General features: G+C 67.0%; 41 protein-coding genes and 7 tRNA genes. 19 read left to right on the top strand and 29 right to left on the bottom strand.

Annotated features, from left to right (window positions below; translation table 11 throughout):
• Positions 1-134: 134 nt before the first annotated feature.
• The 4 genes from AC5O77_RS18060 (at position 135) to AC5O77_RS18045 (ending at position 5,635) form a co-directional block, all read left to right on the top strand.
• Positions 135-350, top strand: a complete 216-nt coding sequence (locus tag AC5O77_RS18060) for a hypothetical protein (protein ID WP_005410085.1) — start codon at positions 135-137, stop codon at positions 348-350.
• A gap of 207 nt (positions 351-557) precedes the next feature.
• A complete protein-coding gene (locus tag AC5O77_RS18055) occupies positions 558-2,945 on the top strand; it encodes a Tex family protein (RefSeq protein WP_180845173.1) in 2,388 nt (795 codons plus the stop codon).
• A 207-nt stretch (positions 2,946-3,152) separates the two neighbouring features.
• Positions 3,153-5,342, top strand: coding sequence for a PAS domain S-box protein (locus AC5O77_RS18050; protein WP_478056825.1), 2,190 nt, complete (start codon positions 3,153-3,155; stop codon positions 5,340-5,342).
• A 62-nt stretch (positions 5,343-5,404) separates the two neighbouring features.
• A complete protein-coding gene (locus tag AC5O77_RS18045; RefSeq protein WP_049400551.1) occupies positions 5,405-5,635 on the top strand; it encodes a hypothetical protein in 231 nt (76 codons plus the stop codon).
• 39 nt (positions 5,636-5,674) lie between these two features.
• On the opposite strand, the gene AC5O77_RS18040 is transcribed toward AC5O77_RS18045, so the two are convergent.
• A complete protein-coding gene (locus tag AC5O77_RS18040) occupies positions 5,675-6,763 on the bottom strand; it encodes a DUF5694 domain-containing protein (protein WP_121503560.1) in 1,089 nt (362 codons plus the stop codon).
• Between the two features lie 95 nt (positions 6,764-6,858).
• Here AC5O77_RS18040 and AC5O77_RS18035 point away from each other — a divergent pair, with 95 nt between their 5' ends.
• Entirely contained in the window at positions 6,859-7,461 is a 603-nt protein-coding gene (locus tag AC5O77_RS18035) for a GNAT family N-acetyltransferase (protein WP_478056824.1), read from the top strand.
• Positions 7,462-7,716: 255 nt separating this feature from the next.
• Positions 7,717-9,543: a methyl-accepting chemotaxis protein gene (locus AC5O77_RS18030; protein WP_478056823.1), complete on the top strand. Its 1,827-nt coding sequence runs from the start codon at positions 7,717-7,719 to the stop codon at positions 9,541-9,543.
• On the opposite strand, the gene AC5O77_RS18025 is transcribed toward AC5O77_RS18030, so the two are convergent.
• From AC5O77_RS18025 to AC5O77_RS18015, 3 genes are all read right to left on the bottom strand, one after another.
• Positions 9,540-10,976 (bottom strand): GGDEF domain-containing protein, encoded by a 1,437-nt coding sequence (locus tag AC5O77_RS18025; protein WP_317218543.1) that lies wholly within the window; start codon positions 10,974-10,976, stop codon positions 9,540-9,542. The two genes, AC5O77_RS18030 and AC5O77_RS18025, sit on opposite strands and share 4 nt — an antisense overlap.
• 115 nt (positions 10,977-11,091) lie before the next feature.
• Positions 11,092-11,634, bottom strand: a complete 543-nt coding sequence (locus AC5O77_RS18020) for a GNAT family N-acetyltransferase (protein ID WP_494507030.1) — start codon at positions 11,632-11,634, stop codon at positions 11,092-11,094.
• A 70-nt stretch (positions 11,635-11,704) separates the two neighbouring features.
• Positions 11,705-11,790, bottom strand: a tRNA-Leu gene (locus AC5O77_RS18015).
• Positions 11,791-11,922: 132 nt separating this feature from the next.
• On the opposite strand from AC5O77_RS18015, the gene AC5O77_RS18010 reads away from it, so the two are divergent.
• A complete protein-coding gene (locus AC5O77_RS18010; RefSeq protein ID WP_032129385.1) occupies positions 11,923-12,303 on the top strand; it encodes a response regulator in 381 nt (126 codons plus the stop codon).
• Between the two features lie 69 nt (positions 12,304-12,372).
• Positions 12,373-12,570 (top strand): hypothetical protein, encoded by a 198-nt coding sequence (locus AC5O77_RS18005; RefSeq protein WP_010484956.1) that lies wholly within the window; start codon positions 12,373-12,375, stop codon positions 12,568-12,570.
• Positions 12,571-12,615: 45 nt separating this feature from the next.
• Here the strand turns inward: AC5O77_RS18005 and AC5O77_RS18000 are convergent, their stop codons facing one another.
• Positions 12,616-13,572, bottom strand: a complete 957-nt coding sequence (locus AC5O77_RS18000; RefSeq protein WP_478056767.1) for an SOS response-associated peptidase family protein — start codon at positions 13,570-13,572, stop codon at positions 12,616-12,618.
• Between the two features lie 77 nt (positions 13,573-13,649).
• On the opposite strand from AC5O77_RS18000, the gene AC5O77_RS17995 reads away from it, so the two are divergent.
• Positions 13,650-14,066 (top strand): GNAT family N-acetyltransferase, encoded by a 417-nt coding sequence (locus AC5O77_RS17995; protein ID WP_010484960.1) that lies wholly within the window; start codon positions 13,650-13,652, stop codon positions 14,064-14,066.
• Between the two features lie 165 nt (positions 14,067-14,231).
• On the opposite strand, the gene AC5O77_RS17990 is transcribed toward AC5O77_RS17995, so the two are convergent.
• From AC5O77_RS17990 to AC5O77_RS17960, 7 genes are all read right to left on the bottom strand, one after another.
• Positions 14,232-14,307, bottom strand: a tRNA-Glu gene (locus tag AC5O77_RS17990).
• 47 nt (positions 14,308-14,354) lie between these two features.
• Positions 14,355-14,430, bottom strand: a tRNA-Ala gene (locus tag AC5O77_RS17985).
• A gap of 46 nt (positions 14,431-14,476) precedes the next feature.
• A tRNA-Glu gene (locus AC5O77_RS17980) sits at positions 14,477-14,552 on the bottom strand.
• Positions 14,553-14,601: 49 nt separating this feature from the next.
• A tRNA-Ala gene (locus AC5O77_RS17975) sits at positions 14,602-14,677 on the bottom strand.
• 184 nt (positions 14,678-14,861) lie between these two features.
• A tRNA-Glu gene (locus AC5O77_RS17970) sits at positions 14,862-14,937 on the bottom strand.
• A 54-nt stretch (positions 14,938-14,991) separates the two neighbouring features.
• A tRNA-Ala gene (locus AC5O77_RS17965) sits at positions 14,992-15,067 on the bottom strand.
• A gap of 89 nt (positions 15,068-15,156) precedes the next feature.
• Entirely contained in the window at positions 15,157-15,570 is a 414-nt protein-coding gene (locus AC5O77_RS17960; RefSeq protein ID WP_032129382.1) for a heavy metal-responsive transcriptional regulator, read from the bottom strand.
• A 186-nt stretch (positions 15,571-15,756) separates the two neighbouring features.
• Between AC5O77_RS17960 and AC5O77_RS17955 the strand changes: the two genes are divergently transcribed.
• The 8 genes from AC5O77_RS17955 to AC5O77_RS17920 all read left to right on the top strand — a co-directional run bounded on the left by AC5O77_RS17955 (position 15,757) and on the right by AC5O77_RS17920 (position 25,816).
• Positions 15,757-16,824 carry a GlxA family transcriptional regulator gene (locus AC5O77_RS17955; RefSeq protein ID WP_032129381.1) on the top strand — a complete coding sequence of 356 codons (1,068 nt, stop codon included), beginning with the start codon at positions 15,757-15,759 and terminating at the stop codon, positions 16,822-16,824.
• An 80-nt stretch (positions 16,825-16,904) separates the two neighbouring features.
• On the top strand, positions 16,905-17,708 hold the full coding sequence (locus tag AC5O77_RS17950) for a TlpA family protein disulfide reductase (protein ID WP_478056766.1): 804 nt from the start codon (positions 16,905-16,907) through the stop codon (positions 17,706-17,708).
• Positions 17,709-17,738: 30 nt separating this feature from the next.
• The gene (dsbG, locus tag AC5O77_RS17945; RefSeq protein WP_032129379.1) at positions 17,739-18,581 is read left to right on the top strand and encodes a thiol:disulfide interchange protein DsbG; all 843 of its coding nucleotides are present in this window, start codon (positions 17,739-17,741) and stop codon (positions 18,579-18,581) included.
• 517 nt (positions 18,582-19,098) lie between these two features.
• Positions 19,099-20,532 carry a DcaP family trimeric outer membrane transporter gene (locus tag AC5O77_RS17940; RefSeq protein WP_478056765.1) on the top strand — a complete coding sequence of 478 codons (1,434 nt, stop codon included), beginning with the start codon at positions 19,099-19,101 and terminating at the stop codon, positions 20,530-20,532.
• Positions 20,533-20,608: 76 nt separating this feature from the next.
• Positions 20,609-21,961, top strand: a complete 1,353-nt coding sequence (gene adiC, locus AC5O77_RS17935) for an arginine/agmatine antiporter (protein ID WP_012511406.1) — start codon at positions 20,609-20,611, stop codon at positions 21,959-21,961.
• A 20-nt stretch (positions 21,962-21,981) separates the two neighbouring features.
• Complete coding sequence (locus tag AC5O77_RS17930; RefSeq protein WP_006373744.1) at positions 21,982-24,270, top strand: Orn/Lys/Arg family decarboxylase; 2,289 nt, start codon at positions 21,982-21,984, stop codon at positions 24,268-24,270.
• A 28-nt stretch (positions 24,271-24,298) separates the two neighbouring features.
• Entirely contained in the window at positions 24,299-25,201 is a 903-nt protein-coding gene (locus tag AC5O77_RS17925; RefSeq protein ID WP_478056764.1) for a cation diffusion facilitator family transporter, read from the top strand.
• Between the two features lie 180 nt (positions 25,202-25,381).
• Positions 25,382-25,816, top strand: coding sequence for a RidA family protein (locus tag AC5O77_RS17920; protein ID WP_100434884.1), 435 nt, complete (start codon positions 25,382-25,384; stop codon positions 25,814-25,816).
• On the opposite strand, the gene AC5O77_RS17915 is transcribed toward AC5O77_RS17920, so the two are convergent.
• The 9 genes from AC5O77_RS17915 to AC5O77_RS17875 form a co-directional block, all read right to left on the bottom strand.
• Positions 25,813-26,526, bottom strand: a complete 714-nt coding sequence (locus AC5O77_RS17915; protein ID WP_478056763.1) for an energy transducer TonB family protein — start codon at positions 26,524-26,526, stop codon at positions 25,813-25,815. The two genes, AC5O77_RS17920 and AC5O77_RS17915, sit on opposite strands and share 4 nt — an antisense overlap.
• Positions 26,519-27,319, bottom strand: a complete 801-nt coding sequence (locus AC5O77_RS17910; RefSeq protein WP_478056762.1) for a ChaN family lipoprotein — start codon at positions 27,317-27,319, stop codon at positions 26,519-26,521. The genes AC5O77_RS17915 and AC5O77_RS17910 overlap by 8 nt, the downstream gene beginning before the upstream one ends.
• Positions 27,306-29,777, bottom strand: coding sequence for a TonB-dependent receptor (locus tag AC5O77_RS17905; RefSeq protein WP_478056761.1), 2,472 nt, complete (start codon positions 29,775-29,777; stop codon positions 27,306-27,308). The genes AC5O77_RS17910 and AC5O77_RS17905 overlap by 14 nt, the downstream gene beginning before the upstream one ends.
• A 64-nt stretch (positions 29,778-29,841) precedes the next feature.
• Positions 29,842-30,768 (bottom strand): FecR family protein, encoded by a 927-nt coding sequence (locus AC5O77_RS17900; protein WP_032129372.1) that lies wholly within the window; start codon positions 30,766-30,768, stop codon positions 29,842-29,844.
• Positions 30,765-31,274, bottom strand: coding sequence for an RNA polymerase sigma factor (locus tag AC5O77_RS17895; protein WP_032129371.1), 510 nt, complete (start codon positions 31,272-31,274; stop codon positions 30,765-30,767). The genes AC5O77_RS17900 and AC5O77_RS17895 overlap by 4 nt, the downstream gene beginning before the upstream one ends.
• Before the next feature lie 123 nt (positions 31,275-31,397).
• A complete protein-coding gene (locus AC5O77_RS17890) occupies positions 31,398-31,904 on the bottom strand; it encodes a hypothetical protein (protein WP_478056760.1) in 507 nt (168 codons plus the stop codon).
• A gap of 98 nt (positions 31,905-32,002) precedes the next feature.
• Complete coding sequence (locus tag AC5O77_RS17885; protein WP_032129370.1) at positions 32,003-32,227, bottom strand: hypothetical protein; 225 nt, start codon at positions 32,225-32,227, stop codon at positions 32,003-32,005.
• Positions 32,224-32,925 carry a glutamine amidotransferase gene (locus AC5O77_RS17880; protein ID WP_478056759.1) on the bottom strand — a complete coding sequence of 234 codons (702 nt, stop codon included), beginning with the start codon at positions 32,923-32,925 and terminating at the stop codon, positions 32,224-32,226. The genes AC5O77_RS17885 and AC5O77_RS17880 overlap by 4 nt, the downstream gene beginning before the upstream one ends.
• The gene (locus tag AC5O77_RS17875; RefSeq protein ID WP_478056758.1) at positions 32,922-33,695 is read right to left on the bottom strand and encodes a YggS family pyridoxal phosphate-dependent enzyme; all 774 of its coding nucleotides are present in this window, start codon (positions 33,693-33,695) and stop codon (positions 32,922-32,924) included. Before AC5O77_RS17875 ends, AC5O77_RS17880 begins: the two co-directional genes overlap by 4 nt.
• A gap of 76 nt (positions 33,696-33,771) precedes the next feature.
• Between AC5O77_RS17875 and ptsJ the strand changes: the two genes are divergently transcribed.
• Positions 33,772-35,058, top strand: a complete 1,287-nt coding sequence (gene ptsJ, locus AC5O77_RS17870) for a MocR-like B6 salvage transcription factor PtsJ (RefSeq protein WP_478056757.1) — start codon at positions 33,772-33,774, stop codon at positions 35,056-35,058.
• A gap of 121 nt (positions 35,059-35,179) precedes the next feature.
• Here the strand turns inward: ptsJ and AC5O77_RS17865 are convergent, their stop codons facing one another.
• The 7 genes from AC5O77_RS17865 to AC5O77_RS17835 form a co-directional block, all read right to left on the bottom strand.
• Positions 35,180-35,686: a hypothetical protein gene (locus tag AC5O77_RS17865; protein ID WP_012511394.1), complete on the bottom strand. Its 507-nt coding sequence runs from the start codon at positions 35,684-35,686 to the stop codon at positions 35,180-35,182.
• A gap of 81 nt (positions 35,687-35,767) precedes the next feature.
• Complete coding sequence (locus AC5O77_RS17860; protein ID WP_494507029.1) at positions 35,768-38,878, bottom strand: error-prone DNA polymerase; 3,111 nt, start codon at positions 38,876-38,878, stop codon at positions 35,768-35,770.
• A gap of 6 nt (positions 38,879-38,884) precedes the next feature.
• Complete coding sequence (locus AC5O77_RS17855) at positions 38,885-40,294, bottom strand: Y-family DNA polymerase (protein ID WP_100434879.1); 1,410 nt, start codon at positions 40,292-40,294, stop codon at positions 38,885-38,887.
• Between the two features lie 9 nt (positions 40,295-40,303).
• The gene (gene imuA, locus AC5O77_RS17850; RefSeq protein WP_012511391.1) at positions 40,304-40,918 is read right to left on the bottom strand and encodes a translesion DNA synthesis-associated protein ImuA; all 615 of its coding nucleotides are present in this window, start codon (positions 40,916-40,918) and stop codon (positions 40,304-40,306) included.
• A 259-nt stretch (positions 40,919-41,177) separates the two neighbouring features.
• Positions 41,178-42,185 (bottom strand): cyclase family protein, encoded by a 1,008-nt coding sequence (locus AC5O77_RS17845; protein ID WP_049422824.1) that lies wholly within the window; start codon positions 42,183-42,185, stop codon positions 41,178-41,180.
• A gap of 35 nt (positions 42,186-42,220) precedes the next feature.
• Complete coding sequence (locus AC5O77_RS17840; protein ID WP_121503545.1) at positions 42,221-42,871, bottom strand: DsbA family oxidoreductase; 651 nt, start codon at positions 42,869-42,871, stop codon at positions 42,221-42,223.
• 92 nt (positions 42,872-42,963) lie between these two features.
• Complete coding sequence (locus AC5O77_RS17835) at positions 42,964-43,914, bottom strand: LysR family transcriptional regulator (protein ID WP_478056754.1); 951 nt, start codon at positions 43,912-43,914, stop codon at positions 42,964-42,966.
• Between the two features lie 132 nt (positions 43,915-44,046).
• Here AC5O77_RS17835 and AC5O77_RS17830 point away from each other — a divergent pair, with 132 nt between their 5' ends.
• Positions 44,047-44,937 carry a sterol desaturase family protein gene (locus tag AC5O77_RS17830; RefSeq protein ID WP_478056753.1) on the top strand — a complete coding sequence of 297 codons (891 nt, stop codon included), beginning with the start codon at positions 44,047-44,049 and terminating at the stop codon, positions 44,935-44,937.
• 9 nt (positions 44,938-44,946) lie between these two features.
• Here AC5O77_RS17830 and AC5O77_RS17825 read toward each other — a convergent pair whose 3' ends face one another.
• Positions 44,947-45,651: a helix-turn-helix domain-containing protein gene (locus AC5O77_RS17825; protein ID WP_478056752.1), complete on the bottom strand. Its 705-nt coding sequence runs from the start codon at positions 45,649-45,651 to the stop codon at positions 44,947-44,949.
• Between the last annotated feature and the right edge of the window lie 293 nt (positions 45,652-45,944).

The following is a 45,944-nucleotide window of genomic DNA, read 5'->3' as shown; positions in this document are numbered from 1 at the left end:
AGATGTGTATAAGAGACAGTCATTAGCCTTCGTGACGTTCCAGTCAGGTTCGACGCGGTAAGCTCTCCCTCGATGAGCTCGCAGCATCGCTCATCGAGTGCAGTACGCAGTAGCAATTTGGAGGAATACATCACATGGCAATCGTTCTTTATGTCGGTGGTAGCAAGGATGGCGAGAAGGGCGTGGTGCCCTACGGCTTCAGCAAATCCCGCGCCGACACCGCGCTGGGGCCGGAGTTCTACACGGAGCGGTTCATGGAACTGCAGGGTGTCGGCAAGGTCCGCCTGATGGCCCTGGAAGGCATGCGTGACGAGATCGTCATGCAGCGCGCCGCCCGCCACTACCGCTGACCTCCGCAACACGCGGCAGGGCGCGCCCACCATCGCGCGCCCGCGCCGGCATCCCAGCTCAGGGCCAGTCCGAGCCCTCTTTTCGCCAGGATGCCGGCGTCCACTCCGGCCTCGCTGCTGAACCTCGCCCCCTGTCAATGCCTTGTCCGGCTCCGTCGTGGATTGCCAGAATGGGGTCTTCCCGTAACGCGGCACAGACCTGAAGCAATGCACGACGCCAAGAACGCCCAGAGCGCGCTCGCCCAGCAGATCGCCCAGACCATCGCCGACGAGATCGGTGCCCAGTCCGCCCAGGTACGTGCCGCCGTCGGCCTGCTCGACGAGGGCGCCAGCGTTCCGTTCATCGCGCGCTACCGCAAGGAAGTGACCGGGGGCCTGGACGACACCCAGCTGCGCAACCTGGAAGTGCGCCTGACTTACCTGCGCGAACTGGAAGACCGGCGCGCGGCGGTGCTGGCCAGCATCGGCGAGCAGGGCAAGCTCAGCGACGACCTGCGCAACGACATCCTGGCCGCCGACACCAAGAGCCGACTGGAAGACCTGTACCTGCCGTACAAGCCCAAGCGCCGTACCCGCGCCCAGATCGCCCGCGAGGCCGGTCTGGAACCGCTGGCTGATGGCCTGCTGGCCGACCCGACGCAGGACCCTCAGGTCTTCGCGGCTTCCTTCGTCGACACCGACAAGGGCGTGGCCGACACCAAGGCTGCGCTGGAAGGTGCACGCGCGATCCTGATGGAGCGCTGGGGCGAAGATGCCGCGCTGGTCGGTGAGTTGCGCACCTGGCTGGGCGAGACCGGCGTGATCCGTGCCCGCGTGGCCGAGGGCAAGGAAACCGAAGGCGCCAAGTATCGTGACTATTTCGAACACGCCGAGGCGCTGGCGAAGATTCCCTCGCACCGCTTGCTGGCGCTGTTCCGTGCGCGCCGCGAGGAAATCCTGTTCCTGGAACTGGACCCGGGCAGCGAGGCCGAGGCCGGCCACCAGTACGCCGAAGGACGCGTGGCGCGCAAGGCCGGCATCGCCGATCAGGGCCGCGCCGCCGACCGCTGGCTGCTGGACGCCTGCCGCCTGACCTGGCGTGCCAAGCTGCACACCCATCTGCTGCTGGACCTGTTCAACCAGGCTCGCGAAAAGGCCGAGGCCGAAGCCATCGCAGTGTTCGGCGACAACCTGAAGGACCTGCTGCTGGCCGCGCCGGCCGGCCCGAAGACCGTACTCGGGCTGGACCCGGGCATCCGCACCGGCTGCAAGATTGCCGTGGTCGATGCCACCGGCAAGCTGGTCGCCACCGAGACCATCTACCCGCACGAGCCGCGCCGGCAGTGGGACCAGTCGCTGCAGACGATCAAGCAGCTGTGCGCCAAGCACAACGTGGAACTGATCGCGATCGGCAACGGCACCGCCAGCCGCGAAACCGACAAGCTGGCCGGCGAAGCGATCAAGGCTGCCGCCAACCCGAAGCTGCAGAAGGTGGTGGTCAGCGAGGCCGGCGCTTCGGTGTACTCGGCGTCCGAGTTCGCGGCCAAGGAATTCCCGGGGCTGGACGTGTCGTTGCGTGGCGCGGTGTCCATCGCGCGCCGCCTGCAGGATCCGCTGGCCGAACTGGTCAAGATCGAACCCAAGGCGATCGGTGTCGGCCAGTACCAGCACGACGTGGACCAGTACCGCCTGGCGCGGGCGCTGGATGCGCGGGTCGAGGACTGCGTGAATGCCGTGGGCGTGTACGTGAACACCGCTTCGGCCGCGCTGCTGTCGCGCGTGTCCGGCCTGTCGTCCACGGTGGCCGAGAACATCGTGCGCCATCGTGACGACAATGGCCCGTTCAAGCGTCGCAAGGACCTGCTGAAGGTCGCGCGCCTGGGCGAGAAGACCTTCGAGCAGTGCGCCGGCTTCCTGCGTATCGCCGATGGTGACCAGCCGCTGGACGCCTCGGCGGTGCACCCCGAAGCCTACCCGGTGGTCGAGCGCATCGTGGCCAGCACCGCGCGCCCGATCAAGGCGCTGATCGGTGATGGCAGCTTCCTGCGCGGCCTGAAGGCAGAACAGTTCACCGACGACACCTTCGGCGTGCCGACCGTGCGCGACATCCTGAAGGAACTGGAAAAGCCGGGCCGTGACCCGCGTCCGGAGTTCAAGGCGGCGCGCTTCGCCGAGGGCGTCGAGGACATCAAGGACCTGCGCGAGGGCATGGTGCTGGAAGGTGTGGTCAGCAACGTGGCCGCCTTCGGCGCCTTCGTCGATATCGGCGTGCACCAGGATGGCCTGATCCACATCTCGGCGCTCTCCGATACCTTCGTGAAGGACCCGCGCGACGTCGTCAAGGCCGGCGATATCGTCAAGGTCAAGGTGCTGGAGGTGGACGTGGCGCGCAAGCGCATCGCCCTGACCCGGCGCCTGGACGACACCCCCGGGCAGGCCACCAGCCGCCCGGGCCAGCGTGATGACCGCGGCCAGGGGCAGGGGCCGCGCCGCGACGCAGGCGGCCAGAACCGCGGGCCAAACCGGGGCCAGGGCAATGGCGGCCGTCCCGCTCAGTCCGCGCCCCCGGCCAACAACGCCCTGGCGGAGGCCTTCGCCCGCGCCAAGCGCAGTTGAGGACCGTGTCCCCCGTCACGCTTGATTCGTGGCGGGGGACTTGTCGATTTTCCCCGTGATTGCGCACACTTGCGCCTGAGGGGGGCGTTTGGCCTCCCCGCTGTCGCTGGGGAGGGCCATGACGCCAGCAGGACCCGTTGTCTTCGTTGAGGGCTGCAGCGTTGTGCTGCGGCTGCTGCCCGCCTGTGCGGGCCGGGGACCGGATTGATGGCGGGCCAGGGAAACAACGGCAACGGGCTGCTCGAGCGGCGCCTGCAGGAACTGGCAGAGGAGCGCCGGCGCCTGGCCATGATCATCGACGGCACCGCTGCCGGTACCTGGGAATGGAACGTGCAGACCGGCGAAATGCGGGTCAATGCGCGCTGGGCGGAGATTGTCGGCTATCGCCTGGAAGAGCTGGAGCCGGTGTGCCAGAAAACGTTCCTGAAGCTGGTCCACCCCGACGACATCGTCCTGTCCGACGCGGCACTCGAGGATCACTTCGAAGGCCTCAGCGACAACTATGTCTGCCTGCTGCGCATGCGCCACAAGAATGGCCAGTGGATATGGATCCACGACCGTGGCCGCGTGTTCGAATGGGACGGGCAGGGACGACCGCTGTGGATGGCCGGTGCGCACGCCGACGTGACCGAGCTGCAGCAGGCGCGGCAGGATGCGGCCGAGAGCCGGCAGCGATTGCAGGCCGTGGTCGACGCGTCCGATGAGGTGGCGGTGATCGCGACCGATACCGAAGGCACCATCACCCTGTTCAATACCGGCGCGGAACGCCTGCTGGGTTTCAGCGCGGAAGAAGTGGTCGGCCAGCGGCGACTGGGTGATTTCCACGATCCGGACGAGCTGGCGGCCTGGCTGCGTCCGCTGGCGGCTGCGGGCGGAAGCCTGCCGGGCGCGTTTGAAGCACTCAGCGCCCGCGCCGATGAGCAGACCTATTCACGGCAGTGGACACTGCGGCGCAAGGATGGCCAGCCACGCCAGGTGCGCTTGTCGATCAGCCGCATGGATGGTGCCGGCGGCGCGCGGATCGGCTATGTCGGCATGTCCATCGACATCACCGAGATCCTGCAGGCGCGCGCCGAAGCACGCCTGTCGGCAGAGAAATTCGCCGGTGCGTTCACGTCGGCGGCGCTGGGCATGGCGCTGGTGTCGCTGGAAGGACGCTGGCTGGACGTCAATGACGCACTGTGCCGGATCCTGGGCTACCCCCGCGAAGAACTGCTGCAGGTTGATTTCCAGCGCCTGACCCACCCCGATGACCTGCAGACCGACCTGGCCCTGGTGCAGGATCTGCTGGCCGGGCGGCGCAGCCACTACCACCTGGAAAAGCGCTATCTCGATCGCGACGGCAAGGTGATCTGGGCGCGGCTGTCGGTGTCGCTGGTGCGCACCGAGCACGGTGAACCGCTGCATTTCGTGTCGCAGATCCAGGACATCAGCGCCCAGCGCAGCAGCGAGCAGCGCCTGTTCGAGAGCGAGCAGCGCAGCCGTATCACGCTTGATGCGGTTGCCGACCTGGTGCTCAGTGTCAGCCTGGATGGCCGTATCGATTACGCCAATGCCGCCGCAGTACGCACCCTGGCGGGTGATGGCGCGCTGTCGCTGGCCGGGCACAAGGTGCAGGACGTGCTGGCACTGACCACCGAATATGCGCCCGGCTCGGTACTGGATGTGTCGGTCCTGCTGGATCCGGAAAGCAATGCGGTGGACCTGCACGCCGATCTTCTGCTGCGCCTGGGCACGGCCACGATCCCGGTCGACCTGACCCGTGCCTGGCTGCGCGATGATGAAGGTCATGTACGCGGTGCAGTGTGGGTACTGCGTGATGACACCCAGCAGCGCGCGCGCCAGCGCGAAGCGCGCCATCTGGCCGAGATCGATCCGCTCACCGAGCTGAGCAACCGTCGCGGTTTCGAGGTGCATCTGCAGCAGGCGATCACCCGCGTCGAGCGAACTGGCCAGGCCGCGTCGTTGATGTACATCGACCTGGACCGCTTCAAGCCGGTCAACGACACCTGGGGCCATCTGGCTGGCGATGCCGTGCTGTGGGCGGTGGCCAGCGTGCTGCGCCACGGTGTGCGCGATTCGGACGTAGTGGCGCGTCTGGGCGGCGACGAATTCGCAGTGATCCTGTCCGGCTGCACGCCGCGTCGTGCCGCGCGCATCGGCGGTGAACTGCTGCATACCCTGGCGTCGCTGTCGATTCCGTGGGACCGGGACCGCCTGCATGTGGGTGCCAGCATCGGTATCGCGCCATTGGCGGGTGGGATGAGCGTGGACCAGGCCGTGGCAGCGGCTGATGCCCAGTGTTACCGGGCCAAGGCAATGGGTCGCAACAACGTACAGGTGCAGGGCGAGGCCAGTGAGCTGCCCGGCGATGATTCCGAAGCCGCCGAGGGCTGATCTCAGCCTGTGAGAGGGCGTGCGCGAATACTGCGCGCACATCCACTCATGCAGGTGATCCCATGAAGGTCTGGAACCCGGTTGCGATGCGGGCCTACGCCCCGGCGATGGTTGGCTGGTGCCTCGCGCTGGCCGCCTGCCTGCGTGCGGAACAGCTGCGAGGCGACCTTCACGCACAGGCCCTGCTGCCGGTACTGCAGGGCGGCGCGGTCGCCCTGCTGGTGTTCACGCTGTCCTGTATCGGTGCCGCCAGCATCGTGCTGTGGCGGACGGGCAGGAACGCGGTGGAGTGATGCGGTGGATGGTCACCGCATCCTCCACGTCATGTTGCGTCAGCGCAGTACTTCATCCGAACTGACCAGCTGCACGTCGTGCATCAGATCGAGGTAAGCCTCGTAGTAGCCCTTGTGCGAGGCACCGACGATGGTCAGCATGCGGGTGCCTGGATGCTGGCCCAGGATGTCGCGCATGTTGGCGACCATGCGCAGGTTGCGGGTTTCCCAGTAGCCCACGTAGTTGCGGCCGAAGCCTTCCGGCGAGGGCTCGACGAGGGTCGCGCCGAAATCGCTGTTGAAGGCCACCATCGCGGCCTCGGGCGTGTTGTAGGCGCGATACATTGCGAGCAATCCATCCGGTTGAGCAAGATTGGCCTCCAGTCGTTCATCGGCCGCCCTGCGCGCTTTGACGAAGGAATTGTCCCAGGCACCGCGTATGGCGGCAGCGTAGGCCTTCTGCTGCGATTCCGGTGTTGGCGAATCTGCAGTGTGGTCGTCGACCGACCACAGGCGCTCCAGCCCCAGGCGTGCCGCAAGTACGCCGGCCACCAGTCCGGCCTCGTTGCGGCGGGCCATGCGCGTGTCGAGGAACTGCACCAGCTCCGGTGTCAGGCTGTCCGAAGCACGTCGCTCTTCCCTGGACAGCCGCAGCCATTGGACGACTGCCGAGCTGCTTTCGCCCGCGGCCAGGAACACGGCGGCCAATCGGCGCCGCTGGGCAGCGGTTGGCGCCTTCGGCCAATCCGCAAGCAGGCGTTCCATCTCCACGTTGGCGCTGGGCACGTCCAGGCCGGTGGCGGCCTGCGCCGGTGCCGGATCGACGCAGTAGTCCGCTACGCTCTCCGCGTATCGGGCCGGATTGCGGCGCATGAAGTCACACTGCAGGCCGGACAGGTTCTCCACCGCGATCGCGGTGGGCCGCCAGGCTTCCAGGCGCTGCAGCAGAGGTTCCAGCATCGCCGGCGTGAAGGTCTCCGGCAGGCTGGACAGGTGCGGGCTGCCCAGCACCAGCACTTCGTTCGGGCGTCCTGCGGGTGGTCCCTTCAGCTGGTCGGGGTGGAAGGCGGGTCGATAGGCGGCGTCGTTGGCCAGCGCGCTGCTGCTGCACAGGGCCAGGAAGAGAAGGCTGGCAAAGCGAGGGAACATGCGATCTCCATGTCGATAAGCATCCTGCGGGACCTTCATGCTGGTCATTTTCTCCTGCTGGGGAATCCCGCATTGGTCATGTAAACCTTTCTGCCTTGAGCTGCATCCTTCTGCTGAGCGATGCTGTACGCAATGCCCAGGCGATGCAGAAGATGACATTGGACGACTGGACCATCGACAGTCCGCGGCTGCACCTCCGGCCATTCACGCCCGGTGACGCCGACGAGGCATTTGTGGCAATCACACCCGGGCTGACCCGCTATATGGCGTTTGAGCCGCCACCCTCGAAGGAGGCGTTTGCTGCCGTCTGGCGGACGTGGCTGCTTACCATCGCCGACGGGACCGACATCACGTTGGTGATCCGCAGGCGCGGGGATGGGGTATTCCTTGGCCTGGCAGGCCTGCATCGAGCCCGTGAAGCAGAACCCGAACTGGGCATCTGGATCGCAGAAGTGATGCATGGGCACGGCTATGGCCGCGAGGCAGTGGCGGCGGTGTGGTCGGTGGCCTCCGGGCGCCTGCGCTGTGCTGCGTTCCGCTACCCGGTGGCGGAACGGAACCGGTCCAGCCGTGCACTGGCTGAGTCCCTCGGTGGGCAGGCTGTGGCACGTGAGCAGGGCGTGAAGTACACGGCAATCGTCTACCGCATTCCGGCTGCAATGCACGGAGTTGCGACGGACGTCGCGGAATTCCGCTAAAGCGGCCGACGGCGTCGCCGATACTCCCTCTGGATCCCGCTCCAGTCACCCGCCGCAGGACCCCAGGCTGCCCCCGACGGATGGTCCGCGCAGTGTGTTCCGCCGTTTCCAGATGCCGATCGCACCCGCAGCAGACGTTCTTGGCAGTCGCTCGAGAGGTGCCCGTTGGCACCTGTAGTCCCTGGCAACTGATGTTGCCGCCGGGCATCCCGCCCGTCGGGTCACAACCGCTTACCGGACACCGAGGATCAGACAATGCTCATTCCAGGCTTCACGGCAGGCGCGCAGGCGCCGGCCGAGCTGCATACCCGTTGGTCGCCGTGGCGTGCGCTGCTTGGCGTGCTGGCGCCGCAGCAACGCACCAGCACAGAGGCGGCGATGACCGACCGCACCGAGCTGGAAGCGCAGGTGGCCGCGCTGCATCGCGTGCAGGCCGTCATCGAGTTCGCGCTCGACGGCACCATCCTGCGGGCCAATGACAATTTCCTGCAGGCGATGGGTTACCGGCTGGAGGAGATCCAGGGCAAGCATCACTCCCTGTTCGTCGACCCCGAGCAGGCGCGCAGCGCGGAATACCGCGACTTCTGGGTACGCCTGGGGCGTGGCGAATATGACGCCGGACAGTACCGCCGCTTCGGCAAAGGTCAGCGCGAGATCTGGATCCAGGCTTCGTACAACCCGGTGCTGGACCGCCAGGGGCGGCCGTACAAGGTGGTCAAGTTCGCGACCGACATCACCGCGCAGAAGCTGCAGGCGGCCGACTCGGCGGGGCAACTGGCCGCGATGGCCAAATCGCAGGCGGTGATCGAGTTCAGCATGGATGGCCGAATCCTGTCGGCCAATGACAATTTCCTGGCCGCTACCGGCTACAGCCTGGACGAAGTGCGCGGGCAGCACCATTCATTGTTTGTCGAGCCTGAGCATCGCAGCAGCGTCGAGTATCGCCAGTTCTGGGAGAAGCTCGGGCGCGGCGAATATGACGCCGGCCAGTATCGGCGCCTGGGCAAGGGCGGGCGCGAGGTCTGGATCCAGGCATCCTACAACCCGATCCTGGACCTCAATGGCAGGCCATTCAAGGTCGTCAAGTACGCCACCGACATCACCGCGCAGGTGCACGAGAACCAGGCCATGCAGCGCGCCGTGGCGCAGACCCGCGAGGTGGTGGCTGCCGCCAAGCAGGGCGATCTGACCCAGCGCGTGGCCACCGCCGACAAGAACGGGTCGATCGCAGAACTGTGCGAAGGCGTGAATTCGCTGGTCGAGGCGATGGCCGCGATCATCGGCCAGATCAAGTTCGCCGCGGACACCATCGCAGTCGGCGCGACCGAAATCGCACAGGGCAACAGCGACCTCTCGCAGCGTACCGAGCAGCAGGCGGCCTCGCTGGAGGAAACCGCTGTGTCGATGAAGGGCCTGGCCGAGACCGTGCAGCGCACGGCCACCAACGCGCGCCAGGCCAGCCAGCTGGCCGGCGGAGCGGCCGACGTCGCCGCTCGAGGCGGCAATGTGGTGCATGAAGTGGTCGAGACGATGGCGGTGATCAATGCCTCGTCGCGGCGCATCGTCGACATCATCGGAGTGATCGACGGCATCGCCTTCCAGACCAACATTCTCGCGCTGAACGCAGCGGTGGAGGCTGCGCGTGCCGGTGAACATGGCCGCGGCTTTGCCGTGGTCGCCACTGAGATCCGCGAGCTGTCGCAGCGTTCGGCCAGCGCAGCCAAGGAGATCAAGCACCTGATCGATGAGTCGGTTGCCAATGTGGGCGCCGGCACGGCGCAGGTTGAGAGCGCGGGCCGTACCATGGATGAAATCGTGACCAACGTGCGCCGGGTCAGTGACCTGATGACTGAAATCAGCACGGCCTCGCAGCAGCAGAGCGACGATATCCAGCAGATGAATCATGCGGTCGACCTGATCGATCAGGGCACCCAGCAGAACGCGGCCCTGGTCGAGGAGGCGTCGGCGGCGGCGCGCAGCATGGAAGAGCAGTCGGCGCAGCTGCTGCAGACCGTGGCCAGTTTCCGCGTGCAGGGCGGGGCCGGGCACCGGCACGGAACAGCGGGGCTGCACGCGGTCTAGGCGCGGCGACCGGACGGGTCTTCTTTGCTATCGGTGTCGCCGCGTACGCAGTTGCGTCCGGCATGTTTGGCGCGATACAGGGCCTGGTCGGCGCGTTCGACCAGGTCGCGCGGATCGCGGTCTTCGCCGGGTGCCTGCCAGGCCACGCCGATGCTGATGGTGATGGTGGCCTCGGGGGCGGGCAGGGCTGCGGCTTCGACCGAAGCGCGCAGCCGTTCGCCCAGGCCCAGTGCGTGGGCGGCATCGGGCGAGGGCAGGGCGGCGATGAACTCTTCGCCGCCATAGCGCGCCAGCAGATCGTCACCTCGTTGCAGGCAGCCATCAAGAATGGCGGCGACCGACTGCAGGCGACGATCACCCTCCGGATGGCCATAGGTGTCATTGAGCCGTTTGAAGTGGTCGATGTCTATCATCAGTACCGCCAGCCCGAGTCCCTGGCGGCGTGCGCGGCCACGGGCATTGCCAAGAGATTCGTCGAAGCTGCGGCGGTTGCCCAGCCCAGTCAGCGGATCGCGCCGCGCCAGCGTTTCCAGCTCATCGCGCTGGCGCTGGATCTCCACCTGGCTCAGCACGCTGCGCAGGGCATAACCGAGCATGGCACCAATGAAGCCCACCGTGGCCAGGGTGGGCTGCAGGCGCGCGACCAGCAGCGCCACCATCATCAGCAGCAAGGGCAGCATCAACGGCACGCCGGCGTCGACGATGCGGCGCAGGCTGCGCGATACCTCCACCGCCGGATAGCGGCGCTTGCTGGCGGCCATGACGGCCAGCACCACGAATAGTCCGCTGATCAGCAGGTCCCCCCAGTTGCCGTCAGGCAGCTGCGGCTGGTAGGTGTTGATGTAGAACGCCAGCAGGAAATAGCCCAGCGCGTAGATCGCAAGTGTCCGGAAGAAATCGCGGCGGTCGGGATTGTCCTCGGCCAGGAAGCGGATCAGCGCGAAGCAGAACACCAGGCTGTTCTGTAGGTTGCTCATGGCGTTCAGGCACTGCGTCCACAATGCGGCGTTGAAATGCGCCATCGCCCGCGTGTGCCCGAAGTACAGCAGCCACAGCAGCGCGATGATCAGCAGGTCCACCGCGCGGATGCAGCGGTTGCCGCCGCCCGGGCTGGCGGCCACGTAGGTCAGGGGGATGCGGTAGAACACGTACAGGATCAGCGAAGACACGGTCATCTGCGCAGGATCGAGGCCGGCCACATTGCGGTACAGCAGGGCGAGCAGGGCCAGCGAGAACAGGCCCACGGCAGCGCCCAGCGTCCGCCATTTGCAGGCCGCCTGGCGGCTGTCACGCGCACGCCGCACGCAGGCCAGTGCAGCCAGCAACGGCGCAGTGATCAGCATCAGGTAGGAGCCGACCGGGTCCTGCGGGCCAACAAAGGCAATGACGAGCGCGTGCGTGACCAGAAAAAACAGTGCCGCACGCAACGTCATGCATTCCCCCGCCCCCAGCTCCGGCTGGGATCACGATAGGCAGAAGCACGTGTGGCTTGCAAGAAAAGTGTGCGCTGCGTCTATTCCAAAGCTTGCCGGAAGTCGCAGTTGTGTTTCAGCATGGTGACGCGGAGCCTTCGACGCGGGCGTACATCCAGAAGTCACGGGGCTGTCCTCGAACCCGCCGGTAAGCGCGCAGCAGGCCTTCGCGCTGCATGCCGATGCCTTCCAGCACAGCGATCGAGCGGGCGTTGCTGTCCAGGACAGTCGCCTGGATTCGGACCAGAGCGAGTGCGGCATGGCCCCATTCGAGCACCGCGCGTGCTGCGTGCGTGGCCAGTCCCTGACCCTGCCAGCGCGGATCGAGATCATAGGCAAGTTCGCCGCGGCCATGCGACAGGTCGATTCCGTTCAGGCCAACGGTGCCGATCAGCTGGCTGTCGGCGCCCACCAGCGCCCAGCGCTGGTCCGTTGCCGTGGGCAGGTAACCGGCGATCTGGCAGCGCAGTGCTCTTTCGGAAACGTCGCCCCAGCTGGTGTGCTCGGTCACGCCCGGCAGCGAGAGATAGCCGGCCCAGGCGGCAGCATCATCCACGTGCAGTGGACGCAGACGTGCGGGCAGGGTGGCGGGGAGCGTGGGCAGGGCGGGCGTTGGCATCGTCGCCAGTGTCGGCGCTCCGGTCCTGAAAATGCAAAAGGCCAGGTCGGGGACCTGGCCTTTGATGCAGTGGTGCCGGTGAAAGGACTCGAACCTTCATGGGGTCACCCCCGGCTGATTTTGAGTCAGCTGCGTATACCATTCCGCCACACCGGCAGGCAGCGTGCGAGTGTAACCGAGGTCGGCACGGCTTTCATAGTGGGGAGGCCGATCGGGGCGCGTCCTGTCGGCTTCGGCCCTGTCATGGCTATACTGCGGCGGCTTGAATGCCTCCAGGAGCGGTAGCCGATGACAGTGTTGCAGGACCTGAGGGTGCTGGTGGTCGAGAACGACGAGATGAGTGCCGCACTGCTGCAGATGCAGCTGGTGCATGCCGGTGCGACGGTGGTGGGGCTGGCCGCGAGCGTGGCTGAAGCGCTGCGCCTGCTGCAGGCGTCGACCCCGGACGTGGCCCTGCTCGATTACCGCCTGGCCCGCAATGAGACCAGCGAGCCGGTGGCTGCGGCACTGTCGGCGCGCGGGGTGCCGTTCGTGCTGGCCACCGGGATGCAGGCCGAGCAGCTGCCCGAGCCGATGCTGGCCGGCGTGCTGCTGGTCAAGCCCTATCTCTCGGCAGATCTGAGCCAGGCGCTGGTACGCGCAGTGGGCCGCGCCAGCGCCAGCGCTTGATTGGCGCGTGCTGAAGCGGTGGGCGTATCCTGCCCGGGCCTGAATGCTCAGGCCTACAAGGAGAGTGGCATGAAGAAGTGGATCAAGCGCATGGTTGCTGCGGGTGTCCTTTCGATGGCGGTCTTCGGTGGTACGGCCTCTGCCGCGTGGTGTGGCCAGCCCTGTTTCCAGCTCTACAAGAGCTGCATCGCGCGGGGTGGAGAGGTCGAACAATGCCTGCAGGAACAGGCCTTCTGCGAAGAGGCGATGTGCGGCGGCAATCCCTGATCCATGAACCCCGCCCAGGCGGGGTTTTTCATCTGTGCGCGGTGTTCAGCCCGCTTCTTCGTATACGTAGTGGATCTCCTCGTGGTCGTCGAGGATGCGGTACTGCCGCGCCAGGTCATCCGGATCGGGATTGAGCCAGGCATCGAGGTGTTCCTTGCGGATGGGAACGACGCCGCGGTCATGGCCCGCAGCGGCGACGTCGTGCGGAGGCGTGTCGGTGATCGTGGCAAATGACAGGAGGCGACCTTCCGGTCCTTCCCATTCCGCCCACAGGCAGGCCAGCAGCAGGTCGCGCGGGGGATCGGGCCGGAACTCCAGCACCACGTCCTGATCCTTCTCATCGGCACCCAGCGTACGGCCGGCGATGGCATGGCGTGGCACGTGCTCATAGAACGCCTGCACCACCACCACGCCGTGGCGCAGCCCGAACGCACCGCGCCAATAGCCTTCCAGGCTGTCGCGCCGCGCGTTGTAGGTGCCCGGATATAGCACGTCGTTGCGCGCAGGCTTGTCCGGCAGCCGGCACTGGTAGCGCATCGGCTTGATCACGCGTTTGCCGCCCTCGCTGACCATCACCGGTGCGTAGGTACCGGGGAAAATACGGTTGTCGCGCGGCAGCAGCTGCACCCGGTGCAGATCTTCCAGCCGAGCCTGCGCACGATCGATGCGGTTGCCGGCCACGCGCAGGTCGTTGCGTGCCTTCTGGGTGGGGCGGGTCGCCAGCGTGGCATTGGCAATATCGCGTCGCTCGCGCTGGCGGGCCAGCTCCGCTTCCAGATCCTGGCGTTCCTGCGCATGCCACTGCTGGATTTTCGCGACGATGTCGCGGCCCTGCTCGGTGCGCGCGCCGGCGAAGCCGTCATCCATCGCCTTGGGAGTTCTGGGGCGCTTCTTGCCAGGATCGTGCGCGTACAGCTCCGCGAATTCTTCCAGCGACAGGATGGCGCCGAACTCGCGCACCAGCTTGGCGTAGTCGGCGCGGATGAGGGCGGAATAGCACATGGGAACTCTGCGGGCGTGGGTCGCAGCAGATGCGACATGGATGAGGCAGGATAGCCCGACCTACAGGGAGATAGCGCATGAATGATTCCGTCGCCTGCCAGTTCCGCGACGCCGTGCCCACGGTCGAAGACTATTGCCAGTTGCGTGTGCTGGCGGGCCTCAGTGCCAAGAGCCAGGAGGCGGCGGCACGCGCGCTGCCCAATACCCTGTATGGCGTGTGTGCCTACCAGGGTAACGAGCTGGTGGCGATGGGGCGCATCGTCGGCGATGGGGGCTGCCACCTGCAGGTCTGCGATATCGCTGTGTTGCCGCGCCTGCAGGGTCAGGGCCTGGGCAAGGAAGTGATGCGTCGCCTGGAGGGCTGGATGCAGGCGAACCTGCCGCCGTCGGCATACGTCAGCCTTCTGGCAGATGGTGAAGCGCACCGGCTGTACGCGCAGTTTGGTTTCGCACCCACCGCACCTGCATCGATCGGGATGTATCGCCGGTTCTGAGGTGTGGCCGAGTTGAAGCCATCCACGCATGGCGTGGATCTACTGGGCCAACCGGCCGCCGGATCCATCCCGGCCCTGCAGTAGATCCACGCCATGCGTGGATAGGGCCTTCCCAGGAATCACAGGCAAAGAAAAACCCCGGCCGAAGCCGGGGTTTTAAAGAATTGGCGTCCCCACGGGGATTCGAACCCCGGTCGCCACCGTGAAAGGGTGATGTCCTAGGCCTCTAGACGATGGGGACGCACGAAAACTTCAAATTGTAGATCCTTCGACGGCCTAATGTCGAAGTGGTGGAGCCAAGCGGGATCGAACCGCTGACCTCCTGCATGCCATGCAGGCGCTCTCCCAGCTGAGCTATGGCCCCAATGAAACTCCGGATGATCTGCCGGGAGCAGAGTCCGTTTTGAAACTGGCGTCCCCACGGGGATTCGAACCCCGGTCGCCACCGTGAAAGGGTGATGTCCTAGGCCTCTAGACGATGGGGACGCACGAAAAACTTCAAGTTGTAGAACTTTCGACGGCCTAATGTCGAAAGTGGTGGAGCCAAGCGGGATCGAACCGCTGACCTCCTGCATGCCATGCAGGCGCTCTCCCAGCTGAGCTATGGCCCCGTGTTACCGAGCCGCCTATCATACCTGCGTGTTCACGTTTGTGGAAGCCTTTTTTGAGCTTTTTTCGTTCCGGTTCAACCGCGACCATGAGGGCAGGGGAACCGCAACGCCACAACCTGAATGCCGGTAGGCGGTGAACAAAAAAGACCCGGTTATCGGCCGGGTCCTCGTTGTTCGTGATGAGTGGCGTCCCCACGGGGATTCGAACCCCGGTCGCCACCGTGAAAGGGTGATGTCCTAGGCCTCTAGACGATGGGGACGCAATTCTCATCAATGTTCTTTAGCGACCTTTCGACGGCCTAATGCCGAAAGATTGGTGGAGCCAAGCGGGATCGAACCGCTGACCTCCTGCATGCCATGCAGGCGCTCTCCCAGCTGAGCTATGGCCCCACGTCGCTGAGGAGCGAAATAATAGCCTTGCCCCAGGGGGTTGGCAAGCATTTGTTGCACTTTTCTTCACGTGCGTTGCGAAGCCGATGTCAGTCGCCTTTCGCCTGTGCAGCATCATCGGTCAGTGCCGCCAGGATCGGGCACTGGTCCAGCGCGCCGTGACCCGGGCAGGCGTCGACCAGCAGCGAAAGTGCAGTGTGCATGCGTTGCAGCTCCGCCATCCGCTGTGCGATGTCCTGCAGGCGCGCCTGCGCGGTGTCGCGCACGCTGCCCATGTCCTGCGAGTGGCGATCGCTCAATGCGAGCAGCTCGCCGATCTCTTCCAGGCTGAAGCCCAGCGCCTTGGCGCGGCGGATGAATCGCAGCCGGCGCAGGTCCTGCTCGCCGAAGATGCGGTAGCCACCCGCCGAGCGGGCAGCGGTCGGCAGCAGCTGCTGTCGTTCGTAGTAGCGCACCGTATCGATCGGTACGCCCGCCTGGCGGGCCAGTTGTCCAATGTTCATGGCGGATTCCTGCAGGGGCTGCCGACCATTGTGAAGCCTGGAGTAAGGTCGAGAGTCAAGGCTTGGCCCGGGTGCGCGCATTCAGCGCACTTTGCAACTTTCTTCATAGCCCCGCCGATGGACCAGTTCCTACCCTTCGCCTGAACCGGCCGTTCGATGGCCTGCAACGAACCGAGGAGGTGGTCTGTGGAAGGATTCAGGAACGAAGGATTCGTCGAGATCGCGGTGGTTGAATACCCGGGAGGTGATCCGTCTGCCGCCTCCGTACTGGCCGAAATGGCGCACGTTGCCAATCGCCTTGCCCAGCAGCAGCGTCGGCCGTTCAAGCGGGTGCTGGTCACCCGCTGGATCGTGCCGGCCAGCCAGACCGGGGTGCATCGTATTGCGGGTGCGGAAATGCTCGATGCGGCCATCCCGGCTGTGATCGCGGTTCCCGGCCAGATCAGTGCCGGCGCGTGCCTGCGCGCGGACGAGGTCCTGCTGGACTGGCTGCGCGCGCACTATGACGGCGGCAGTCTGCTGGCCGCCGCCAGTGATGGCGTCAGCGTGCTGGCACGCGCCGGGTTGCTGGCCGGGCGTACGGTCAGTGGCCCCGATCTCGGGCGCCATCCAGGCCTGCAGGCGCAGGCCGCGAGCTGGGTGCCGAGTGAGCGGGCGCTGGTGGATGACGGTGACCTGCTGACGGTCGGCGGGGCCCAGGCCTGGCGCTTCCTTGGCCTGCGATTGTTGTACCGGCTGCACGGGCAGGGCGTGGCCAGTGCGGTCGCACAGCAACTGGGCATCACCGTGCCCGCCACGATCCAGCAGGACCTGGAGCGCTTCAGCGCCAACTTCGCACATGGCGATCGTGATGTGCTGAAGGCACAGCGCTGGCTGCACACCACGGCGGCACGCGGCGCCACCCTTGCCGCGATCTGCGAGGTCTCCGGGCTGGAGCCGCGCACACTGCAGCGGCGGTTCCTCAAGGCCACCGGCCTGCGGCCGATCGAATACTGCCAACGGCTGCGCATCGCCAAGGCGCAGACCCTGCTGCAGCAGGGGGCGGGTATCGATGAGGTGGCGTGGGGTGTCGGCTACGCTGATCAGAGTGCTTTCCGCCGGTTGTTCCTGCGCATCGTTGGCATGACGCCGGCCAACTATCGGCGTCACGTCAGCAGCAAGCGTCGCGAGCGGCCCTTGATGCCGTCGGTGGCAGGCAGCCTGCGCGGGCTGCAATCGCCGTCGGTGATGCAACTGGGGCGCAGCGCGGCCTGATGTCGGCGGCATCGTCGCGCTTGCAACCGGAGCGCGACACTTCGACCATGCAGTCAGTGGACGATTGAACAGGTGGTCTGATGTCGAGCGTTGGGCCGGTGCCGATGCCGGTGGTGTTGATTCTCGTGTGCGTAGTGATTGCCATGGCCGTGGCGCGTCTGTGGCCACGCAGGAAGGACCGCATGCCGCTGCCTTCTGCACCCAGCATGGTTCTGGACATGCTGCTGGTGGGCCTGCTGTGTGGTCGCATCAGCTTCGTGGCCTTGAACTTCGCGCTGTATCGCGAGGCACCGTGGAGCATTCTGCAGATTGCCGATGGTGGCTACCACCTGGTGGTTGTCCTGGTTGCGGGATCAGCATGGGGGCTGTGGCGGGTGCGCCCATGGCGGACGTTGCGCGCCCCGGTGCTGGGCGCGGCGTTGGCGGGTGCGCTGCTATGGGCGGGCGGCAGTCAACTGCTGTCCGCATGGCAGGAGCGGCAGATGCCCTTGCCGATATTGCAGGTTGCTGATCTGCAGGGTGGCAGGGTTGATCTGCAGCAGTTCCGGGGAAAACCGCTGGTGCTGAATCTCTGGGCGACCTGGTGCGGGCCCTGCCGGCGCGAGATGCCGGTCCTGGCTGCGGCGCAGCAGGCGCATGCGGACGTGCAGTTCGTGTTCCTCAACCAGGGTGAAACCCTTGAGGAAGTCCAGGGTTTCGTTGCGCGCGAACGGCTCCTGCTGCACAACGTTTTGCTCGATGATGACGCTGCGGCATCCACGGTGCTGGGCGTGCAGGCCTATCCCTCGACCCTGTTCTTCGACGCCCAAGGGCGCCTGCGTGAACTGCACCTCGGCGAACTGACGGCAGCCGGTCTTGAACACAAACTGCGCCGGCTGCGGTAGCCTGCGCGGGCATCTCACTACGGAGTTCCCATGTTGTCGACTTCCCTGCGCACCGCCCCTGCGGTGCTGTTGCTGCCGGTCCTGCTGGCATTGGCCGCCTGCAGCCAGGCACAGACGCCACCGGGCAAGACCGCCGCGGCACCGGCAGCGAGCGCCACAGCCACGGCCAACAAGGGCGATCGCCCTGCGGTGCTGAAGGGCATCGAGAAGCATGGTTTCGAGGTCGTCGCAGAATTCGATGCCCCTGGTGGCCTGCGGGGCTTCGCCGGCGTGGTCGGCGGCCAGCAGCCGGCAGCGGCCTATGTCACTGCTGACGGCAAGAACGTACTGGTCGGCAGCCTGTTCGATGCGGAGGGCAACGATGTAGCCGCTGAGGCCGTTGAAAAGCTGGTGGCTTCGCCGATGTCGGCCAAGATGTGGACCAAGCTGGAAGCCAGCGCCTGGGTGCGTGATGGCAAGGCCGATGCGCCGCGCGTGGTCTATACCTTCAGCGATGCCAACTGCCCGTACTGCCACAAGTTCTGGGAAGCGGCACGGCCGTGGGTCGATGCCGGCAAGGTGCAGCTGCGTCACATCATGGTCGGCGTGATCCGCGAGGACAGCCCGGCCAAGGCCGCGGCGATCCTTGCCGCGCGTGACCCGAGCGCAGCGCTGCTGCAGAACGAGCACGATTTTGATCGCGGTGGCATCAAGGCGCTGCCGAACATCAGCCGCGAGATCGCTGGCAAGCTCGACGCCAATCAGGTGCTGATGATCGAGATGGGCTTCCAGGGCACACCGGGCATCCTGTTCCAGGACGCACAGGGCCAGGTGCAGCGTCGTGCGGGTCTGCCGCAGGGTGCCGATCTGCAGACGGTGCTTGGCCCGCGCTGAGTGGCGCCAGCCCCATGAAACATTGCGCAGGCCCGCATGGCAGCATGCGGGCCTGTCGCATTCCATGGCGGGCATTGCGGTTGCGGGCCCGCGCAACAGTGGTTCATCGTCACGTCTGAATCGTGACTGACATCAAGCATCCCGCCTTGATTCCAATCAAGGCCAAAAACGACAGGCGGATTAGCCTGTGACGCATGGAATACAGCGTCAATGCGCGATGGATGCCGCGCTCGCCACGCCCTGATCAGGGTCGGCTGGCACAGCCATTCACGACACTCTCACTCCGTGCTTGTTACCCAGACCGCTGCGGTCGCCACCTCTCTGGCAGCGCGGCCTTGATGGCGTCGACATCGGTGCGGGCAGGACAGTGTCATCGTCCTGTTGCCTGCCATGCGCAGGCTGGCCGGTGTCGTCGACGCAGTATCCGCATTTCCAGCAACGGCAGCACGAGGCCGGAGTGGCGCATGCGTGCGTCCTGTCTGCGTGCTGCGAACAGGGGTCGTCCAGGGAGGATGCAATGCGCGTGGCGGTACTGAGCCTGGCCTGTGTGACAGCACTGGCGATCACGCCGGCGTATGCACAGGTGGATGACAAGGAGGACGCGCAGGCGCTGCGTCGTGAGATTGCGGCCATGCGGCAGGCGCTGGAGGGCATGCAGCAGCGTTTGGACCGCCTTGAGCAGCGCGACGCAACCGTTGCGCCTGCTACAGCACAGGCACCCGCCGCCGTGGTCGCGCCTGCCAGCACTGCCAACCTGCTGCACCCCACCCAGGTACCGGGCGTGGCACAGCCGGTGCTGCCGCAGCGCGAATCGGTGGCCGATCCGTCCACCGCCGCGTCGCGACCGGACAGTGCGGCCGGCCCGACCGATCCGGATCTGAAGGGCTTCTTCGCCATTCCGGGTACTGACACGGTGATCCGTATCGGCGGCTACGCCAAGCTGGATGCCATCGCCGATTCGCGTGCAGCGGGGGATGAGGATCAGTTCATTCCCTCGTCGATGCCGGTCGGTGGCAGTCATCGTGATGTCTCGAACTTCAACATCCATGCCAAGCAGACCCGCTTCAGTTTCGAGGCGCGACGTCCGACCACGCACGGCAACCTGCGCTTCTACCTGGAGAACGACTTCTTCGGCAGTAGTGACGGCTACGAATTCCGGCTGCGCCATGCCTATGGCCAGCTCGGCAATACCTATGCCGGTTACGGCTACTCCAGCTTCATGGATCCGGACAGCCTGCCCGATACATTGGACTTCGCAGGTCCCGGCGGTGCCGGCTACCTGCTGGTGGCAGGCATCCACCACAGCTTTGCGATGGGCAAGGGCAACACCCTGACCGTCGCCGCCGAAGATCCGAAGACCGAACTGGCCGGCGCCAGCGATGAGCGAGCGGCAGTGAACCGCCTGCCCGACGTGACGGTGACCGCGCGCATGGAGCGCGACTGGGGCCACCTGCAACTGGGCGCGGTGGTACGCAGCCTGGCCTATGACGGTGACGATGAGCGCGACCGGCGCATGGCCGGTGGCCTGCAGCTGAGCGGATCGGCATCGGTAGGCGAGCGCGACCTGCTGCTGTTCGGTGCCCTCGGCGGGCGCGGTCTCAGTCGCTACACCGCCGACCTGACCGGCTCCGGACTGGACGCGGTGGTCAATGCCGATGACCGCCTTGATGCCCTGGACCTGCACGGTGGGTTCGTTGGCTACACCCATTACTGGTCCGAGCCGTGGCGTTCGAACCTGATCTTCGGCCAGCTGACCCTGGAGCGGAATGCCGCACTGGCGGCCGATGCATTCCGGCAGAGCCGCTACGGCGTGTTCAACCTGATCTGGAGCCCGGCACCGTCGTGGACGATGGGCATGGAGCTGCTGTACGGCCGCCTGGAACAGCAGAGCGGCGCGCGCGGCGACACGGTCCGGGTGCAGGGCAGCCTGCAATACAACTTCATCAAATAGGCGCCAGCGGTCGTACGCCAGCGTAACCGTCCCCACGCCCGGTTGTACCGGGCTCATGCCAGTACAGGAGATTGTCATGGCAGAAGCAAAGAAAATCGGGGTGGTCGGAGCCACCTTCCTCGTCGCCGGCAACATGATGGGCTCAGGGGTGTTCCTGCTGCCTTCCAGCCTGGCCAAGATCGGCACCGCCTCGATCTGGGGCTGGCTGATCACCACCGCCGGTGCGCTGCTGCTGGCCTTCGTGTTCGCCAAGCTGGGCAAGCTGGCACCCAAGGCGGGCGGCCCCTATGCCTACGCGCGTGACTGGTTCGGGCCGTACATGGGCTTCCAGACCAATACCATCTACTGGTTCGCCAACTGGATCGGCAACGTCGCCATCCCGATCGCGGCGGTGGGCTACTTCAGTTACTTCTTCCCGATCCTGTCCGAGCCACTGGTGCGCTGCATCGCGGTGCTGATCCTCGTATGGGCATTGAGTTTCGCCAACATGATCGGCCCGGCCTTCGTCAGCCGCGTGCAGACGGTCACCACCAGCTTCGCGCTGGTACCGATCCTGGGCATCGCCATCTTCGGCTGGTTCTTCTTCGACGCCGACATCTTCAAGGGCGCCTACAACGTGTCCGGCGAGTCGAACTTCGGCGCGATCTCCAGTGCCGCGGCACTGACTCTGTGGGCCTTCATCGGCGTCGAATCCGCTTCGGTCACCGCCGGCGTGGTGGAGAACCCGGAAAAGAACGTGGCCCGCGCCACCCTGGCCGGCGTGTTCCTGGCCGCCATCGCCTACATCGCAAGCTCCTCGGTGATCATGGGCATGGTGCCCAATGGCGAGCTGCAGACCTCTGATGCCCCGTTCGCACTGGCTGCCGCCAAGGCCGTCGGTGGCTGGGGCGGTGCGCTGGTGAGCCTGTGCGCCTTCATCGGCGCTGCCGGTTCGCTGGGCGGCTGGATCCTGCTGACCGCACAGAGTGCCAAGGCGGCCTCCGATGATGGCCTGTTCCCGAGCATCTTCAGCAAGACCAACAAGGACGACGTGCCGGTCAAGGGCGTGCTGATCGTGGCGGTGCTGATGACCCTGGCGGTGCTGGTCACCTCCACCTCGGAAACCGCATCGGCCCAGTTCGACGTGATCACGTCGGCGGCGGTGGTGCTGACCCTGCTGCCCTACATCTACTCGTGCGTGGCCTGCTACTTCGTGGTCGAGCGTTCGCACACCCTGGTCCACACCGGTGCGTTCTGGACCCTGACCAGCCTGACCGTCGTGTACTGCCTGTGGGCGATCTACGGCTCGTCGGGAACCATCGTGCAGTACGCCTTCCTGTTCGTGCTGTTCATCACCGTGTTCTATCCCTTCTTCAGCGAGGAGCGCCGCCAGCAGCGGCAGCGCGCCCGCGAGGCCTCGGCGATCAGCGCCGGCGCCCAGCGTTCCTGAGTTAGACAAGGAGAATCAACGTGTACTTCAAGTCCCTGGACTATCCGGTCATTGTCATCGACAACGACTACGAGTCGCCGCGCATCGGCGGCATCCTGATCCGCGCCCTGGTGGAGGAGCTGCGCAGCAACGACCAGCGCGTGCTGTGCGGCCTGAACCTGGATGATGCCCGCGCCGGTGCCCGCACCTACGTGGCAGCCTCCGCGGTGCTGATCTCGATCGATGGCAGCGAGGAAGTGGATGGCGAGTTCCAGCGCCTCACCGCCTTCCTGCGCGAGCAGAGCGCGCGCCGCGCCAACCTGCCGGTGTTCCTGTACGGCGAGCGCCGCACCATCGAGAAAGTGCCGAGCAAGCTGCTCAAGTACATCCACGGCTTCATCTTCCTGTTTGAAGATACCAAGAGCTTCATCTCGCGGCAGGTGATGCGCGCGGCCGAAGACTACATGAAGAACCTGCTGCCGCCGTTCTTCAAGGCACTGATCCACCATGCGGCCGAGTCGAACTACTCCTGGCACACGCCCGGCCATGCCGGCGGCGTGGCGTTCACCAAGTCGCCGGTCGGGCGCGCGTTCCATCAGTTCTACGGCGAGAACACCCTGCGCAGCGATCTGTCGATCTCGGTGCCGGAACTGGGCTCGCTGCTCGACCACACTGGTCCGATCAAGGACGCCGAGAACGAGGCCGCACGCAATTTCGGTGCCGACCATACCTTCTTCGTCACCAACGGCACCTCCACCGCCAACAAGATCGTCTGGCACGGTACGGTGGCGCGCGGCGACGTGGTGTTCGTCGACCGCAACTGCCACAAGTCGCTGCTGCACGCGCTGATCATGACCGGTGCGGTGCCGGTGTACTTCACCCCCAGCCGCAACGCGCACGGCATCATCGGCCCGATCAGCCTGGACCAGTTCACGCCGGAGTCGCTGCAGCAGCGCATCGCTGCCAACCCGCTGGCCAGCCAGGCCTACAAGGCCGGCTCCAAGCCGCGCATCGCGGTGGTCACCAACTCGACCTACGACGGCCTGTGCTACAACGCCGAGAAGATCGCCGACGAGATCGGCAGCGCGGTCGACTTCCTGCATTTCGACGAAGCGTGGTACGCCTATGCTGCGTTCCATCCGTTCTACGAGAACCATTACGGCATGGCCAAGGGCAAGCCGCGTGAGCAGGATGCGATCATCTTCACCACGCATTCCACCCACAAGCTGCTGGCGGCGTTCTCGCAGGCGTCGATGATCCACGTGCGCAACTCGGCGCAACGCAACCTGGATGCCGAGCGCTTCAACGAGTCGTTCATGATGCACACCTCGACCAGCCCGCACTACGGGGTGATCGCGGCCTGTGATGTGGCGTCGAAGATGATGGAAGGCGATGCCGGCCGCTCGCTCGTACAGGAAATGCATGACGAAGCCATCGCCTTCCGCCGCGCGATGCTGCACGTGCGCGACGACCTCGGTCGCGACGACTGGTGGTTCAGCGTGTGGCAGCCGACCCAGGTCGAGCGCAGTCTGGACAAGGGCGATACGCCGGCGCCGCTGGTGGCCAAGCGCGAGGAGTGGTACCTGCAGCCGGATGCGCACTGGCATGGCTTCGAGAACCTGGTCGACGACTATGTGCTGATCGACCCGATCAAGGTGACCCTGCTGACTCCGGGCCTGGCGATGGACGGCAGCATGGGCAAGCTGGGCATCCCGGCGGCGGTGCTGAGCAAGTTCCTGTGGGGCCGCGGCATCACCGTGGAGAAGACCAACCTGTACTCGGTGCTGTTCCTGTTCTCGATGGGCATCACCAAGGGCAAGTGGAGCACCCTGGTCACCGAGCTGATGGCGTTCAAGGAACTCTACGACCGCAACGCACCGCTGAGCCAGGCACTGCCGACGCTGGCCGCCGACTATCCGAATGCCTACGCCGGTTGGGGTCTGCGTGACCTGTGCGATGCGCTGCATGCGTTCAACCAGGAATTTGCCGTGGCCAAGGTGATGCGTGAGATGTACGTGGACCTGCCGACGCCGGTGATGACCCCGGCCGATGCCTACAACCACCTGGTCAAGGGCGAGATCGAGCGGGTCGACATCGAGCAGATCAGTGGCCGCATTGCGGCGACCATGCTGGTGCCGTACCCGCCGGGCATCCCGACCATCATGCCGGGTGAGCGTTTCGGTGACAGCGACGAGCCGATCATCCAGTCGCTGCGCATCGCCCGCGAGCAGAATGCGCGTTTCCCGGGCTTCGAGTCGGACGTGCACGGGCTCATCATCGAGCAGGAGGGTGATGCGGTGTCGTACAAGGTGGAGGTGCTGAAGGCCTGACCGGCAACGGTCGGCCGTTCGGCGAACGATGGATACCGCGCGCGAGCAACGCATCCTGAAGTTCTCGATCGGGGTCACCCTGGCGGTCAGCGCGGTCGGCTTCATCGGTGGCCTGCTGGTGGGATCGCAGGCCATCCTGTTCGACGGCGTGTACAGCCTGGTCGATGTCGCCCTGACCCTGGTGTCGTTGTCGGTGCTGCGGCTGGTGGCGCGGGAACAGAGCCCGCGCTTCCAGTACGGCTACTGGCACCTGGAACCGATGGTCGAGGCGCTGGGCGGTGTGATCCTGTCGCTGGCCTGCGTGTATGCGCTGGCCAACGCCGTGATCGGATTGACCACGGGCGGGCACGAGGTGAAGTTCGGGCCCGCGTTGTGGTGGGCGGCGTTGCTGAGTGCCAGCAATCTGGCGATGGCGGCGTTCGTCGCGCAGCGGGCGCGGCATCTGCGCTCCGCGCTGTTGTGGCTGGATGTGCGCGGCTGGCTGCTGGGCGGGTTGATGAGCCTGGCGGTGGTACTGGCCTTCGTGTTGGCGCTGGTCCTGCACGGTGGTGAGTGGCATCACTGGGTGCCGTACCTGGATTCGATCGTGCTGGCGTTGATCAGCCTGGCGGTGTTGCCGGTGCCGGCGCGGGGTGCCTGGAAGGCCATGCGCGAAGTGCTGCAGGTGGCACCGGATGATCTGGACCGGCGCGTGCAGCGGGTGATGCAGGCGTTCGTCGCCGAGCGTGGCTATGCCGGTTTCACCAGCCATGTGGCGAAGATGGGGCGGATGCGCTTCATCGAGATCCACGTGCTGGCCGACCCGGCCACGCCGCTGGGTTCAGTGGGCGAGGTCGATGCGATGCGTGACGAGATTGCGATGCGGCTGGATGCACGGGGCAGCACGTTCTGGTTGACCATTGATTTCACCGCAGACCCAGCGTGGACGTGACCACGCTTCTGTAGAGTCGAGCTTGCTCGACTGCTTCTGGTCGGTGGAAGTCGAGCAGGCTCGAGTCCTCGGGAACGCGCGATCGTTGCGCGTGGCAGACCGGTCTGTTGCACCGGATCCATTTGACCTCAACCGGAGTTGAGGTCACAGACTGCCGGCATCCCCCACGAGGCGCGCGGCATGAACCTGCTGACCACACCGGACCTCAGCCATGGCCTGATGGAACTGTTCAATCCACCGGGCCTCTACGATCCTTCGGCCAACGGCTACTCACACGTGGCGGTGGTGCGCCTGCCGGCACGGGTGATCCATGTCGCAGGGCAGGGCGGCGAAGATGCCCAGGGCCGCCTCTCGCCCAGCTTCGAAGAACAGGTCGGGCAGGCGCTGGATAACCTGCAGACCGCGCTGCGATCGGCGCAGGCAAGTCTGGCCGATGTGGCGCGGCTGCGCATCCTGGTGGTCGACCACGATGAGGACCGGCTGGGCATCATTGCCCACCAGGTGCGACGGCGCTGGCCGAACCGCGCGGCGCCCACCTGCACGCTGATCCCGGTGCCGCGACTGGCGTTGGACGGCATGCTGTTCGAGATCGAGGCGGAGGCCTACGCCGCCTAGCGCAGGTAGTACTCCACCGGCACCACCAGTTCCTGCGGTGCCTTCAGTTCATCGGGAATGGGCGGCAGCGGCTGTGCGCGACGGAAGGTCTGCAGCGCAGCGTCATCGAGCATCGGCTGGCCACTGGACTGCTCCAGCCGCAGCGCCAGCAGGCGACCTTCGCGGTCGATGCTGGCCCTGACCCAGGCAGTGCCCTGCTGCCGGCGCGAGCGCGCGGCGGCAGGGTAATAGCGGTAACGCTCCAGCCGCGCCATCAGGCGGGCTTCCCACTGGTCGCTGGCGGCGCCGGCCTGGAAGTCCGCCGGTGGCGCGGCTGGAGCGGGCGGCGCGGCCGTGATCGATGCCGGTGCGGGACTTGCATCGGTCGCGGCCGCAGGCGGGGCGACTGGCAGCGGCTTTCGACCCGTCCCGCCCGTTTCGCTGGCGGCCAACTCGCCCTCGCGCGCGGCGGTGGGCTTCGGTGGCGGGGGCGACTTTGTCGGTTGCGATGCACGCGCCTGCTGCGCCTGGGTGGGGGTATCGGCCTGGCGCTCCTCTACGGGCTGTGGCGGCGTGGCCGGTGCCAGCAGGCGCAGGCTGATGCGCACGTCCTGCTCCGGCGGTGGCAGCATCGGCGGCATTGCAACCCAGTGCACCAACAGCAGCAGGGGCAGCAGGTGCAGGACGACGGTGATCACGATCGCCTGCCAGTGTTGGCCGCGCTCACTCATCGTCCAGCACCCACAGCAGATCGGCATCAGCAGCACCGACGGTTTCACCCGGCGAGGCCAATGCGATCACCAGCGCAGGCGTATCCGGTGGCAGGTAGCCCGGCACCCCGGTGCCGCGCAGCACATGCCAGCGACCGGCTACCAGCAGCGCGGGTGTGGGTGCTGCGGTCAGCACCTGTGCCATGCGCGTGTCGCGGGCCTGTTGCACGGCCAGCATCCCTTCCAGCATCGGTGCCGCGTCTGCGTGCTGGGCCAGTACCACATCCGACAGGCGTTGGCGGGCGGCGGCCACCGGGAACCGCACCGCATCAGCGGACGCCAGGTGGGCGTTGACCTCGACGCGCGCGAGATTGCCGCCGAACAAGGGGATGCCGGCAGCGGTGGCGTCCTGCACCAGCCCGCCGTAGGCGGTCCACGGCCATCGTGTATCCCAGCCCAGCAGCTCCTGCAGGCGTGCACCGTCGGCATGGTTGCCCTTGGCCAGCCAGCGCTGCACCCGCTGCAGGCGCGGCTGGCGTTCGCTGGCAATCATCTCCAGCACCAGCGCGCCTTGTGGACGCTGCTGCTGCAGCGCGTGCAGCAGCCAACGCTGGGCAGCGTGGTCACCGGCCAGGTCGTGGCGTTCGCCCAGCAGCAGTCGCGGAGCGTTCGCTGCGCGCTTCACGAACGCAGCTTCGTCCAGGGTCTGGCCGCTGGCGAGGTCCAGCACCTTGCCGGGCATCGGCTGCGCGCTGGTCATCGACGCGAGCGCGAGCAGGCACAGCGGCAGCCAGCGACGGCTAGAACGCCACATTGACGCCCATCGAGACGGTACGGCCACGGCCGTTGCCGCGGTCCAGGATCGGACTGAAGATGCTGTCGATCGAGGCATTGTTGTCATAGGCCTTGTTCTGCAGGTTTTCGATGTTCAGCCACAGCGTGGTGTTGGCCTGCGGCTTGAAGCTGGCGTAGAAGTCCAGCAGCACGCCGGTGCCGCCGGTCTTGCGGGTCTGGAAGAAGTCGTAGCCCTCCTCGGTCGGACCGGAGTACTCGGCGCGCAGGCCGGCCTGCACGCGCTGCTGCCACCAGCGGCCGCCCACGTCCAGCGTCCAGTAGCGGTCGGGCAGGGCGGTGATGTCTTCCAGGTTGACGAACTCGATGGCCGGCGCACTGGTGCGCGAGCGGGTCCAGCTCAGCGTGGCGTGGTAGTGCTCGCTGGCGTAATGGGCTTCCAGTTCGATGCCGCGCATGCGCACCACGCCGGGGTGGTTCATCCAGCGCGTGGTGGCGCTGAAGTCGTCGGCGTCAAGCACATCGGTCCAGGCATTGAGCTGCGGATCGCTGTCGATCGGCACCACGAACGGTTCCACTTCCGGCGGATGCACGATCAGCAGGTACTGCGGCTTGATGTAGTCGCGGATGCGGTTGTCGAAGCGGGTGACCCGCAGTTGTGCCAGGTCACCGTCGACCAGCAGCGAGTCGGTGCTGAGGTTGGCGCCGAACTGCAGGTTGCGCGAGCGCTCGCGGCGCAGGAACGGATTGGCGCCGATGCCGTCGGCGACGCTGGCGTCCTCCAGCGGGATCTTCTCGAAGAACATTTCCTGCACACGCGGCGGCCGCGACGTGCGCGAGACCTCGGCGAACAGCTGCAGCCAGTCGGTGGCCTGCAGTGAAACCGCCAGGCTCGGGCTGAGTGCGCGCTCTGTGCGACGCACGTCGATGTCGCCGCCATTGATCTCCGCGCACTGGCCGGGCACATCCGAGCACACCGGGATGTGACCACGGATGCCGAAGCGGTCCTGGCGCAGTCCTGCGGTCAGGGCATAGATGTCGTACTGCAGCTCCAGCGTGCTGAACACACTGTCCAGCTGGCTGCGACCCTGCGGGTTGGCACCGCGCAGGATGGGCGTATCGGCCACATAGATGTCCGATTGGTGCTTGATGCCGGTGTTCCAGCGCGCCTGCAGTGCACCGATGTCGAAGCGGCTGGTGTTGTCCACGGTCCAGCTGCTCAGGCTGCTGTGGGTGCGGCGGCCGATGTAGCTGGAGTCCTCCACCGGGGGGTAGAACAGCCGGGTCTTGTTGCTGGCGAAGGTCGCACGCAGGTCGATCCACGGCGAATAGGGTGTGTAGTGGTAGCTGGCGCGCTGGTTGCGCGCGGAAATCTGCCACGGATAGTTGTGGTAGAAGTCGTTTTCGTAACGCATGTGGCTCAGGTCCAGTCGATGCTGGTCGCTGGGCTGCAGGCGCGCCTTCAACAGCCAGCTGCTGGGCTGCTGGCTGCCCGGATCGGCGTTGTTCTTCTGCCCGCGTGCGGTCGCGTATTCGCTGCTGCGGCTGCTGCTGGCGGCGGCCAGCAGGCCGAACTGGCGGTCGCCACCCTCTTCGCTGTGGCGCCAGGCACCGGCGAAGGTACGGCCACTGCCGTAGCCGTTGTTGCCGTGGCGGTAGCCCGTACGCAGGCCCCAGTCGCGTCCCTCGCCGAGCAGATCGTCGATGTCCAGCGTGCGGAAGTTGGCACTGCCGGCCAGCGTGCCGGCGCCATCACCACCGGCGACCGCACCGCGCTGCACGTCCACACCGGCCAGCAGGAAGGGATCGACATAGGCGAACGGGCCGCCCGAGCCGTGCCCGGCATTGTTGCGGAAGGTCTGGGTGACACCGTCGATCATGGTGTTGACCCGGCCGGCACCGGTCATGCCGCGGATGTTGACCTGCAGGCCCGGCTGGCTGCGCGAATGGAAGCTGTGGGCGCCGGGCATCGAGCGCAGCAGGCTGTTGCCTTCCTGCCGTTCGGCCATCGCCACACGCTCGCTGCCGACCGAGGGCGCAAAGCCATCACGGGTGGCGGGTACGTACTGGCTGGCGCCGGTGCCCGGTGCCTGACCGTGTGCGGTAGTACCCTGCACCCGCAGCGGGCCAGTGCGACGGCTGCCATCGGCGCGTTCAGTCGGCGCCGGCTCCAGGGTGGCACGACGCGCATCGACGAAGCGCGGGCGCAGGCCGCTGCCTGCCAACAGGCGCGACAGGGCCTGCGCATCGTCGAAGTCACCGCGCAGCGCAGGCGCCGAATGGCCAGCGGGCAGCGCCGCGCCGATCACCAGATCGACTCCGGTCAGCCGGCTGTAGGCGTCCAGCGCGGCCGCCAGCGGTTGTGCGGGCAGATTGTAGGTACGGGTGGCGGTCTGTGCGTGGGCACTGCCGGGCAACAGCGGAAGGGCACTGGTACAGGCCAGCGACAGGGCGAGGACAAGGGGGCGGGGGCACAGCATCGGGGGCTCCAGGGGCAGACGCAGAGCGTCGTCATCCTGGGTAGACGCAGCCGCAGGCCGGATGTCAGGGTCCATCACGCTGTTCCCTGCGTGGCGGCAGCCACACCTGTATGCCCGCGCCGAGGCGCAGCACGCGCACCTGCAACTGAGTGGCCAACTGGTCGCGGTTGCCGGCCGCACCGTCGGCACTGCCAAGCAGGGTGACCGGCTGCTGGCGCAGCTGCTCGCCGACGACCCACGTGTGCCCGCCATGCCAGCGGTCCAGGCCCTGCGTGACGTCGGCCAGTGGGGCCGAGACCCAATGCAGGCGCCGCTCGCGCCAGGCCAATGCTCCGGGGGCGGTCGTTGTTGCATGGGCTGTTGCCTGCCCATCGAAGCGCAGCTGTTCGCCGTGGTCAGCCAGCATGCTGACGTTGCCGCTGTCCACGCGCACGCGATGCTCGGTAACGGTGACCACGCTGCTGTTGCCCTGCACGGCAAGATCGAATGCGGTCCCCAGTGCAGTGACGGTGCCCTGTGGGGTATGCACCTGGAAGGGCCGGTCGGCATCGGCGGCGACCTGGAACCAGGCCTGGCCGCGCTGCAGCTGGAGCTGGCGGCGCTGCCCATCGATGCGCACCTTCACTTCGCTGCCGGGTGACAGCAGGACATGCGAGCCATCCCGAAGGGTCTCCTCACGGATCTCGCCAGCGGCCGTTCGCAGGACCTGCGCTACAGGCGGCGACACATGGCGGCTGTAGAGACCCAGCGCGCACAGCAACAGAACCGCAATGCCGGCTTCGCGCAGGCGACGGCGTTGCCTGCGCTGCTGTTGCCGCTGCAGGCTGGGCAGCGTCGCACCGGCCTGCCACAGGTGTTGCAGATGCTGGTACTGCGCAGCATGGCGAGGGTCGGCCTGGTACCACTGCTCGAACGCGTTCTCGTCGCGGCCACCGTCGTGCCCGTCCAGCCACCAGCGTGCAGCTTCGCGCGCGATCGCGTCCAGGCTCATGCGCCGGGCACCTGCTGCAGGGCGACCAGTGCGCGCAGCAGATGGCCGTGCGCGGTCTGCCGGCTGATGCCGAGCTGGCGCCCGATCTCGGCCAGCGCCAACTGTTCAACCCGCGCCAGCAGGAACACCTGGCGAGAGCGCGGTGGCAGCGCGGCGATGATCGCGTCGAGGTGGCGCAGCTGTTCGGCGTCGAGCAGTCGCTGCTCGGGCAGCGGCGCAGGATCGGCGATGGCATGCAACTGCGTGTCATCCAGCGCTTCTTCGCGACGGCGCTGGCGTTGCCGGTAATGGTCGGCAATCAGGTTGTGGGCAACACGGTACAGGTACGCGCGGCCATTGCTCAGCAGGCCACTGGCGGCGACCTTGACGACACGCAGCCAGGTTTCCTGGACGACGTCATCGGCGTCGCTGCGTTGCGGGAGTTTGCGGCGGACATGGGCGTGCAGCGGCCGGTAATGGGCCGCGCACAGCTGCGCGACATCCGTCGGTTCGACAGGCGTGGACACGGGGCGGGCGACAACTGGGAAAGGGAACAGCCCGCGGCGGCAAGGGCAGCGGCTGCACCTTACAGCAAAAGAGAATCATTTGCATCTTTGGTGCGAGCGCAGTCCGCATGAGCCACCGCGGCGTCAGCGGGGACGATAATCGCAGTGGATCTGCAGGGCTTCGGTGGGATTGTGATGCAGCACGAAGCCGCAGTGCTGCAGGCTGCGCTTCGCTCGTGCGACTGGCTCGGCATACCGGGCGACGCGGCGGTGCTGCCAGCGCGGCGGGGTGAACACGCCCAGGGGCAGCAGCCGCAGCCGCTCGCCGTGCAGTACCAGTGAGACATCGACATGACGGCCATCGATGTCGTGGCCGTTGGCGCCGAAGATGGCGTCGACTTCATCCCGGCGCTGCGGATAACAGGCACGGAAGAGGGTGATGCCGAGCTGACGCACCAGGCGGCGGAAGCCACCGAGACGGCTGTGGCTGGGTTCGAAGCCACGGGTGAGCAGTAGCCGCAGCCCCACAGGCAGCATTGCCTGCGCGTCGAGCAGGCGTTGCAGTACCTCTTCTTCCAGTTGGATGCGGGTGGAGGGCCAGCGCGGGGCGATGAGCAGTCCGTGGTAGTTGCCGCGTTGCAGGGTCAGCATCGGTGAAGCTTCGCACGCGGCCGAACAGCCGGGGTAGTGCCGGCCGCTGGCCGGTAGATTCGAATGCCGGCCAGTGGCCGGCACTACCGTGACGATCGTCAGAGATCGCGGTACTGGATCTGCGAAGCCAGTACGCGCAGGCCGTCGGCATTGCTGGACAGGATGCGCTCTTCGCCAACACCTTTCTGCCGTTTCAGCTGGAAGCCCTGATCCGCAGGCAGTTGTGCGGCGATGGCGTCCATGCGCTGCAGGGCATCAGGGCCGCTGCAGTCGAAGTGGCCCCAATAGACGCCATCGCGGTGGATCTGCAATCGATAGTTCATTGCGGTGTCTCCGGCAGGTCCTGCAGCCAATGGTCGAACATCGCGGTGGCGGCCGCGGCCAGTGGTGCGCCATAGCGACGCGCCTGCGCGCGCAGGTCGTTGGGATCGATGACGGCCTGGGCCAGCTCCAGCGTGTGGCCGACCAGCCAACGCTCGAACTGGCGGGCGTCCAGTTCCGGATGGCATTGCAGGGCCAGTGCGTGGTTGCCGATGGCGAAGGCCTGGTGGCGGCAGGCCGGCGTGCTGGCCAGGCGGCGTGCACCGGCCGGAAGGTCGAACGCCTCACCATGCCAATGCAGTACCGGAATGCCCTGCAGGGCCTGCAGCGGTGAACGCTGGCCTTCATCGGTCAGCAGCAGTGGCGCAAAGCCGATTTCCTTGCCGCCGCTGGGAGCGACACTGGCACCGAGTGCACGCGCCATCAGTTGTGCACCCAGGCAGATGCCCAGGGTTGGCCGCTGCTGCTGCAGCCGGCGCTGCAGCAGGGCGATGCTTTCGGTGACGAAGGGATAGGTCTCTGTGTCATTGGCACTGATGGGGCCGCCCAGCACCACCAGCAGGTCGGCCACTTCGGCCGGATCGAGCGCATCGACGCCGGCCTGCAGCACCTGCAGCTGCCAGCCTTGTGCCAACAGCAGAGGCTGCAGGGTGCCGAGGTCTTCGAAGGCGACGTGTTGCAGAACGACTGCGTGCTTCATGCCGGGGCTCCGCTGTTCGGCCAGTAGAAGCTGTCCGGGGTGGCGCGGGCGCCGAAGATGGCCTGGCCGACGCGGACCACGGTGGCACCTTCCTCGATGGCCACTTCGAAATCACCGGACATGCCCATCGACAGCTGCGACAGGTCAAGGCCGGGCGGGGCGGTGCGTTGCAGCTGGTCGCGCAGTTCGCGCAGGCGCACGAAGCAGGCGCGCACGCGCTCGACGTCGGGGGTGAAGATGGCCAGGGTCATCAGGCCGCGCACACGCAGGCGATCGAAGGCCGGCAGCTGCTGCACGAAGGCCTCGACCGCGTCGGGTTCCAGTCCGTACTTGCTCGGCTCGGCCGAGGTGTTGACCTGCACGAACACATCCAGCCTGCGGTCTTCCAGTTGCAGGCGCTGCTGCAGGGCCTCGGCCACGCGCAGGCTGTCCAGCGCCTGGAACTCGCTGGCAAAGCGCGCTACGTAGCGCGCCTTGTTGGTCTGCAGATGGCCGATCACCGACCAGTGCACGCCCAGGTCGGCCATCGTTTCGGCTTTGCGCTGCGCCTCCTGCACCTTGTTCTCGCCCAGTTCGTGGCAACCGGCGGCCACCGCCATGCGGATGCGGGCGTCATCGACGGTCTTGCTGACCGGCAGCAGGCGCACGCTGGCCGGGTCCCGGCCGACGCGCGCACAGGCATCGGCGATGCGTTGGCGCACCGTGACCAGGTTGGCGGCGATCTGTTCAACGGACTGGGCGATGGGCCAGTCGGCAGCGGCAAGGGGCATGCGGGCACCTCCAATGCAGGGTGGCCAGGGTGGGATACACTGGCACAGGACAAGAGATATTTTGGCATAGGACAAAATGAAAATCACCGGGCATAGCGCTGAGTCGATCTTCGACAGCATCCGCGACGGCATCGGCAAGGGCCGTCTGCCGGCCGGCAGCGTGCTGCCGCCGGTGCGTGAACTGGCCGAGCAGCTGGGCGTGAACCGCAACACCGTGGCCGCTGCCTACAAGCGCCTGGATGCGGCGGGCCTGGCCAGCACGGCGGGCCGCCGTGGCACGGTGGTGCGCGGATTGCCGCCGACGCTGGCGCGCGAGGGCAGTACGCCCGGGCTGGCGCTGCAGGACCTGGCCGGTGGCAATCCGGATCCGCGCCTGCTGCCGAACCTGCGCCTGGCCCCGGCCGCACCACGGCTGTATGGCGTGAGTACGGTCGACCCGAGGTTGCAGGCGCTGGCGCGCGCCTCGCTGGATGCGGACTGTCCGGAGGGCTATGCGCTGGAGCTGACCCATGGCGCGGTTGATGGCATCGAGCGCCTGCTGGCGGCGTGGTTGCTGCCAGGAGACCGCATCGCGGTGGAGGATCCATGCTTCCTCGGCAGCCTCAATGTGCTCAATGCTGTGGGCCACGCGCCGTTGCCGGTGGCGGTGGACGCGCATGGCATGCAGGTCGATTCGCTGCGGCAGGCGCTGGAGGCCGGCGCACGCGCGGTGCTGCTGACCCCGCGGGCACACAATCCGACCGGGGCCAGCCTGGATGCGAAGCGGGCACGGGCGTTGCGGCAGTTGCTGGCGGCCTACCCGCAGGTGGCGGTGCTGATCGACGATCACTACGCGCTGCTCTCGCAGCAGGCCTATCACTCAGTGCTGCCGCTGGATGGCCGGCGCTGGGCGCTGCTGCGTTCGTTGTCCAAACCACTGGGTCCGGACCTGCGGTTGGCCTGGCTGGCCTGCGATGAGGAGACCGCATCGCGGTTGCGGCTGCGATTGGCGTCCGGCACCGGCTGGGTCAGCCACCTGCTGCAGGATGCAGCGACTTCGGTGCTGGCGTCGGCAACGCAGCGGGCGAAGATCGCCTCGGCGGGTGAGCGCTACCAGCAGCGCCTGCAGTCGCTACAGGAGCTGCTGCGCGCGCATGGCATGCCGACGCCGCAGCCGATGGAAGGATTGAACCTGTGGCTGCCGTTGCCGGCGGACAGCCATCCGCAGGTGCTGGCGCTGGCCGCACGCGGCTGGCATGTGCGCGCGGGCGAAGTGTTCGCGGTGGCGGCACCAGGCCATGGTCTGCGCATTACCTGTGCGGCGCTGGGATCGGCGCAGCTGCGGCAGCTGGCCGATGACCTGGCGGCGGTGTGTGGTTTGTAGAGTCGAGCCATGCTCGACTGCTTTTCGATCAGGCATCGCGGCGTTGGAGCGAAGTGCAGTCGAGCATGGCTCGACTCTACATGACCGGTAGTCGAGCATGGTTCGACGCTACAGAAGCAGATCAAGGCGCGGCGTTGGCGCCGGGGCGCACGTAGTAGGACTGGCCGCTGTCATCGACGAACATCAACTCCGGCTTGCCCTGCCAGGAGGTGAGCATGGCGCCGGTGTTGTTCTGGTGCTTGACCATCAGGCTGGCGCCACGGTCCGGATTGGCGACGACCTTGAACACTTCGGTGGTGCCGGTGGCATCGTCCAGGGTGAGCAGGGCTTCGCCGCCGCGGTCGCTGGTGCCGTAGCCGCCGCGTTCGGAGCCGTCGGGGCCGAGCAGGATCAGGCCGGACAGGGCGGTGGCGCGCGGCCCCTGGGTACGGCCCTGGCTGAGCGGATCGGGAACCGGTGCGCCGAGGATTACCCGCGGTTGGCCGCTTGCATCGTGGATGATCAGCCCGCGTGCCTCGATGATGCGCTGTGGCGATTGGCTGCGATGCAGGTTCCAGGCGGTCCAGCCGGAAACAAGCAGGGCGAGGGTCGAGACCACCAGGGTGGTCAGCAGCAGCGCACGGGACATCGGGTCGTCCTTCCTTGGATGTGCCGACGATAGCGGATGCGGACCGGCAATGGCCAGTTCGTTGTGTGACGTTGTGTATCGTCAGTGGAAATCGCGACTGTGGCTGCGCAGTCCCTGCAGCAGTTCATCCAGGCAGTGCATGCGCTGCACGATGACGTGCTGCACGCCATCGACGCGTTCCAGGCGGCCATCGATCTGCATCAGCTGGGTATCGACCAGCACCCGGTGCTGGCGATCGGCCAGGTGCCGCCAGACCACGGCGTTGATCATGCCGGTCTCGTCTTCAAGGGTGAGGAAGGTGACGCCACTGGCGGTCTGCGGGCGCTGGCGCATGCGCACCAGGCCGGCGATGCGCACGCGCCGGCCATGGCCGTGGGCAGCCAGTTGTGCGGCATCCAGGCAGCCACGGCTGCGCAGTTGCGCGCGCAGGAACGAGATCGGATGGCGGCCCAGCGTGGTGCCGGTGCTGCGGTAATCGGCCTGCATGTCTTCCCAGGCGCTGGGCAGCGGCAGTGGCACGCGGGCTTCGGTGGTGGCGCGGGTCTGGTCGAACAGCGGCAACCGGTTTTCCACACCGGAGATATCCCAGCGCGCACGATGGCGATGGCCGCTGAGCCCACGCAGCGCCCCGGCATCGGCCAGCAGGCCCTGCTGGCGGCGGTCCAGAGCGGTACGCTGGCACAGGTCACCCACATCGTCGAACGGGCGCCGCGCACGTTCACGCATGATGGCCTGCACGGCGGGCTCGTTGCAGCCATCGACCAGGCGCAGGCCGAGCCGGATCGCGGCCGGCCCCTTGCTGAAATCCAGCGTGCAGTCCCAGTCGCTGTGGCGCACGTCCACCGGCAGCACGCGGATGCCATGCCGGCGCGCATCCTGCAGCAGCTGGTCGGGGCTGTAGAAACCCAATGGCTGGCTGTTGATCAGGCTGGCGGTGAACGCGGCCGGGTGATGGCACTTCAGCCAGCAACTGTTATAGGTCAGCAGGGCGAAACTGGCGGCGTGACTTTCCGGAAAACCGTAGTCACCGAAGCCCTTGATCTGCTCGAACAGATGCTCGCCGTACTCGCGGCTGAAGCCGTTATTGAGCATGCCGGCCAGCAGCTTCTCGCGATGCGGTTCCAGGCCGCCACGGCGCTTCCATGCCGCCATCGAGCGGCGCAGGGCATCGGCCTGGCCCGGCGTGTAGCCGGCCGCTTCCACCGCCAGCTGCATCACCTGTTCCTGGAACAGCGGCACGCCCAGCGTGCGTGCGAATACGCGTTCCAGCTGCGGTGGGTAGAGCGGGTTGTCCGGGGCGTTCAACGCGTCCGGTCCCTGTTCGCGCAGGATCCGGCGCCGCTCCAGATAGGGGTGCACCATGTCGCCCTGGATCGGGCCAGGGCGCACGATCGCCACCTCGATCACCAGGTCATAGAACGTGCGTGGCTGCATGCGCGGCAGCATCGCCATCTGTGCGCGCGATTCGATCTGGAACACGCCGATGGTATCGGCGGCGCAGATCATGTCGAAGGTCTTTGCATCCTTGGGCGGGATCGCGTCCATGCGTCCTTCATGCAGGCCGTGCTGCTTCAACATCGCCAGGCATTTGCGGATGGCGGTGAGCATGCCCAGCGCCAGGCAGTCGACCTTCATCAGGCCGGTGGCATCCAGATCGTCCTTGTCCCACTGGATGACGGTGCGGTCGGCCATCGCCGCGTTTTCCACCGGCACCAGGGTCGACAGCGGATGCTCGGAGATGACGAAACCACCCGGATGCTGAGACAGGTGGCGCGGGAAGTCGATCAGTTCATTGGTCAGTGACAGCAGCCGCCGCATCAGCGGCGTGTCCGGGTCGAAGCCGCGCTCGCGCAGGGTTTCCGGCAGCGGGATGCTGCCACCCCAGTGGTCCATCGCCGCGCCGAGTTCGTTGACCTGGTCCATCGGCAGGCCGAGCGCACGGGCGACGTCGCGGATCGCGCTGCGGCCACGGTAGCTGATTGCTACTGCGGTCAGTGCGGCGCGCTCGCGGCCATAGCGCTTGAACACGTACTGCAGCACTTCCTCGCGGCGCTCGTGCTCGAAGTCGATGTCGATGTCCGGCGGCTCATTGCGCTCGGCGGAGATGAAGCGTTCAAACAACAGATTGCTGCGCGCAGGATCGATCTCGGTCACGCCCAGCACAAAGCACACCGTCGAATTGGCCGCCGAGCCACGCCCTTGGCAGAGGATGTCCTGGCTGCGCGCGAAGCGCACGATGTCATGCACGGTAAGGAAGTAGGAAGCGTAGTTTTTCTCCCGGATCAACGCCAGCTCATGTTCGATCTGCTTGCGCTGTGCGTCCTTGATGCCTTCTGGCCAACGCCAGGGAATCTTTTCTTCGACCAGCTCGCGCAGCCAGCTGTCCGGGTCATGCCCCTCCGGCACCAGCTCGCGTGGATAGGTGTACTGCAGCTGTTCCAGGGTGAAGTGGCAACGCTCGGCGATGCGCAGGGTCTCGGCCAGCAGTTCGGGCGGATACAGCTGGGCCAGCGCGGTACGCGGGCGCAGGTGGCGCTCGCCGTTGGGAAACAGGCGCCAGCCGGCCTCGGCCACGCTGCAGCGGTGGCGGATGGCGGTCAGTGTGTCCTGCAGGGCGCGGCGGCGACGCACGTGCATGTGTACATCACCACTGGCCACCAGCGGCAGGTGGTGGCGTTCGCCGAAGGCCTGCAGCTGCTGCAGGCGACGCGCGTCGTCATGCTCATGGTGCAGCTCCACCGCCAGCCACAGCCGATCATCGAAGCTGGCGCGCAACAGTTCCAGATCGGTGGCCGCTGGTTGCCGGTCCAGCCACAGGCACAGCAGGCCCTCGGGCAGGCCGAGCAGGTCCTCGCGCAGGCAGCGGTATTCGCCCTTGGCCGCGCGCCGCCGGCAGGTGGTGATCAACTGGCACAAGCCGGCGTAGGCGGCCTGGTCGGTGCACAGCAGGGCCAGCTTCGGCCCGTCCTCGACCTGGAATTCGGCGCCGACGATCAGCGCCACGCCATGCGTCTTCGCCGCCTGCCAGGCGCGCACGATGCCGGCCAGCGAGCATTCGTCGGTGATCGCCAACGCGCGGTAGCCCTGGCCAGCGGCGCGCGCGAACAGTTCTTCGGCGATCGAGGCGCCACGCTGGAAACTGAAGGCCGACAGGCAGTGCAGTTCGGCGTAGCCGGGCAGTTCGTTGTACATGACGGCTCAGCCGAACCAGCCGTGCAGCATCCACGGCGCATGCGGATCATTGCGGTCACGGAAAGCCCAGCCGCGCTGGCCATGCGCGGTTTCCACCACGTAGTAATCGCGGCGCGCATCGGCCTGGTCCCACCAGCCCGATTCGATCCGCTCCGGCCCGGTGACGATGCGCAGGCGCGGATCACGCAGCGGTTGTGGGGTATCCAGCAGCCAACCGGGGCGCAGTGGCCAGTATGCCGGTGGCTTGGCCGCAGGCTGGGTGCCGCTGGCGCGCTCGGGGCGGTGGTCGGCCTGCACCGCCAGCGGCTGCACGGCGTCATCGCCGAGCCGAGCGCGCAGGCGCTCGCGCAGCTGGTTCCAAGGCATCGCCTGCGCCGGCCGGGTATCGAACAGGTCACGCGCTGCGGGCACGAACGGTGGCAGTTGCTCGGCCTGCAGGCGCAGTGCGCGGCTGCCGGCCGGCAGGGCGAAGGCTTCCATGCGGTTGCGTGCGATCTCGAACAGCAGCGTGGGATCGCGTTCGGGTGCCAGCAGGCCGATGGTCAGCACGCTGGCCGGCAGCAGGTCGTGCTCGAAATGCAGGTCGAAGCGCTGCACGCCGCCATCGCGCGAACACAGGAACGCGGCCAGGTCCAGCAGCAGGCGACGCAGCGGGAACAGCAGGGCCTGGCTGGATTCGATCTCGTATTCGAATTCGATGCGCGCATCGAAACGGTCCGGTGGCTGGTAGTAACGCAGTGGCGCGGTGGGCAGGCCACGCAATGCGTCCAGCTGCTGCAGCACCTCGGGGGCGAAGCGCCGGGCCAGGCTGTCGCGCGGCAGTTCGAGCACCGCACCCAGCGTGCGCAGACCGGAACGACCGAGCACGGTCACCGCTTCGCTGGGCAGGCCGCAACGCGGCAACGGCAGCTGCGCCAGTGCCGCTGGCAGCTGCTGCGCATCGATGCCGAGGCCGTCGTGGACGTTGGCCAGCACGCGCGCGGCATGCGCGGTGGGTGCGGCCACCAGGCGGTGGCGGAAACCAAGCTCATGCAGTTCGCCGCGCAGGCGCTTTTCGATCGTCAGCCAGTCACCGAACAGGGCGCGACTGGCGCCGATCTCCATGACCAGCGCGTGCGGAAAATCGAGGCTGACCTGCGAGCTGTAGGCGTAGGCCCAACTGGCCAGCAGCTGCCGGGTGTGCTGTTCGGCGTTCGGGTCGTAGTCGTGCAGGTACATGTCCTGCACCAGCACCTGTGCGGCCGACAGCAGCATGCCCGGGCGCAGTCCCGCTGCGCGTGCCGACGGGCTGACCGCTCGCAGCACGCGACGCTGCGCCGGCCCCTGCAGCAGCACCAGTGGCCGCTGCGGGTCCGGCTGCAGGCGCAGCACGCTGTCCAGTGCCAGCTGCGGCAACAACAGGCAGGCCCAATGCATGACGCGGCCTCAGTGGGCGATGGCCAGTGGCAACGGCTGCGCCGGTGGCAGGCCGCCACGGCACTTCAGCACCCGTACCTGGCCGTGGTCGAGCTGCAGGCGCAGGCTGGCCGGGGAGGGGTTGCGCGCTGCCTGCGCCTCGCGGAACACGAAGCCCAGGCACTGGCCGCTGTCGGCAGCCACCTGCAGCCGGCGCAGTGAGCGGTCGTCGGCCTGGTGTGGCCAACACAGCACCGCCGCGCAGGCCGCAGAGCGCAGGCACTGTTCGGCGGCCCACAGCGCCTGTTTCGGTGCGGCGTGGATGATCTGCAGCTGGGCCAGGTCCAGCCCGGCAGCCGCCCAGGCCGGGGCATGCGGGCGGTAGGGCGGGGCGACCAGCACGATCGGGCGGTCGCGCTGGCTCAGCTTCGCCAGCGCCGGCCAGACCAGCGCCAGCTCGCCGACGCCGGGCGCGGCCTGTAGCACCTCGCACAGCCCGCTGGCCGGCCAGCCACCGCCGGGCAGGCGTGCGTCCAGCGCCGGATGGCCACTGGCCAGGTGGTCGCTGGCCGGCCCCTGGCGGGCTGGGCCGCGCCACAGCTGGCGCCCGTCCAGCAGCCGGTCGAGGGCGACGACAGCACCCATCAGCCGGTCCTCCAAGGGAGGCGCCGATCGGGCTGGAAGCGGCAGGAACGGGCGGAAACGGCAGGCATGGCGCGAGTATCGACGGGCCGGTATCAGGGGCTGAGACCGGACATGCTACTCGCCTTGTGAGTAGAATTACTAATGAAATCGGAAGGTCGGGTTTCAGGTTGCTGAAGGGGTAAAGGAGTGCCGACCAAGGTCGGCACCCACCCGGTATGGGACGGAATGCCGACCAGGGGCGGCACCCCGCAGGCCCCGGTTACGGGCGGACCGGCAGCGCCACCGGGCGCAGCGGCGCGGCATCGCCGCCGCGGATCTTCAGCGGGCCACCGATGAAGGCGAACTCATAGACCTTGTCGCGGGCCAGTTCGTCCAGCGCCACCAGCTCGATGATCGGCGCGCCCTGCTGGGCCAGCAGGTAGGTGTGCAGCGGCACGTAGTCGTCGGACACCTCCGAGGGGAAGGTCTCGAAGCTGAGGTTGTCGGCGCCGACGATCATCGCGCCGCTGTCCTCCACCAGGAAGCGCGCCGCGTCCAGGCCCATGCCCGGCGGGTTGGCCATGTAGGCCTTGGGCTGTTCGAACAGGCGCATGCGGCCGGTGCGGATCAGCACCACGTCGCCCTGCTGTAGTTTCACCTGCTGGCGTGCCAGCGCATCCTTCAGGTCCTGGCGGGTGACGCGGTAGCTGTCCGGCAACATGTCCACGCCCTTGGCGCCGGCCACGTCGATCAGCACGCCACGCGCGATCAGCGGCGGGAATTTCTCGATGCCGGTGACGTTCCAGCCACGGTCACCGAGGTGCTTGTCGGCCTCGAAGCCGTTCCAGATCTTTCCGTGGATGCCGAAGTGGTTCAGTGCATCGATGTGGGTGCCGGTGTGGCTGTACATCGAGAACGCGGTGCCGGTGTAGCTGCGGGTGAGGTTCATGGTTTCACCCACGCCCATCGGGTCGTCCATCACCGTGCCGCGCGGGGTGTGGGTCATCCAGAACTGGTAGTGCGGGTCGCCGGCATCCTGCCAGCTGGGCATGCCGACGTAGTATTCGGTGGCCAGGTCATAGGCCTTGCCGCCGCTGACCCGCGACAGGATCGCCGCACGCGAGGCCTCGGTGATCAGGTTGAGGCGGCCGATCTCGTCCTTCGGCCCCCAGGGGCTGGTGCCGACCTGCTGGCCGGAGGGAACGCGTTCGTGCGCGGACACGGTGGTGGAAGCGGCGGTGCCGGCCAACAGCAGGGCCAGCGCGGTGGCCAGGGTACGTGAGGTCATGGGGAATCTCCTTGCAGGGTGAGGGACGGTGCGGCTCAGGCCGCGACCAGGTGCGCCAGGGCCTGGCGCAGTTGCGGCAGCGGCAGGGTCTGCAGGCGCAGGCCGTTGCCGCCGATCACGGTGGGAATGGAGCGGATGCCGAGGGTCGCGGCTTCGGCACGGTCGGCCTGCACGCGCTGGCGCACTGCGTCGCTGCGCATGTGGTCAGCGAAGGCGCCACGCGGGTGGCCCAGTGCTTCGGCGATATCCAGCAGTACTTCGGCATCGCCGATGTTGCGGTGCTGGTGCAGGTGCGCCCACTGCACGGCATCGAACATCGCGCCATGGGCGTCGTTGCCACCGAGCATGCCGGCGGCCTGGCAGGCCAGTGCGCCGAGCCAGCCGGACGGATACTCGAAGTCCTGTGCGCGCATGCCTTCGATATCGATGCGCGCGGTGTCTTCATGCGCGGCGCAGTCGGTCCAGTGGCGCAGGATGATCGCCTTGGCGCGCTCCATCGAGCCGAACACCTCGACCATCTGCGCGCGCGAGTCCTGCAGCACGAAGCTGCGGTGACGCACCTGGATGCCGAGTTCGGCGGAGACCTGCTGCAGGCGCGGGGCCAGCACGAAGCACCAGCCGCAGACCACGTCGTGGAAGAAATCGACCACCGGCGCGGCGGTGGCGGGGGAAGGAACGGAAGACATCTGCCTGCCATCGGTGAGAGGGGAGGCGGCAGATTAGGCAGCGCTGCGTGGCTGAAACAGCACGCCGCGGGCAGCTCAGTTTTCGCTGGCGGTTACGAATCGAGGCCCGCGCAGCCGGGCAGCTCGGCGTGCAGGAAATCGATGAAGGCACGCACCTTGGGCTGCAGGTGGCGCGAGGTGGGATAGACCGCATGCACGAAGCGTGGCGGATAGCGGTGGTCGGGCAGCACCTGCTGCAGTTCGCCTCGGGCCAGCGCCGGTGCCGCCAGGAACGAGGGCAGGGCGCCGATGCCCATGCCGGCCACCAGCAGGTCGCGCAGCAGCAGGCTGTTGTTGACGGTGACGCGCGCCGGCAGGGTGATCGTTACCTGCCCATCAGGGCCAAGCAGCGGCCAGCTGCCGGGCGAGTCGGACAGGCTGTAGGCCAGCACGCTGTGCGCCTGCAGATCGTCCACCGCCTGCGGTGCCGGATGCTGCTTAAGGTAGGACGGAGCCGCGCACAGCACCTGCTGCAGCGAGGCCAGGCGGCGCGCTACCAGCCGCGAGTCGTCCAGCTCGGCACGCAGCCGCAGCGACACATCGAAACCTTCGCCTACCGCATCGAGCAGGCGGTCTTCCATCACAAGGTCCAGCGACAGCTGCGGATGCTGCTGCAGGAAGCGTGGCAGCAGCGGCGACAGCGTGCTCAGCGCGAATGATTGCGGTGCATTGACGCGCAGGCGCCCGGCCACGTCGCCGCGCTGTTCGGCGATGCCACGCTCCAATGCATCCAGCTCGTCGAGCAGGCGGCAGCATTCGCGGTAATAGGCGTGGCCGGTCTCAGTCAGGCTCATGCGCCGCGTGGTCCGCTGCAGCAGCACCACGCCCAGGTGCGCTTCCAGGGTGCGCAGCTGCTTGCTCAGGCCGGCCGGCGACATGCCCAGGTCTTCGGCGGCGCGGGCCAGCCCGCCGCGTTCGACGATGCGGCGGAAGGCACGCATCAGGTTGAAGGAATCCATGCCGGTCCCGGGCGCGATGAGGGCGCCATTGTAGATCCACGCCATGCCTGGATGTGGGAAACGTGGTGCCGTCCACGATGGTCATCCACTGGGGAGCGCGCTGGGTTGCGCCGTTTGTTCAAGCCGGCGCCCCATACGCGGCGCCAGCATGCAGGCCCCTTACTTTCCGGATTGCCCATGAAGCACTGGATGCTCCGCCTGTATGCCCCGTTGTTCCTGCTGGGTTTCGTTGCCGCCGCCGTCGCCTGGATCGGCCACCTCCACGGCGACCCACTATGGCTGCTGGCCTTGCTGGCGGTTGCCATCGCGGTCTCGTTCGCTGCCGAACGTGCTTGGCCGTATGACCCCGCGTTCAACCACGATCACGGCGACAGCCTGCGTGACACCCTGCATGCGCTGGTCAACGAGAGCCTGAACCTGCTGTCGATCGCGGCGGTGCCACTGCTGGCAGCCATCATTCCGTGGCAGGTCTGGCCGCTGCAGTGGCCATTCGCGCTGCAGGTGCTGCTGGCCGTCATCTGCGCCGATCTCGGCATCACCCTGGTGCACTACGCCAGCCATCGCATCGGCTGGCTGTGGCGGTTGCACGCGGTGCATCACAGCGTGACCCGCATGTACGGTTTCAATGGCCTGATGAAACACCCGTTGCACCAGGCGGCCGAAGCAGTGGGTGGCGTGCTGCCGCTGCTGCTGTTGGGCCTGCCGATGCCGGTGGCCGCGGTGCTGGCGTTCGCCATTGCCATCCAGCTGCTGCTGCAGCATTCCAACGTGGACATGCGCCCCGGCGTGCTGGGCCGGGTGATGGCCTGGGCGCCGCTGCACCGCTTCCACCACATGCGTTACGGCACCGCCGGCGACGTCAACTTCGGCCTGTTCCTGACTGTCTGGGATCACCTGCTGGGGACCGCCTTCGATGCGCCCGGCTATCGGCTGCAACAACGCGACCTCGGCATCGGCAGCCAGCCGGACTATCCGCGCGATTATCCCGGACAGCTGCTGGCGCCGTTCCGCGAACTGCCGCATGGCGAGGTACCGGAGCTGCCGGAAGGTCTGCGCAGGCGCGGATGATGGGGCGTGTCAGGCCGCGTGCAGCTGCAGGCCCTGCAGCTGCGCGGCACTGATGCCGAACATGCGGCGCAGGCTGCGCGACAGATGGGCCAGGTCAGCGAATCCGGCCGCGTGCGCGCTGTCGGTCAGGCTGTGCCCGCGCAGATGATGCATCAGTGCGCTGCGCAGCCGTTGCCACAGCACCCAGCCGCGCAGGGTCACCGCCAGATCGGACTGGAAGCGTCGATGCAGCTGGCTGGTCGACAGATGTGCCGCCTCGGCGATATCGGCGGCTGGCACCGGCCCGGGCAGGTGCTCGGCGATACGGGACAGCGCGGCCTGCACGCGGCGGTCCAGCGGTTGCGGGCGACTCAGCCGTGCCAGCCAGTCGTGCAGCCCCAGCGCGTTGCCCGGCAGCGCGTGCAGGTGCTGCTGGATCTGCCCGGGATCGGCATGCGCGGGTTCGAGGAACACCGTGCAGCCCGCTTCCGGCGCCGACAGGATTGCGTGCGGCTGGAATGACGGCAGCCACAGCCGTTGGCCCTGCTGCCGCACGCCATCAACCTCGACCTGCCAGGGCGCGGCTTCGCTCAGCAACAGTTGATGGGCGTAGTGCGCGTGCGTATCGCTGCCACCGGCGTGGCCCTGCAGCACGGCCACGTGAGCATCCAGCAGCAGCGTGCCATTCCAGGGCAGGGCGGGAGAGGACATGGAGGAATTGTAGATCCACGCCATGCGTGGATGAATCTCCGTCGGAATGGAATATCTGGAGATCCGATCCCGTGCCGACCAACGGTCGGCACCGAAGAACATCCACGCATGGCGTGGATCTACTGCAGATTGCGGCGAATTGTCCAAGGCGGGGTGGGGGGGGGGGGGGGGGGGGGGGGGCCCAGGGTGGCGCGCGAGGGGGGACACGGAAGGGCGAGCGCCGGCCCCCCCACACCGGCCCACCCCCCCCCCCCAACCGCTCCCCCCGGGTGGTTCGGCGGGGTCGGGTGGGGCGTCCAGACAGGGTGCCGCACGTC

The organism is Stenotrophomonas sp. INTA L402-1 (genome assembly GCF_059295135.1).
Note: the sequence above shows the minus strand (reverse complement) of the source record. Positions and strands in the feature narration are given on the sequence as shown.

Excerpts from the sequence above, each read along its gene's own strand:
- AC5O77_RS17920 (WP_100434884.1), top strand. The coding sequence starts at position 25,382 with ATGAACCTGCTGACCACACCGGACCTCAGCCATGGCCTGATGGAACTG.
- AC5O77_RS17915 (WP_478056763.1), bottom strand. The coding sequence starts at position 26,526 with ATGAGTGAGCGCGGCCAACACTGGCAGGCGATCGTGATCACCGTCGTC.
- AC5O77_RS18040 (WP_121503560.1), bottom strand. The coding sequence starts at position 6,763 with ATGTTCCCTCGCTTTGCCAGCCTTCTCTTCCTGGCCCTGTGCAGCAGC.
- AC5O77_RS17880 (WP_478056759.1), bottom strand. The coding sequence starts at position 32,925 with ATGAAGCACGCAGTCGTTCTGCAACACGTCGCCTTCGAAGACCTCGGC.
- AC5O77_RS17825 (WP_478056752.1), bottom strand. The coding sequence starts at position 45,651 with ATGGCGTGGATCTACAATTCCTCCATGTCCTCTCCCGCCCTGCCCTGG.
- AC5O77_RS18020 (WP_494507030.1), bottom strand. The coding sequence starts at position 11,634 with ATGCCAACGCCCGCCCTGCCCACGCTCCCCGCCACCCTGCCCGCACGT.
- AC5O77_RS17900 (WP_032129372.1), bottom strand. The coding sequence starts at position 30,768 with ATGAGCCTGGACGCGATCGCGCGCGAAGCTGCACGCTGGTGGCTGGAC.
- imuA (WP_012511391.1), bottom strand. The coding sequence starts at position 40,918 with ATGGGTGCTGTCGTCGCCCTCGACCGGCTGCTGGACGGGCGCCAGCTG.
- AC5O77_RS17890 (WP_478056760.1), bottom strand. The coding sequence starts at position 31,904 with ATGCTGACCCTGCAACGCGGCAACTACCACGGACTGCTCATCGCCCCG.
- AC5O77_RS18030 (WP_478056823.1), top strand. The coding sequence starts at position 7,717 with ATGCTCATTCCAGGCTTCACGGCAGGCGCGCAGGCGCCGGCCGAGCTG.
- AC5O77_RS18000 (WP_478056767.1), bottom strand. The coding sequence starts at position 13,572 with ATGTGCTATTCCGCCCTCATCCGCGCCGACTACGCCAAGCTGGTGCGC.
- dsbG (WP_032129379.1), top strand. The coding sequence starts at position 17,739 with ATGTTGTCGACTTCCCTGCGCACCGCCCCTGCGGTGCTGTTGCTGCCG.
- AC5O77_RS17845 (WP_049422824.1), bottom strand. The coding sequence starts at position 42,185 with ATGACCTCACGTACCCTGGCCACCGCGCTGGCCCTGCTGTTGGCCGGC.
- AC5O77_RS18005 (WP_010484956.1), top strand. The coding sequence starts at position 12,373 with ATGAAGAAGTGGATCAAGCGCATGGTTGCTGCGGGTGTCCTTTCGATG.
- AC5O77_RS18010 (WP_032129385.1), top strand. The coding sequence starts at position 11,923 with ATGACAGTGTTGCAGGACCTGAGGGTGCTGGTGGTCGAGAACGACGAG.
- AC5O77_RS17910 (WP_478056762.1), bottom strand. The coding sequence starts at position 27,319 with ATGTGGCGTTCTAGCCGTCGCTGGCTGCCGCTGTGCCTGCTCGCGCTC.
- AC5O77_RS17885 (WP_032129370.1), bottom strand. The coding sequence starts at position 32,227 with ATGAACTATCGATTGCAGATCCACCGCGATGGCGTCTATTGGGGCCAC.
- AC5O77_RS18060 (WP_005410085.1), top strand. The coding sequence starts at position 135 with ATGGCAATCGTTCTTTATGTCGGTGGTAGCAAGGATGGCGAGAAGGGC.
- ptsJ (WP_478056757.1), top strand. The coding sequence starts at position 33,772 with ATGAAAATCACCGGGCATAGCGCTGAGTCGATCTTCGACAGCATCCGC.
- AC5O77_RS17960 (WP_032129382.1), bottom strand. The coding sequence starts at position 15,570 with ATGAACATTGGACAACTGGCCCGCCAGGCGGGCGTACCGATCGATACG.
- AC5O77_RS17865 (WP_012511394.1), bottom strand. The coding sequence starts at position 35,686 with ATGTCCCGTGCGCTGCTGCTGACCACCCTGGTGGTCTCGACCCTCGCC.
- AC5O77_RS17835 (WP_478056754.1), bottom strand. The coding sequence starts at position 43,914 with ATGGCGTGGATCTACAATGGCGCCCTCATCGCGCCCGGGACCGGCATG.
- AC5O77_RS17940 (WP_478056765.1), top strand. The coding sequence starts at position 19,099 with ATGCGCGTGGCGGTACTGAGCCTGGCCTGTGTGACAGCACTGGCGATC.
- AC5O77_RS17925 (WP_478056764.1), top strand. The coding sequence starts at position 24,299 with ATGGATACCGCGCGCGAGCAACGCATCCTGAAGTTCTCGATCGGGGTC.
- adiC (WP_012511406.1), top strand. The coding sequence starts at position 20,609 with ATGGCAGAAGCAAAGAAAATCGGGGTGGTCGGAGCCACCTTCCTCGTC.
- AC5O77_RS17905 (WP_478056761.1), bottom strand. The coding sequence starts at position 29,777 with ATGCTGTGCCCCCGCCCCCTTGTCCTCGCCCTGTCGCTGGCCTGTACC.
- AC5O77_RS17950 (WP_478056766.1), top strand. The coding sequence starts at position 16,905 with ATGTCGAGCGTTGGGCCGGTGCCGATGCCGGTGGTGTTGATTCTCGTG.
- AC5O77_RS18050 (WP_478056825.1), top strand. The coding sequence starts at position 3,153 with ATGGCGGGCCAGGGAAACAACGGCAACGGGCTGCTCGAGCGGCGCCTG.
- AC5O77_RS18055 (WP_180845173.1), top strand. The coding sequence starts at position 558 with ATGCACGACGCCAAGAACGCCCAGAGCGCGCTCGCCCAGCAGATCGCC.
- AC5O77_RS17860 (WP_494507029.1), bottom strand. The coding sequence starts at position 38,878 with ATGTACAACGAACTGCCCGGCTACGCCGAACTGCACTGCCTGTCGGCC.
- AC5O77_RS17830 (WP_478056753.1), top strand. The coding sequence starts at position 44,047 with ATGAAGCACTGGATGCTCCGCCTGTATGCCCCGTTGTTCCTGCTGGGT.
- AC5O77_RS17840 (WP_121503545.1), bottom strand. The coding sequence starts at position 42,871 with ATGTCTTCCGTTCCTTCCCCCGCCACCGCCGCGCCGGTGGTCGATTTC.
- AC5O77_RS17995 (WP_010484960.1), top strand. The coding sequence starts at position 13,650 with ATGAATGATTCCGTCGCCTGCCAGTTCCGCGACGCCGTGCCCACGGTC.
- AC5O77_RS17875 (WP_478056758.1), bottom strand. The coding sequence starts at position 33,695 with ATGCCCCTTGCCGCTGCCGACTGGCCCATCGCCCAGTCCGTTGAACAG.
- AC5O77_RS18025 (WP_317218543.1), bottom strand. The coding sequence starts at position 10,976 with ATGACGTTGCGTGCGGCACTGTTTTTTCTGGTCACGCACGCGCTCGTC.
- AC5O77_RS17855 (WP_100434879.1), bottom strand. The coding sequence starts at position 40,294 with ATGCATTGGGCCTGCCTGTTGTTGCCGCAGCTGGCACTGGACAGCGTG.
- AC5O77_RS18045 (WP_049400551.1), top strand. The coding sequence starts at position 5,405 with ATGAAGGTCTGGAACCCGGTTGCGATGCGGGCCTACGCCCCGGCGATG.